Origin of the sequence: Rhizobium sp. CBN3 (assembly GCF_030518245.1) — a bacterium.
Classification (GTDB): Bacteria; Pseudomonadota; Alphaproteobacteria; order Rhizobiales; family Rhizobiaceae; genus Rhizobium; species Rhizobium aethiopicum_A.
Map to the genome: position 1 here is coordinate 54,924 of NZ_JAULSE010000010.1, position 54,883 is coordinate 109,806.

At 60.6% G+C, this 54,883-nt stretch carries 59 protein-coding genes and 1 pseudogene (2 of these 60 only partly in view); 12 read left to right on the plus strand and 48 right to left on the minus strand.

Annotated features, from left to right (window positions below):
• The 4 genes in view from QWJ46_RS16460 to yajC are tightly spaced (at most 45 nt apart) and all read right to left on the minus strand, a layout consistent with a single transcriptional unit that may run on beyond the window.
• Positions 1-795, minus strand: partial view of a phytoene/squalene synthase family protein gene (locus QWJ46_RS16460; protein WP_302752145.1) — the 5' portion only. Its footprint begins 63 nt before the window's first position; only the first 795 of its 858 coding nucleotides appear in the window; it begins with the start codon at positions 793-795; the stop codon falls past the left edge of the window.
• A gap of 2 nt (positions 796-797) precedes the next feature.
• Positions 798-1,184, minus strand: coding sequence for an Mth938-like domain-containing protein (locus tag QWJ46_RS16465; protein ID WP_184452546.1), 387 nt, complete (start codon positions 1,182-1,184; stop codon positions 798-800).
• Positions 1,185-1,188: 4 nt separating this feature from the next.
• The gene (secDF, locus tag QWJ46_RS16470; protein WP_302752146.1) at positions 1,189-3,729 is read right to left on the minus strand and encodes a protein translocase subunit SecDF; all 2,541 of its coding nucleotides are present in this window, start codon (positions 3,727-3,729) and stop codon (positions 1,189-1,191) included.
• Positions 3,730-3,774: 45 nt separating this feature from the next.
• Positions 3,775-4,122, minus strand: a complete 348-nt coding sequence (gene yajC, locus QWJ46_RS16475) for a preprotein translocase subunit YajC (RefSeq protein WP_064696006.1) — start codon at positions 4,120-4,122, stop codon at positions 3,775-3,777.
• 205 nt (positions 4,123-4,327) lie between these two features.
• Between yajC and QWJ46_RS16480 the strand changes: the two genes are divergently transcribed.
• Positions 4,328-5,200: an ATP-binding protein gene (locus QWJ46_RS16480; RefSeq protein ID WP_184452550.1), complete on the plus strand. Its 873-nt coding sequence runs from the start codon at positions 4,328-4,330 to the stop codon at positions 5,198-5,200.
• A gap of 94 nt (positions 5,201-5,294) precedes the next feature.
• On the opposite strand, the gene QWJ46_RS16485 is transcribed toward QWJ46_RS16480, so the two are convergent.
• The 13 genes from QWJ46_RS16485 to QWJ46_RS16545 form a co-directional block, all read right to left on the minus strand.
• Positions 5,295-6,875, minus strand: a complete 1,581-nt coding sequence (locus tag QWJ46_RS16485) for a peptidoglycan DD-metalloendopeptidase family protein (protein ID WP_302752147.1) — start codon at positions 6,873-6,875, stop codon at positions 5,295-5,297.
• Between the two features lie 183 nt (positions 6,876-7,058).
• Positions 7,059-7,712, minus strand: coding sequence for a protein-L-isoaspartate(D-aspartate) O-methyltransferase (locus QWJ46_RS16490; RefSeq protein WP_302752148.1), 654 nt, complete (start codon positions 7,710-7,712; stop codon positions 7,059-7,061).
• Positions 7,709-8,482 (minus strand): 5'/3'-nucleotidase SurE, encoded by a 774-nt coding sequence (gene surE / locus QWJ46_RS16495; RefSeq protein ID WP_302752149.1) that lies wholly within the window; start codon positions 8,480-8,482, stop codon positions 7,709-7,711. The genes QWJ46_RS16490 and surE overlap by 4 nt, the downstream gene beginning before the upstream one ends.
• Before the next feature lie 4 nt (positions 8,483-8,486).
• Positions 8,487-9,770 (minus strand): serine--tRNA ligase, encoded by a 1,284-nt coding sequence (gene serS / locus QWJ46_RS16500; protein WP_184452559.1) that lies wholly within the window; start codon positions 9,768-9,770, stop codon positions 8,487-8,489.
• A 96-nt stretch (positions 9,771-9,866) separates the two neighbouring features.
• A complete protein-coding gene (tatC, locus tag QWJ46_RS16505) occupies positions 9,867-10,694 on the minus strand; it encodes a twin-arginine translocase subunit TatC (RefSeq protein WP_064802115.1) in 828 nt (275 codons plus the stop codon).
• Entirely contained in the window at positions 10,691-11,305 is a 615-nt protein-coding gene (gene tatB, locus QWJ46_RS16510) for a Sec-independent protein translocase protein TatB (protein ID WP_184452561.1), read from the minus strand. The genes tatC and tatB overlap by 4 nt, the downstream gene beginning before the upstream one ends.
• 51 nt (positions 11,306-11,356) lie before the next feature.
• Complete coding sequence (locus QWJ46_RS16515) at positions 11,357-11,548, minus strand: twin-arginine translocase TatA/TatE family subunit (protein WP_011425113.1); 192 nt, start codon at positions 11,546-11,548, stop codon at positions 11,357-11,359.
• A 182-nt stretch (positions 11,549-11,730) separates the two neighbouring features.
• A complete protein-coding gene (scpB, locus tag QWJ46_RS16520) occupies positions 11,731-12,435 on the minus strand; it encodes an SMC-Scp complex subunit ScpB (RefSeq protein ID WP_302752150.1) in 705 nt (234 codons plus the stop codon).
• Positions 12,432-13,289, minus strand: coding sequence for a ScpA family protein (locus QWJ46_RS16525; protein WP_302752151.1), 858 nt, complete (start codon positions 13,287-13,289; stop codon positions 12,432-12,434). The genes scpB and QWJ46_RS16525 overlap by 4 nt, the downstream gene beginning before the upstream one ends.
• Positions 13,290-13,307: 18 nt before the next feature.
• A complete protein-coding gene (nagZ, locus tag QWJ46_RS16530; RefSeq protein WP_302752152.1) occupies positions 13,308-14,321 on the minus strand; it encodes a beta-N-acetylhexosaminidase in 1,014 nt (337 codons plus the stop codon).
• 110 nt (positions 14,322-14,431) lie between these two features.
• Positions 14,432-17,617 carry an SPOR domain-containing protein gene (locus tag QWJ46_RS16535; protein ID WP_302752153.1) on the minus strand — a complete coding sequence of 1,062 codons (3,186 nt, stop codon included), beginning with the start codon at positions 17,615-17,617 and terminating at the stop codon, positions 14,432-14,434.
• 61 nt (positions 17,618-17,678) lie between these two features.
• Positions 17,679-19,436, minus strand: a complete 1,758-nt coding sequence (argS, locus tag QWJ46_RS16540; protein ID WP_302752154.1) for an arginine--tRNA ligase — start codon at positions 19,434-19,436, stop codon at positions 17,679-17,681.
• 63 nt (positions 19,437-19,499) lie between these two features.
• On the minus strand, positions 19,500-20,717 hold the full coding sequence (locus tag QWJ46_RS16545; protein WP_302752155.1) for a deoxyguanosinetriphosphate triphosphohydrolase: 1,218 nt from the start codon (positions 20,715-20,717) through the stop codon (positions 19,500-19,502).
• 221 nt (positions 20,718-20,938) lie between these two features.
• Here QWJ46_RS16545 and erpA point away from each other — a divergent pair, with 221 nt between their 5' ends.
• Together erpA and xth are read left to right on the plus strand one after the other, a co-directional pair.
• The gene (gene erpA, locus QWJ46_RS16550; RefSeq protein WP_064709130.1) at positions 20,939-21,271 is read left to right on the plus strand and encodes an iron-sulfur cluster insertion protein ErpA; all 333 of its coding nucleotides are present in this window, start codon (positions 20,939-20,941) and stop codon (positions 21,269-21,271) included.
• A gap of 227 nt (positions 21,272-21,498) precedes the next feature.
• A complete protein-coding gene (gene xth, locus QWJ46_RS16555; RefSeq protein WP_302752156.1) occupies positions 21,499-22,290 on the plus strand; it encodes an exodeoxyribonuclease III in 792 nt (263 codons plus the stop codon).
• An 84-nt stretch (positions 22,291-22,374) separates the two neighbouring features.
• On the opposite strand, the gene exoR is transcribed toward xth, so the two are convergent.
• The 6 genes from exoR to QWJ46_RS16585 form a co-directional block, all read right to left on the minus strand.
• On the minus strand, positions 22,375-23,169 hold the full coding sequence (gene exoR / locus QWJ46_RS16560; protein WP_184452575.1) for an exopolysaccharide production regulator ExoR: 795 nt from the start codon (positions 23,167-23,169) through the stop codon (positions 22,375-22,377).
• Between the two features lie 19 nt (positions 23,170-23,188).
• Entirely contained in the window at positions 23,189-23,794 is a 606-nt protein-coding gene (locus QWJ46_RS16565) for a hypothetical protein (protein WP_302752157.1), read from the minus strand.
• An 89-nt stretch (positions 23,795-23,883) separates the two neighbouring features.
• Positions 23,884-25,131 (minus strand): OmpP1/FadL family transporter, encoded by a 1,248-nt coding sequence (locus QWJ46_RS16570; RefSeq protein ID WP_184452578.1) that lies wholly within the window; start codon positions 25,129-25,131, stop codon positions 23,884-23,886.
• 397 nt (positions 25,132-25,528) lie between these two features.
• Entirely contained in the window at positions 25,529-28,372 is a 2,844-nt protein-coding gene (locus QWJ46_RS16575) for a valine--tRNA ligase (protein WP_302752158.1), read from the minus strand.
• Positions 28,373-28,488: 116 nt separating this feature from the next.
• The gene (locus QWJ46_RS16580) at positions 28,489-29,358 is read right to left on the minus strand and encodes a PopZ family protein (protein ID WP_302752159.1); all 870 of its coding nucleotides are present in this window, start codon (positions 29,356-29,358) and stop codon (positions 28,489-28,491) included.
• Between the two features lie 264 nt (positions 29,359-29,622).
• Positions 29,623-30,288, minus strand: a complete 666-nt coding sequence (locus QWJ46_RS16585; RefSeq protein WP_302752160.1) for a protein-L-isoaspartate O-methyltransferase — start codon at positions 30,286-30,288, stop codon at positions 29,623-29,625.
• 553 nt (positions 30,289-30,841) lie between these two features.
• Here QWJ46_RS16585 and QWJ46_RS16590 point away from each other — a divergent pair.
• The 4 genes from QWJ46_RS16590 to QWJ46_RS16605 all read left to right on the plus strand — a co-directional run bounded on the left by QWJ46_RS16590 (position 30,842) and on the right by QWJ46_RS16605 (position 32,751).
• Complete coding sequence (locus QWJ46_RS16590) at positions 30,842-31,096, plus strand: hypothetical protein (RefSeq protein ID WP_302752161.1); 255 nt, start codon at positions 30,842-30,844, stop codon at positions 31,094-31,096.
• A gap of 60 nt (positions 31,097-31,156) precedes the next feature.
• Positions 31,157-31,408, plus strand: coding sequence for a hypothetical protein (locus QWJ46_RS16595; protein WP_302752162.1), 252 nt, complete (start codon positions 31,157-31,159; stop codon positions 31,406-31,408).
• A 329-nt stretch (positions 31,409-31,737) separates the two neighbouring features.
• Positions 31,738-32,157, plus strand: a complete 420-nt coding sequence (locus QWJ46_RS16600; RefSeq protein ID WP_302752163.1) for a hypothetical protein — start codon at positions 31,738-31,740, stop codon at positions 32,155-32,157.
• A 333-nt stretch (positions 32,158-32,490) separates the two neighbouring features.
• Positions 32,491-32,751, plus strand: coding sequence for a hypothetical protein (locus QWJ46_RS16605; RefSeq protein ID WP_302752164.1), 261 nt, complete (start codon positions 32,491-32,493; stop codon positions 32,749-32,751).
• Positions 32,752-32,939: 188 nt separating this feature from the next.
• Here QWJ46_RS16605 and QWJ46_RS16610 read toward each other — a convergent pair whose 3' ends face one another.
• From QWJ46_RS16610 to ligD, 3 genes and pseudogenes are all read right to left on the minus strand, one after another.
• The gene (locus QWJ46_RS16610; protein WP_184452590.1) at positions 32,940-33,902 is read right to left on the minus strand and encodes a sterol desaturase family protein; all 963 of its coding nucleotides are present in this window, start codon (positions 33,900-33,902) and stop codon (positions 32,940-32,942) included.
• A 636-nt stretch (positions 33,903-34,538) separates the two neighbouring features.
• Positions 34,539-34,861 (minus strand): annotated as a pseudogene (locus QWJ46_RS16615) (hypothetical protein); the annotation flags it as partial.
• 350 nt (positions 34,862-35,211) lie between these two features.
• Entirely contained in the window at positions 35,212-36,261 is a 1,050-nt protein-coding gene (ligD, locus tag QWJ46_RS16620) for a non-homologous end-joining DNA ligase (RefSeq protein ID WP_302752165.1), read from the minus strand.
• Between the two features lie 147 nt (positions 36,262-36,408).
• Here ligD and QWJ46_RS16625 point away from each other — a divergent pair, with 147 nt between their 5' ends.
• On the plus strand, positions 36,409-36,687 hold the full coding sequence (locus QWJ46_RS16625) for a hypothetical protein (RefSeq protein ID WP_302752166.1): 279 nt from the start codon (positions 36,409-36,411) through the stop codon (positions 36,685-36,687).
• A gap of 252 nt (positions 36,688-36,939) precedes the next feature.
• A complete protein-coding gene (locus QWJ46_RS16630; RefSeq protein ID WP_302752167.1) occupies positions 36,940-37,128 on the plus strand; it encodes a hypothetical protein in 189 nt (62 codons plus the stop codon).
• Here QWJ46_RS16630 and QWJ46_RS16635 read toward each other — a convergent pair.
• Both QWJ46_RS16635 and QWJ46_RS16640 read right to left on the minus strand, forming a co-directional pair.
• The gene (locus QWJ46_RS16635) at positions 37,125-37,520 is read right to left on the minus strand and encodes a hypothetical protein (RefSeq protein WP_302752168.1); all 396 of its coding nucleotides are present in this window, start codon (positions 37,518-37,520) and stop codon (positions 37,125-37,127) included. The genes QWJ46_RS16630 and QWJ46_RS16635 overlap by 4 nt on opposite strands.
• Before the next feature lie 50 nt (positions 37,521-37,570).
• Positions 37,571-37,738 (minus strand): Arc family DNA-binding protein, encoded by a 168-nt coding sequence (locus QWJ46_RS16640; protein WP_302752169.1) that lies wholly within the window; start codon positions 37,736-37,738, stop codon positions 37,571-37,573.
• A gap of 56 nt (positions 37,739-37,794) precedes the next feature.
• Here QWJ46_RS16640 and QWJ46_RS16645 point away from each other — a divergent pair, with 56 nt between their 5' ends.
• The gene (locus QWJ46_RS16645; RefSeq protein ID WP_302752170.1) at positions 37,795-38,100 is read left to right on the plus strand and encodes an Arc family DNA-binding protein; all 306 of its coding nucleotides are present in this window, start codon (positions 37,795-37,797) and stop codon (positions 38,098-38,100) included.
• A 224-nt stretch (positions 38,101-38,324) separates the two neighbouring features.
• Here the strand turns inward: QWJ46_RS16645 and QWJ46_RS16650 are convergent, their stop codons facing one another.
• The 6 genes from QWJ46_RS16650 to QWJ46_RS16675 form a co-directional block, all read right to left on the minus strand.
• Complete coding sequence (locus tag QWJ46_RS16650; protein WP_302752171.1) at positions 38,325-38,648, minus strand: DUF1515 family protein; 324 nt, start codon at positions 38,646-38,648, stop codon at positions 38,325-38,327.
• A 64-nt stretch (positions 38,649-38,712) separates the two neighbouring features.
• The gene (locus QWJ46_RS16655; RefSeq protein ID WP_302752172.1) at positions 38,713-38,979 is read right to left on the minus strand and encodes a hypothetical protein; all 267 of its coding nucleotides are present in this window, start codon (positions 38,977-38,979) and stop codon (positions 38,713-38,715) included.
• A gap of 128 nt (positions 38,980-39,107) precedes the next feature.
• The gene (locus QWJ46_RS16660) at positions 39,108-40,076 is read right to left on the minus strand and encodes a peptidoglycan-binding protein (protein ID WP_302752173.1); all 969 of its coding nucleotides are present in this window, start codon (positions 40,074-40,076) and stop codon (positions 39,108-39,110) included.
• A 69-nt stretch (positions 40,077-40,145) separates the two neighbouring features.
• Entirely contained in the window at positions 40,146-41,501 is a 1,356-nt protein-coding gene (locus QWJ46_RS16665; protein WP_302752174.1) for an SGNH/GDSL hydrolase family protein, read from the minus strand.
• Between the two features lie 5 nt (positions 41,502-41,506).
• Entirely contained in the window at positions 41,507-42,292 is a 786-nt protein-coding gene (locus QWJ46_RS16670) for a hypothetical protein (protein WP_302752175.1), read from the minus strand.
• Position 42,293: 1 nt separating this feature from the next.
• A complete protein-coding gene (locus QWJ46_RS16675) occupies positions 42,294-42,689 on the minus strand; it encodes a hypothetical protein (protein WP_302752176.1) in 396 nt (131 codons plus the stop codon).
• 122 nt (positions 42,690-42,811) lie between these two features.
• Between QWJ46_RS16675 and QWJ46_RS16680 the strand changes: the two genes are divergently transcribed.
• Positions 42,812-44,725, plus strand: coding sequence for an acyltransferase family protein (locus QWJ46_RS16680; protein WP_302752177.1), 1,914 nt, complete (start codon positions 42,812-42,814; stop codon positions 44,723-44,725).
• Here the strand turns inward: QWJ46_RS16680 and QWJ46_RS16685 are convergent.
• The 10 genes from QWJ46_RS16685 to QWJ46_RS16730 are packed head-to-tail and all read right to left on the minus strand — an operon-like array spanning position 44,722 to position 51,436.
• Positions 44,722-45,258 (minus strand): hypothetical protein, encoded by a 537-nt coding sequence (locus QWJ46_RS16685; protein WP_302752178.1) that lies wholly within the window; start codon positions 45,256-45,258, stop codon positions 44,722-44,724. The genes QWJ46_RS16680 and QWJ46_RS16685 overlap by 4 nt on opposite strands.
• A gap of 12 nt (positions 45,259-45,270) precedes the next feature.
• Entirely contained in the window at positions 45,271-46,230 is a 960-nt protein-coding gene (locus QWJ46_RS16690; protein WP_302752179.1) for a hypothetical protein, read from the minus strand.
• Between the two features lie 15 nt (positions 46,231-46,245).
• Entirely contained in the window at positions 46,246-46,950 is a 705-nt protein-coding gene (locus QWJ46_RS16695; protein ID WP_302752180.1) for a putative phage tail protein, read from the minus strand.
• Positions 46,943-48,022 (minus strand): baseplate J/gp47 family protein, encoded by a 1,080-nt coding sequence (locus QWJ46_RS16700; protein WP_302752181.1) that lies wholly within the window; start codon positions 48,020-48,022, stop codon positions 46,943-46,945. The genes QWJ46_RS16695 and QWJ46_RS16700 overlap by 8 nt, the downstream gene beginning before the upstream one ends.
• A complete protein-coding gene (locus QWJ46_RS16705) occupies positions 47,994-48,530 on the minus strand; it encodes a phage GP46 family protein (protein ID WP_302752182.1) in 537 nt (178 codons plus the stop codon). Before QWJ46_RS16705 ends, QWJ46_RS16700 begins: the two co-directional genes overlap by 29 nt.
• A gap of 3 nt (positions 48,531-48,533) precedes the next feature.
• Positions 48,534-48,785, minus strand: a complete 252-nt coding sequence (locus QWJ46_RS16710) for a hypothetical protein (protein WP_302752183.1) — start codon at positions 48,783-48,785, stop codon at positions 48,534-48,536.
• Between the two features lie 46 nt (positions 48,786-48,831).
• Positions 48,832-49,287 (minus strand): phage baseplate assembly protein, encoded by a 456-nt coding sequence (locus QWJ46_RS16715; protein ID WP_302752184.1) that lies wholly within the window; start codon positions 49,285-49,287, stop codon positions 48,832-48,834.
• Positions 49,284-50,336 (minus strand): phage baseplate assembly protein, encoded by a 1,053-nt coding sequence (locus QWJ46_RS16720; protein ID WP_302752185.1) that lies wholly within the window; start codon positions 50,334-50,336, stop codon positions 49,284-49,286. The genes QWJ46_RS16715 and QWJ46_RS16720 overlap by 4 nt, the downstream gene beginning before the upstream one ends.
• Positions 50,337-50,345: 9 nt before the next feature.
• Positions 50,346-50,969 carry a hypothetical protein gene (locus QWJ46_RS16725; protein WP_302752186.1) on the minus strand — a complete coding sequence of 208 codons (624 nt, stop codon included), beginning with the start codon at positions 50,967-50,969 and terminating at the stop codon, positions 50,346-50,348.
• A gap of 8 nt (positions 50,970-50,977) precedes the next feature.
• On the minus strand, positions 50,978-51,436 hold the full coding sequence (locus QWJ46_RS16730; protein ID WP_302752187.1) for a DNA circularization N-terminal domain-containing protein: 459 nt from the start codon (positions 51,434-51,436) through the stop codon (positions 50,978-50,980).
• 48 nt (positions 51,437-51,484) lie between these two features.
• Between QWJ46_RS16730 and QWJ46_RS16735 the strand changes: the two genes are divergently transcribed.
• The gene (locus QWJ46_RS16735) at positions 51,485-51,802 is read left to right on the plus strand and encodes a hypothetical protein (RefSeq protein ID WP_302752188.1); all 318 of its coding nucleotides are present in this window, start codon (positions 51,485-51,487) and stop codon (positions 51,800-51,802) included.
• On the opposite strand, the gene QWJ46_RS16740 is transcribed toward QWJ46_RS16735, so the two are convergent.
• The 4 genes from QWJ46_RS16740 to QWJ46_RS16755 all read right to left on the minus strand — a co-directional run.
• A complete protein-coding gene (locus QWJ46_RS16740; protein ID WP_302752189.1) occupies positions 51,803-53,653 on the minus strand; it encodes a phage tail tape measure protein in 1,851 nt (616 codons plus the stop codon).
• Between the two features lie 106 nt (positions 53,654-53,759).
• Positions 53,760-54,074 carry a phage tail assembly protein gene (locus QWJ46_RS16745; protein WP_302752190.1) on the minus strand — a complete coding sequence of 105 codons (315 nt, stop codon included), beginning with the start codon at positions 54,072-54,074 and terminating at the stop codon, positions 53,760-53,762.
• A complete protein-coding gene (locus QWJ46_RS16750; protein ID WP_085858491.1) occupies positions 54,074-54,445 on the minus strand; it encodes a phage tail tube protein in 372 nt (123 codons plus the stop codon). Before QWJ46_RS16750 ends, QWJ46_RS16745 begins: the two co-directional genes overlap by 1 nt.
• Before the next feature lie 27 nt (positions 54,446-54,472).
• Positions 54,473-54,883, minus strand: partial view of a phage tail sheath subtilisin-like domain-containing protein gene (locus tag QWJ46_RS16755; protein ID WP_302752191.1) — the end only. The gene runs 1,080 nt beyond the window's last position; only the last 411 of its 1,491 coding nucleotides appear in the window; the start codon falls outside the window, past its right edge; it ends in the stop codon at positions 54,473-54,475.

Here is a 54,883-nt window from a genome sequence, read left to right on the forward strand (position 1 = left end):
CAGCGGCCGGTCGAACAGGAGAGCGCCCCGCCTCTGCGCCTTCAGCAGCGCCGGTTCGGCCAAGGTTGCGGGCAGGAAGGCAGGGAACACGGCTGGCGCAATCGACCCTGCCGCTCTCGCCTTTGCCAGATGCTCAAGGCCGAGGCCGGCGAAGGCCTCAATGGCGGCGGAGACGCGCGGCCGGTCTTCGCCGGCGAGGAAGGCGTCGCGATCGAGGCCGGTGGCGGAAAGGATCTGCAGTGGAATATAGAGCTGGCCGCGGCGGCGATGCAGCGGCATCAGCAGCAACAGCCCGGCAATCGCCTGTGCGACGCCGGCATAGCCGGCGGCATTCGCCGATCGCGGGGCCTCCTCCGGCGAAAGCACGAGGCTTGCGAGCTGGATCAGCGCGGAGGCCGTTTCGCCGGCATAACCTTCGAGCGAGACCCGCGTCTCCATCGGATCGTCATAGAGGTCGAAAGTGCGGGCATCGATCATGTCGACCAGCGTCTTGCGCGGCAAGCGATGGGTTTCGATCGCGGTCAGAAGTGCGGCGGCGACGGGATTGGCCGCCGTCGAGCCATGCGCGCTGCCTTGCAGCAGGTCGCGCCAGTATTGCATGCGCACTTCGCCCGGCAGCGGCTCGTGCACCAGATCGCGGATGCGGGCAAGCTCCGCATTGAACGCGTAAAGGGCCGCTAGCGCGCCGCGCTTCTCCTGCGGTGACAGGAGACAGGCGAGATAACGGTCGCGATCATTGTCGCGCAGCATCGCCAGGCAGATGTCCTGGTTCGTCGCTATTTTCGTATCAGCCATCGTCAGACCGCAATCAATGCCGCCGCGACGGCGCGCTGCTCCGACAGCATGATGTTGAAGGTGCGCACCGCCGCACCCGTGCTCATCGGATCGGAAGAAATGCCGCGCGCCTTCAGCGCCTGTTTCAATTCGTCGGGCAGACGGCGAAGCTCGGTTCCGGTCCCGACGAGCAGAACCTCGATATCATCAGCCTCATCAAGCACACGGCGGAAGTTTTCCGGCGACAGCGGCTTCGACATGTCCATGTCCCAGCCGTAAATGCCGGAGGGCAGGCAAAGGATCGAGCCGCGATGCGACATGTCGGCAAAACGGAAACCGCCATTGCCGTAAGTGTCGATCGGGGCCCGGCCGGGAAAATGCGCCGCGCGGATTTCTATGCCTTTTGCCATGTTTTCAAACCACCGTGCCGGATTTCACACCAGCATCCGTCTTGTTGCTCTCTTCTCCATCGGGAGCCTCCGGCCGCAGCCGGAAGACGATCAACACGGGAGCAGCGATATAGATCGAAGAGAAAGTGCCGAGAGCGACTCCGAAGAGCATCGTAAAGGAGAAGGAGCGGATGACGTCACCGCCGAACAGATAGAGCGCCAGCAAGGCGAGCAACGTCGTCGCCGCCGTCAGGACAGTGCGCGACAATGTCTGGTTGATCGAGGCATCGATCAGGATCGGCAACGGCATCTTCCTGTATCGTTCAAGATTCTCGCGCATCCTGTCATAGACGACGACCGTGTCGTTCAGGGAGTAACCGACGATGGTCAGCACGGCGGCGATGCTCGTCAGGTTGAACTCGATGCCGGTCAGCACGAAGAGACCGAGCATGATGATGACGTCGTGCAGCGTGGCAATGATGGCGCCGACGGCGAACTGCCATTCGAAGCGGAACCAGATGTAGATCAGGATCGCCGCGAGTGCGGCTGCGACACCGAGCGTCGCCATCATCGTCAATTCGCCCGAGATGGCAGGGCCGACGACCTCGACGCGGCGGAAATCGTAATCGGCCTCGAGTTCGCCGCGCACCAGCGTCGCCGCCGATTGCTCGGCATTCTCGCCGCCGCCCTGGGACGCGATGCGGATTCGTGCATTCGACGGCCCGCCCGTACGCTCGACGCTCACCTCGCCAAGATTGAGATCGTCGAGGCGCGATTTGAGGTCAGCGATGTCGGCATTGCCCTGTTTCGCCGTCACCTCGATGAGCGAGCCGCCGGTGAAATCGATGCCGAGCTGCAGGCCAACGGTAGCAAAGGCTGCCATGGCGGCCAGCGAGATCACTGCCGACGCCGTGAAGACATAACGGCGGATCCCCATGAAACGCACATTGGCGTGCTCGAAAAGATGCGCGAGAACGCTCTTCGGCAGATGCCTGGGATGGCGCGCTTTCAGCCAGGCGGCGACGATCGAGCGCGTCAGCGTGAAAGCCGTGATGACGGTCGTCAGAATGCCGAACGCCAGCGTCACCGCGAAACCGCGAATGGACTCGCTGCCGAGAAACAGGAGAATGATGGCGGCAATGAAGATCGTGACATTCGCGTCGACGATCGTTGCGAAGGCGCGCGAGAAGCCGCGGCCGACGGCCTGCTCAAAGGAGGAACTGGCTCTTTCCTCTTCGCGGATACGCTCATAGATCAGCACGTTGGAATCGACCGCCATGCCGACGATAAGCACGATGCCGGCAATGCCGGGCAAAGTCAGCGTGGCGCCGGCGAGGCTAAGAGCGGCGACGATGAAGATCAGGTTGAAGAAGAGCGAGACGACCGCGATGGCGCCGAGAATACGGTAGAGCGCGATCATCAGCGCTGCGACCAGCACGACGGCGACGAGACCGGCAATCAGGCCGGAGAAAATGGAGCCGGCGCCGAAGCTCGGGCTGACACTGCGCTCCTCGACGCTCGTCAGCGTCGCCGGCAGAGCGCCGGCGCGCAGCATCACCGCAAGGTCGCGAACGCCGTCCTCGGAGAAATTCGCCGAAATCCGGCCCTCGCCGCCGGTGATCGCCGCATCGATGACCGGTGCAGACATCACCTGATCATCAAAGACGATGGCAAGGTGCTTGCCGATATTTTGCGCTGTCGCCTGCGCCAGCCGCTGCGTGCCCTCCGCATCGAGGCGATAGTCAATCGAGGTATCCTGCGTCTGCGGATCGACGACAGGCTCGATATCGACCATGTTGCTGCCGGTGACGAATTCCGTGCGGTCGACGAGATAAGGAACAGGCGGATCGTCGAGCGAATAGAGCACCTGCGAACTGGCCGGCCAGCGGCCGTTCAGCGCCTCCTGCCCCGACATGCTTTCGTCGAGCAGATGAAAGGAAAGCTTTGCCGGCTGGTTCAGAATATTCTTCAGCCGCTCCGCGTCGACGGATCCCAGCACCTGCACGACGACCCGGTCTTCGCCATCGGGGCGAACCTGAAAGTCTTTATAACCGAAACCGGCGATGCGGCGGCCAACGATATCGAGCGACCGGTTGCGGGCCGAGGCAACGTCGGCGGTGATGCCGGGATCGGATATCTGCAGCGAGAGCTGCCCTTCCTCGCCCTGCCGCAGCGCTAGGCCAGGGCCTGAATGTTCGTTCCCGGTCGTCAGAGGCTTCAGGAGATCGACCGCCTTTTTCGCCTCATCCGGATCGGTAATCCGGACAGCGACAGTCTGGCCGTTGCCGGTCAGCCCGGTATAGCGGATGCCGGCACCTCGCAGCGCCTTGCGCACATTCGCGACCGTCTCTTCCAAGCGGTCTTTGACGATATCGGAACGCTCGACCTTAAGAACGATATGCGAACCGCCCTGCAGGTCGAGACCGAGTGTCACGCGGCCGTTTTGCCACCATCCCGGCAGAGAAGAGCGCTGCGCCTCGCTCAGGAGATTGGGCGCAGCAACGACGACGGCCGCAAATGCAACCAGCCAGATCAGAAGTGTTTTCAAGCGGGAAAAATGCAACATTCTCTCGACGATCTTCCGATCCGGCGGTTCCGCCGTTATCGCTTGTTACGCCGCGTCGGCCTTGACAGGCTCACCCTTCACGCGAACGTCCGAAATGCCGCTGCGGACGATGCGCACGCGAACACCTTCGGCAATCTCGACTTCGACTTCCTTATCGTCGACCACCTTCGTCACCTTGCCGACAAGACCGCCGCCGGTCACGATCTGGTCGCCACGGCGGATCGCCTTGAGGGTTTCCTCACGTTTCTTGGCCTGCGCGCGCTGCGGCCGGATCAGCAGGAAATACCAGACGACCATCAGCGGCACGAACAGGATGATCATTTCGAAACCGGAACCGCCGAATCCTGTTGCGGTATCGGTCGCAGTCTGGGCGAATGCCGGGGTGATGAACATGCTAAACTCCTCAGGCTTCTATGGCGGAACTCCGCCTGCTTTTCAGGTTGCCGGACTATAGTTGCCGCTTGGATGAATGCAACAGAAACAGCCGGGAACAGTACCGATTCCGCTGCCTCATAACCTTTCCGTCGGCAAAACGCCATGGTAGGCGGCATCGAAAGATCAAAGCGGCTTGCCGCAGCGAGAAATCAGGAGGCCCACGATGACCGAGGAAATCAACACCGCCCTGCTTGCCGAACTGAAAAGGCTCGCTGATGCCGTGCAGCGGCTGGCCGGGCCGGCACCTGCCGTCAACGATTGGAATGCGGCCGACTGTTTCGTCTGGGCACCGTTGCGTCAGTATCTGCAGCCGGTGAAGAAGCCGAACCGGGTGGCGCTGAAGCTCATCCGCGGCGTCGACCACGTGCGCGATATCCTGCATGAGAATACGGTGCGGTTCGCCGAGGGTTATGCCGCCAATAACGTGCTCCTTTGGGGCGCGCGCGGCATGGGCAAATCCTCGTTGGTCAAGGCCGTGCATGAGGATGTCAGGCGCGAAAGCGGCGTCGCGCTGAAGCTGGTCGAAGTGCATCGCGAGGATATTGCCAGCCTGCCCACCCTGCTCGACCTCCTGAAAGACACGCCGTACCGTGTGATCGTCTTCTGCGACGATCTCTCCTTCGATCACGACGACACCGCCTACAAGTCGCTGAAGGCGGCACTCGATGGCGGCGTCGAAGGGCGGCCCGACAATGTGCTCTTCTACGCCACGTCAAATCGGCGCCACCTCCTGCCGCGCCACATGATGGAAAACGAGCAGTCGACGGCGATCAATCCATCGGAAGCCGTCGAGGAAAAGGTTTCGCTATCTGACCGCTTCGGTCTTTGGCTCGGCTTTCATAAATGCAGCCAGGAAGACTATCTCGGCATGATCGACGGCTATGCCGATCACTTCAAGCTCGGCCTCGACCGCGACAAGATGCATGCCGAGGCGCTGGAATGGGCAACGACACGCGGCGCGCGCTCCGGCCGCGTCGCCTGGCAATATATCCAGGATCTGGCCGGACGCATGCGCGTTCATATCGACCGGGCGTAGGCGCCTTCCGTCAATCCGTTTCATTGCGACCAGGTCTAAAAATGACAAAAGCCCGGCTGGTGGCCGGGCTTTTGCGCTCCCTGGTACGCTATACCTATTCCAGGAAAGTCATCGGGTTGACCGGCGATGCGTCCTTGCGGACCTCGAAATGGACCTGCGGCTGCTTGACATCGCCGCTCATGCCGGAGACGGCGACGGTCTGACCGCGCTGGATCTTCTGACCGCGGGTGACGCTCAGCGTGTCGGCGTTGCCATAGACGGTGACGGTGCCGTCGTCGTGACGGACGAGAACCGTGTTGCCGAGCTCCTTCAGGCCGTTGCCGGCATAAATGACGACGCCGTTTTCCGCGGCCTTGATCGGCGTACCCTGCGGCACCGAAATGTCGATGCCGTCATTGCGGTTGCCGTTGACGTTGGCGCCATAGGCGGCAATCACCTGGCCGCGGACCGGCCAGCGATATTTGCCGATGCCGGTCGATTCCGGCGCGTCGGAGCTGACGTCGGATTTCTTCTCGACATCGTCAACGGTCTGACTGGCGACCGGCGCCTTGTAGGGCTGAACGGACGCGGTCTGCTGGGCGGGCGCCGGATCAGCCGGCTTCGACTCGACCTTCTCAGCCGGGATCGAGGCGGTCTTGACAGTGTCGGCACCGCCGTTCGGCAGCTTCAGGGCTTGTCCCACACGCAGCGAATTCGCCGAAAGGTTGTTGGCGGCCTTGAGATCGTCGATGTTGGTGCCGGTCGCCTTTGCGATCTTCGCCAGCGAATCTCCTTGCTTGACGACATAGCTGCCGGCCGGCGTCTTCGGGTCTTTGCCGGCGCCAACCGGAACCTTGCCGGTGGGATCGGCGCTCGCCACGGTCTTGTCCCGCGCGGAATTGGCGCCGGGGACGACAGCAACCTTCTGTTCCGGCGCCTTGGCCGGGTCCGGCATATTGCCGGGCCTGGAAAGATCGGCCGCCTGCGAAGCCGCCTTGGCCGCATTTCCGCCATTGAACGTCGGGATCAGGATTGCCTGGCCGGGCTTGGCGGCCGAGGCCATCGTCAGATTGTTGACGCGCAGGATTTCCTTTTCCGGAACGCCAAAGCGCCGGGATAAGGTCGCAATGCTCTCACCCGGACGCAGCGTGACGGAAGGCGCGTTGGTCGCGGACCAGCCGGAAACCTTCGGCGTCGTGCCCGTCGTCAGAGAATCGGGCGTCGGCTTCGGGACGGCCGGCGCTACGAGCCGCTGCTTTTCAGGCTGCGCCGAAGCCGGGAAGGGCTGGGCAAGCGCGACTTCCCTTTCCCGCTGCCGGGACGGCGCAGCAGCCGTCGGAGCAGCAAGCTCGGAACGCTGTATCGAGACGGGTGAGGAAGCGATGCGTGCACTCGACGTGCGCACCGGTTCGTAACTCTGGCGCGCCGGATAAGGCTGATTGAGCGTATTGCCGCCACCGTAACCCGACTGACTGGCGACGGCGGAACCGCCGAGATCGGCGCGCGGCACCGGATCACCCTGCTGACCGCCGCGCGGAATGGAACTGGTGGTGATCTGATCCTGCCCTGAGGAGGAAAACAAGCCGCCGAACCGTGTCACATCGGAACTGCAGCCCGTTGCGGTACTCGCCAGCAGGCCCACAACCAGGAGATTACCGGCCGACTTACCGAACTTCGGCGAAAGACTGAAACGCATTGACTCGACCCACTGAGAACGCAACCATTTGTGAGTCTATTAAAACGCGTTAGTATTACCACGTGGTTAAAAGGCTGGAATCAGTGCGATATTTTTGAGAAGTTGATAACCATAGCTTACGGGTGAAAAATCGCAGTGTCTGGAAGGTGATGCCGAAAAGTGCGCGGGCTTCGGACGCCGTCTCTACAGCAGTGATGCAAGACGCGGAACGATCGGCAGATAAGGGGCCTCGAACAGTTCCTCGCGTTCGAAACGGCTGCCGGTTTTCGTCAGCCGCACCATGCGACACTCATTCTCGGAAATCATCAGCGGCGCAATCATCGAACCGCCGGAAACGAGCTGGTCGGTATAAAAGCGCGGCATGGCATTGAATGCGGCGGTGACCAGAATACGGTCGAACGTGCCCTCTCCCTGCATGCCGGCGCTGCCGTCGGCGTGGCGGATGACGACGTTGCGCAAACCGAGCGATTCCATGCGCCGCTGTGCAGCCGCCGTCAGCGTCTTGTAGCGGTCGATCGACAGAACACGCTCGGCCAGACGGCCCATGACAGCGGCGGTGAAGCCGCTGCCGGTGCCGACTTCCAGGACGCGCTGCCCCGGTTTGAGCTTCAGGTGATGCAGAACGCGGACGACAAAATCGATGCCTTCTAGGAAGGCGCCGCATTCGATCGGTATCGTCCGGCTCGAATAGGCGTTGTCGGAAAATTGCGGCGGCACGAACAGCGAGCGCTGCGTCTGCTCGACCGCCGTCAGCAGATCGAGATCCGAGATACCTTCGGCGCGCAGTCTGAGGACAAGCGCCGCGAAGCCCTCCTTCTCCGCCAGTCTTGCCGTCAAACTTGTGCTCCGTATCCCAGGGCCCGCGCCACGCGGTCCGTCACGGAATAATCGGTCAGATCCAGTTTCAAAGGCGTTACCGAAATCTTGTTATGCTTCAGGGCGTGAATATCGGTGCCTTCGATGAAGGCACCGGCACGTTCGCCGAACATCAGCCAGTAATAGGGAAATCCCCGACCGTCGGAGCGGGCGTCGACCTGCAGGTTGAAGGCAAGCTTGCCCTGCATGGTGACCTCTGCGCCATCGACCTCGTCGGGGCGGCAGTTCGGGAAGTTGAGATTGAGGAACGTACCGTCCGGCAGGTCCAGCACCATCAGTTTTTCCAGAAGAGCCGGCGCATGCGCTTCGCAGACCTCCCAGGGCACGATGCGCGCGCCGTTCTCGTAAAGATAAGCTTGGCTCAGCGCAAAGGAGCGGACGCCCTGCATCGTGCCTTCGATGGCGCCGGCGATCGTGCCGGAATAGGTCACGTCGTCTGCGACGTTCGAACCCGAATTGACGCCGGAGAGAACGAGATCAGGCTTGATGTCCATCACCTGCCGGATGCCCATGATGACGCAATCCGTCGGCGTGCCGCGCAAGGCGAAATGCTTGTCGGAAATCTTGCGCAGCCGCAACGGCTCTGACAGGCTCAGCGAATGGGCCAGACCGCTCTGGTCGGTCTCGGGCGCCACGATCCAGACGTCGTCGGATAGTGTGCGGGCGATCCGCTCCAGCGCGGCAAGGCCTTCGGCATGGATGCCATCGTCATTCGTGAGCAGGATGCGCATCGCCTCAGGCCGCCCGTTCGATCTTGGTCATTCCGCCCATATAGGGCAGCAAAACGTCCGGAATCGTGACGGAGCCGTCTTCATTCAGATAATTTTCAAGGACGGCGATCAGGCAGCGGCCGACGGCGGTACCGGAGCCGTTCAGCGTGTGCACGAACTTGTTGCTCTTGTCGTCCTTGCCGCGGTAGCGCGAGTTCATACGCCGGGCCTGGAAATCGCCGCAGACCGAGCAGGAAGAGATCTCGCGGAAGGCATTCTGCCCCGGCAGCCAGACTTCGAGATCGTAGGTCTTGCGCGAGCCGAAGCCCATATCACCGGTGCAAAGGGTCATCGTGCGGAAATGCAGGCCAAGGCGCTTCAGCACTTCCTCGGCGCAGGCGGTCATCCGCTCGTGCTCGGCGATCGAACTTTCGGCATCGGTGATCGAGACGAGTTCGCATTTCCAGAACTGGTGCTGGCGCAGCATGCCGCGTGTGTCGCGCCCGGCCGAGCCCGCTTCGGAGCGGAAGGACGGCGTCAACGCGGTGAAGCGGAGCGGCAGCTTTTCCTGGTCGAGGATCTCCTCGCGCACCAGATTGGTCAGCGTCACCTCCGCCGTCGGGATGAGATAGCGGCTGTCGGTCGTCTTGAAGAGATCCTCTTCGAACTTCGGCAGATTGCCGGTACCGAACAGCGCTTCGGCGCGGACCATCAGCGGCGAGCTGACTTCGGTATAGCCGTGCTCGCTGGTGTGAAGGTCGATCATGAACTGGCCGAGCGCCCTTTCGAGCCTGGCGAGCGGCCCGGTCAGAACCGTGAAGCGCGAACCGGAGAGCTTGGCGGCACGCTCGAAATCCATGTAGCCGAGCGCCTCGCCGATTTCGAAATGCTCCTTCGGCGTGTGGTTCCAGCGCGGCTTTTCGCCGACCATGCGGGTTACGACATTGTCATGCTCGTCCTTACCGACCGGCACGTCATCGAAGGGGATGTTTGGTATACGCGAAAGCGCGTCGTTGAGTTCTGCCGTCAGTTGCCGTTCTTCTTCCTCGATCGCAGGCAGCAGGGTCTTGAGTTCGGCGACCTCGGCCTTCAGCTTCTCGGCGAGCTCGCCGTTCTTCTGGGCCATCGCCGCGCCGATTTCCTTGGAGGCAAGGTTGCGGCGAGACAACATATCCTGCGCCTTCTGCACGGCCGAGCGGCGCTTTTCATCGAGGGCGACGAGACTTTGGGCCAGAGGCTCCGCGCCGCGCTTGGCAAGGGCGGCATCGAGCGCTTCGGGATTCTCACGGATCCATTTGATATCGAGCATCGTCGTTCCAGGTCGTTGCAACAGAAATGACCCGGCCAAAGCCTGACCGGGCCTCGACCGGATGAGACGGCGTCGTAAAAGGGCTTCCGGATCGCCTCAGACGCTGTCGGTCTTGGCAACGTCCGCGGATCCGGTTTCCTTTTCGAGCGCCTGCCGGGCACGCTGGCGCTCCACGAGTCGCGCCGCATAGATGGAAATCTCGTAGAGAAGGATCGTTGGTAGCGCAAGACCGATCTGGGACATCGGATCCGGCGGCGTCAGCACGGCGGCGACGACGAAGGCGAGCACGATGGCGAACTTGCGCTTCTCGGCGAGCCATTGCGACGTCAGCAGACCGACGCGGGCAAGCAGGGTCGTAATGACGGGCAGCTGGAAGACGAGGCCGAAGGAGAAGACCAGCGTCATGATGAGGCTCAGATATTCCGAGACCTTCGGCATCAGCGAGATCGCCACCTCGTCATGTCCCGGCGCCTGCTGCATCGACAGGAAGAACCACATGACCATCGGCGTGAAGAAGAAATAGACGAGCGCTGCCCCCATCAGGAACAGGACCGGCGACGCGATCAGGAACGGCAGGAAGGCCTGGCGCTCGTTCTTGTAGAGGCCGGGCGCCACGAACTTATAGACCTGGGCGGCAATGATCGGGAAAGCGACCACCAGGCCGCCGAACATCGCCACCTTGACCTGGGTAAAGAAGAACTCCTGGGGCGCGGTATAAATCAGCTGGGCCTTCTCGACGTCGAGATGCGCCCATTCCACGGCCGTCTTGTAGGGAATGACCAGATAGTTGAAGAGATGCTTGGCAAAAAAGAAGCATACAATGAAGGCGATGAAGAACGCCCCGATCGACCAGATCAGCCGCGTGCGCAGCTCCATCAGGTGCTCGATCAGTGGCTGCGGCTTGTCTTCGATGTCACCGCTCATGCCTCGTCCTTCTTCTTCGTCTGCGTCGGTTTCTTCGCCGTTGCAGGCCTCCTGACGGCCGCGGCCCGCTTCGGCTTTTCCACCGGTACGGCAACGGCTGCGGCAGCATCGACCTTGTCAGCAGCCTTGACGCGTGGCTTGCGCACGGCCTTGGGCTTGTCGGCGACCGTACCGGTCTCGGCAATCGCTGCTGCGACGGGCTCAGGCTGCGCCGGCGCCGGCACCGGGGGCGGCATTTCCGGGAGGCTCATCGACGGCGTCGGGGCCGAGACGGCAGTCGGCGGCACTTCGGTCTTATTTTCCGGAGCCGAAGTCGTCTTCTGCAAGTCGGCCTTGATCTCGTTGCCCATCTGGCGAAGCGGGTTCATCGCTTCACGCAGGCTGTTGACCGGGTTGAGCTTCTGGGCGTCGCTGATCGTCTGGCGCACATCGTCAAGCTCGGCTTCGCGCAACGCTTCGTCGAACTGCGCCCGAAACTCACCCGCGACCTTGCGGGCGCGCTGCGTCATCTTGCCGAAAGCACGCAGCATCGGCGGCAAATCCTTCGGACCGACAACGACGATCAGCACGACCGCGATGACCAAAAGCTCGGTCCAGCCAATATCGAACATGCAAGGCTCCTGGACGGGAAGCGCGGGGGCTGCGCTTTTTCCCGGACTTGATTACTTCGTTTCGTCGGCCTTGTGATCGACGGTCTTTGCCGTTTCCGGCGCGTCTTCGTCCGTCATGCCCTTCTTGAAGCTCTTGATGCCTTTGGCGACATCGCCCATCAGTTCCGGAATCTTGCCGCGACCGAACAACAACAGCACGATGACCAGAACGATCAGCCAGTGCCACATGCTAAGAGAACCCATCACTCTAACTCCCTGTTTCGATGTTCCCACGATGTAAGGATTTCCAACACCGTTTCCAACATCAAGCCCTTTGAACTGCGCTTAATGTCACGGTATCGCCCTTTATGACAAGCCACTGACCCGTCGAAAAATCGTGAGCACTATTGTTTTCGTCATGCGTTGCAAAAGCAAGAGGAAGTCCTTCAATCTTCGGAGGTAGAACGTGGGGCAAGCAACCCCAGTTCTTCGAGATCCATCTGAGTGATCGGATCTTCGTCCTCGGTCAATTCGTCGTTCATCGACGGCGAGGGAATATTGAAGTTCGCCGGGATACGGCCAGACAGCAGGCCCGCCCCCTTCAATTCTTCGAGACCAGGCAGATCGCGCAACTCCTCCAGGCCGAAATGGTCGAGAAAATCGCGCGTCGTGCCCAATGTCACCGGCCGGCCGGGTGTGCGCCGGCGGCCGCGAAACCGCACCCAGCCGGCTTCCATCAGCACGTCGAGCGTGCCGCGTGAGGTCTGAACGCCGCGAATATCCTCGATCTCGGCGCGCGTCACCGGCTGGTGATAGGCGATGATCGCCAGCACTTCCAGGGCGGCGCGCGAAAGCTTCTTCACCTCGTTGTCGTCACGGCGGATGACAAAGGAAAGATCGGCGGCGGTGCGGAAGGCCCAGGCACCTTCGACCTGGACCAGATTGACGCCCCGTGGCGCATATTGCTCCTTCAGGCGCAGCATGATCGCATGCACATTGAAGTTCCCCGGCAGCCGCTCAGAAATGAAGCCCTCGGAGACCGGCTGCGAGGACGCAAAGACCAGCGCCTCGGCGATGCGTTCGGCCTCGATCTCGGCCTGCAGGTCGCCGCCCTCCTCCTCGAAATCCTCGCCGTCCTTCAGATCGATCAAGCCGGCCGCTCCTGTTCCACCACCTGCAGCGTCGCATGTTTCGGACCGCGACGCATATAGATCGGCTGAAAGGCGCCGTCCTGACGGATCTCAAGCTTGCCCTCGCGCACCAGCTCCAGCGAAGCGGCAAAGGCGCTGGCAATCGCCGTGACGCGTTCCTCGGGCGCTGCGAGATAGCGCAGCAGATAATGCTCCATCGCCGTCCAGTCACCGACCTCGCCGATCATCTGGGTCAGCAGCTCACGGGCATCGGTCAGCGACCAGACATTACGCCTCTCGATCGTCACCTGGGTTATGGCATGGCGCTGGCGCAGCGCCGCATAGGCGGTCAGGAGATCATAGAGACTTGCCGCATAAGCGGATTGCTGCCGGTCGGGAATATGCTCCGGCGCACCGCGGGCGAAGATATCGCGGCCGAGACGGTTGCGGTTGACGAGGCCCTCCGCCGCCTGGCGCATGGCTTCGAGACGCTTCAGGCGGAAGGCGAGCGTTGCCGCCATCTCCTCGCCGGAAGGGCCGTCATCCTTGACCTGCTGGGGAATGAGCAGGCGCGACTTGAGATAGGCAAGCCAGGCCGCCATGACGAGATAATCGGCGGCAAGCTCGATGCGGATGCGCCGGGCGCTTTCGACGAACTGCAGATATTGTTCGGCGAGCGCCAATACGGAAATGCGCGACAGGTCGACCTTCTGGTTGCGGGCGAGATAGAGCAGCAGGTCGAGCGGGCCTTCGAATCCGGCGACGTCGATCACCAGCGCCGGCTCGTGGGTGGCACGCTCGGCGCCGTTCTCCTGCCACAGCTTGTCCATCGGCGTTGCCGCCTGCGGACGTTCCGTGCCTTTGACCGTGCTCACCACCCTGCTCTCCTACGATCACACCGACACGAACATCGCCTCGAATTCCGCCCTCAACTCCGCCTCGTCGGCACTATCCGGAGCGGTAAAACCTGCTTCTACCGCTTTTGCGCGGGCAAGCGAAAGACCGGCCAGCGGCGGAACATTTGCCACGACATCTAGCATCTCGTCCATCTTGCCATTGCAATGCAGCACGATATCGCATCCCCCTGCAATGATATTCGCCGCCCGTTCACCGATCGTGCCGGAAAGAGCATTCATCGAACTGTCGTCGGAAAGCAGCAGACCGCCAAAACCGATGTGCTCGCGGATAACGCCGTCGATCACCTTGCGCGAGGTCGTCGCCGGATTGTCAGGATCGATTGATGTGAAGACGAGATGGCAGGTCATTGCCATCAACTCGTCCTTCATCGCGATAAAGGGCGGGAAATCATGGGCCTCCAGCTCATCGCGCGAGACGGTGACGACAGGCAGTTCCAGATGTGAATCGGCAAAGCCGCGACCATGGCCGGGCATATGCTTCATCACGGGCAGCAGGCCGCCGGCCTTCAGCCCCTCGCCGGCCGCCCGTCCCATTGCGATGACCGTCTTTGGATCGCCACCGTAGGCGCGGTCGCCGATGACATTGCTGCTGCCTTCGACCGGCACGTCGAGAACCGGGAGGCAATCGACATTGATGCCAAGGTTCGAAAGGTCGAAGGCATGCAGGCGCGACATCACCCAGGCGGCGCGCAGCCCGAGCGCCGGGTTTCGGCGATAGAGATCGCCCAGCGCCTGGCCTGAGGGATAACGCGGCAGGATCGGCGGGCGGATGCGCTGGACGCGACCACCCTCCTGATCGATCAGCACCGGCGCATGCCAGCCGACGCTGTCGCGCACTTCGGCGACGAGATCGGTGATCTGCGCTGCTTCGGAGATATTGCGCCCGAAGAGGATGAAGCCCCAGGGCCGTTCGCCCCGGTAAAAGGCCTTTTCTTCAGATGTGAGGGCAAGGCCGCTGCAGCCAAGGATCATCGCTTTTGATTCGGTCATGGAAGAATCATAAACAGCGGCTGGCCAAATGCGAGCAAGCGCGGACGCGATGCACAAAAAAGAGCGGCGGGCCGATCCGGCTCGCCGCTCTCATAATTCAATGGCCGATGTTATTTGGAGATCAGGCAGCTTCCGCCCGCTGCGCGATACTGTTCGCAGAGCGCTGCGGCCTCATCCTTGGAGCCGACCGGGATGCGGACACGGTAGAAAGTGCCCTTGCCGGCGATATCGGCCCTGCGGATCTCATGGGCGCGGCCAGCAAGCACGCCGGCGAATTTTTTCGACAGGTTTGCATAAGATTTATTCGCCTCGTCCTCCGACGGCAGCGAAGCGATCTGGAGGCCGTAGCCACCCGCTGATGCGGCTTGCTGCGGCTGGGCGGCGGCCGGCGTTGCCGAGGCGACCTGCGTCGGCTTCGGCTGCTGCGCGGGCGTGCGCACATTGCCCTTATCGGTAACAGTGCTAACGACGTTGACAGGCTGATCGGCCGGACGGGCGATCGGAACCGGGGCCGTATCGGCGATCGTTGCCGTCTTGACCGGCCGTACCGGCGCATCGACCGGCGTGGGATTTGCCGCCTGCCCATCGGCACTTGCGGCAGGCGACGGCTGTGCCGGCGCGGTTTGAACTGGTGCTGCAGAACGCGCATCGGCGGAAGCAATCTCGGCGCTTGCCGGGAAGCTCGCAGCCGATCCGGCAGCCGGCGGCGCGATCGGGGCCGATGGCGTAGACGGGGCCGACTGCGCCGTCACTGGCGGCTGGTCAGACGGCATAGGCTGAGCAGACGGCGCCGGCTGGTCGGCCGGCGCGGACTCCTCGCGGGCGACCAGCGTGCCGTCAGGCTTGACGATCATCGTGCGGACCTTGCGCGGCGAGACGGACGGCGTCTTGTCGGCGTCGGTTGCAGAAGCGTCGTCGGCGTTGGCGTGGTTCGGCAACAGACGCGGATCCTCCGTCTCGCCAACCGCCGTCGGCGTGACCCGATCGTCAGCGCCGGCGTTCTCGTCATCTTCCGGCAATGCCTCCGGCGTCAAGGTGCGCTGGACAACATCGACCGGCGCCTCGTCGGAAGAGACGAGCGCCTTCTGCTTCGGCTCCTCGGCGGAACCCGCAACGCGGTCGTAGACGGCCTTATCCTGGTTCGGCACCGTCTTACCGCCGGGATTTTCCGGAACGACCTTGACCGGCTCCTTGTCGGCCGTGATCACACGGGGTTCGCCGGACGAGACAATGCCGAGCCCTTCGCCGTTCCAGACGGAGGAATAGACCCCATAACCGACGCCGGCGAAGACCACCAGCACGACCGCCCCGGCCAGCAGCCGGCGCATCGACCGGGCGCGGCTAAAATCAGCGGCCTGGCTTGCCGACTCGATGTGGACCTCGGAGGTCTCCCGGCGTTCGACCGGCTCGCGCACGCTGCGGCGGAAATCCTCCTCCAGCGCCCGTTCGAAATCATCGAGACCGTCGGCAATGGTCGGCTTGACCGGCGTTGCCGCAGCGGCAGCCATATTACGGGCGGACGCCGCCGTTTCGCGCGGCTTGGCCGGTTCGAAAAAGCTCGCGATCTCCGCATCGAGATCGAAATCGAAATCCGCGGTTTTTGCAACCGGAGCGGGCTGCTCGACCGGCGGCAGCGCCGGCACATGCATGTCGTCCACCGTCTCGGGACGATCCTCCGGATCGGAGATCATCGCCGGATCGAAGGGCAGATCTTCGGTCGATTCAGCGGCGGACGCCTCTGCGGCAGGTGCCCAGTTGAAAGCCGGAGCCGGAGCCGGCTGCTCGGAAACCAGGACCGGCACGGGCTGCGCCGGGACAGCGGCCTGCGGGTGCTCAGGCGTTGCCTGCTGGGGCGCAGCGGACGCCGGCTGTGCCTTTGGCTGCGGCGCCGGCTCTGCTGCTTCGGAAAAATCGAGATCGGCAAGTTCCAGCTCGATACCGGCGAGGTCCAGTTCGAAATCGTGGCCCGCGAAGGGATCATCGGCTTCCGGCGCGGGCTGCGGCGCCCGTGAATAGGCCGTCACGTCAGGCTGGGACTGCGTGATCGCGGCAGGCTGCGGCGCGATCGGCCTTGCGGCTTCGGCAGCATAGGCAGGCGCTATTTCGATCGGAGCGGACAGGATCGGCGCGGGCGCGATCGCCTCCGGCTGAACCGGTGCGGCAGCAACCGGGGCGACTTCGACGGGAGCGGGCTCCGGCGAAACCGGCGCCAGATTGGCACGCTGCAATACCGGGCGGGGCACGGGATAGCGCGAGACGTCGGCCAGCAGGTCGTCGACATCGAAGGTGCCGGCGATATGCGGAACTTCAGGTCCGACCTCGGTCAGCGCGGCATCGGCCTGGATTTCGCCGTCGACGGCGGCCGCGAGATCGAAACCGGCGTCGGAACCGAACTCTTCCAGATCGTCCTCGACTTCAACGAATTCCTCGGCTTCAGCAGTTTCTTGCGGCGCAATTGCTTCATCGTGGCGATCGAGCTCGGCCGGGAAGCCGAACGACGGCGCCGCGGATTCGAACTCCTCGGGAAGTTCGACAGCGGCGACGGGCGCCGGCCGCTCGACCACGGGCTCCGGCTCCGCCGAGGCAAGATCGGCAACCGCTGCTTCAGCCATCGGTTCAGCGACGGCTTCAGCCGCAGGCGCAGCGACTGCTTCGGCGGCCGGCTCGACCACTGCCACCGGCTCCTCACGTTTCGGGGCGTGGAAATTGGCGAGCGGCAGCCTGATGCTGGCGGCCGACCATTGCGGGGCTTTGGCGGACTGCGCCAGCGAAGAGACCGGCGCTGCACCGATCGACAGTTCGAGTTCCTCGATCAGGTCGCGGGCGCCGCCGAAAGCGGTTTGAGCCGGCACCTCGGAAACAGGATCGACGGACAGCTGCTGCGGACCGGACGCCCCGTCGGCAGCGACTACGTCCCAGTTCCTTGCCGGAGGTTGGGCAGCTTCTTCTGCGGCGACGGGACCAACGGAGACGGGCTCCGGAACATCCACGCTTACGGCAGCGGGAGAAGCATCGAGAATGGGCTCGACATAGTCTTCGGAAGCGATGCCGTCGGAGATCGGCTCGGCCGGCCGATCGAGTTCGGCCAGCGGACGCGGTGAATCGTAGCGATCGAATTCTCGCCCGAGCTCATCCTCCAGATCGAAGGCAGGTTCGCGCCGGGCGGCGTCGCTTACGGTATTCGCTGCAACACGCGGCTCGAAACCGACGATCCGGGCAAGTTCGGCCAACGGATCGTCGTCGGCAAACAGATCGTCTTTTCCGCGCGCATCATACGCAAATTGTTTCTCAGCCATGCCTATCCCACTCGCAAACGCCAACGCTCAAATGCCAGCGCATTGTGGGTAAATGGTGACGTTATCGCATTTCGTCAGGTGCGGCAGTGCCTGTAATGGCAAGTCCCGACTTCAAAACCGACGCGACGGCGTACACCAGCCCAAGTCTGGCAATACTTGATTCTCGGTTTTTATCATTAACAAATCGTAATTCCGGCTGATCTTTACCTTTGTTCCAGTGCGCGTGGAACGCACTGGCGAGGTCATAGAGGTAAAAAGCGATGCGATGCGGCTCCTGCGACTGGGCGGCCGCCTCGACAATACGCGGGAATTCGGCAAGCTTGGCGACGAGCTGCAATTCGGCCGGATCGCCAATGCCAGCAACGGCTTTCGCAAGATCCTCGGGCGAAAGATCGAGGCCGGGAAAAGCCTCTCTTGCCTGCCTGAAGACCGACATGCAGCGGGCATGCGCATACTGCACGTAAAAAACAGGATTATCCTTCGACTGCTCCGTCACCTTGGCGAAATCGAAGTCGAGCGGTTCGGAATTCTTGCGATAAAGCATCATGAAGCGGACCGAATCACGGCCGACTTCCTCGACGACGTCCCGAAGCGTGACGAAATCGCCCGAACGTTTCGACATCTTCACCGGTTCGCCATTGCGATAGAGCTTGACGAGCTGGCAGAGCAGCACCGTCAGCTTCGCCTTACCCTCCGAAACGGCGCGTGCAACCGCTTCCAGGCGCTTGACGTAGCCGCCATGGTCGGCGCCAAGCACATAGATCATCTCGTCGAAACCACGATCGAACTTGTTCTTGAAGTAGGCGACGTCGGCGGCGAAATAGGTATAGGAGCCGTCCGACTTGATCAGCGGCCGGTCCATGTCGTCGCCAACCTCGGTCGAGCGGAACAGTGTCTGCTCGCGATCTTCCCAGTCTTCAGGAAGCTGGCCCTTCGGCGGCGGCAGCGTGCCCTTGTAGACGTAACCCTTGAAGGTCAGGTCGTTGATCGCGGTGCGGATGGCTGCCGCGCCGTTGGCGTGCAAGGTGCGCTCGGAGAAGAAGATGTCGTGATGGACGTTCAGCGCCGCCAGATCTTCGCGGATCATGACCATCATCGCGTCGATGGTGCGATCCTTGACGATCGGCATCCACTGCTCTTCCGGCATGTTGTGCAGCCGGACGCCGTAATCGGCGGCAAGCGACTGTCCGACGGGCACGAGATAGTCGCCCGGATAGAGACCCGACGGGATTTCGCCGATCCGTTCACCCAGCGCTTCGCGATAACGCAGGAAGACCGACCGGGCGAGCACGTCGATCTGCGAGCCGGCATCGTTGATGTAATATTCCTTCTCGACGCCGTAACCGGCAAAGGCGAGCAGGTTGGCGAGCGCATCGCCGACGACGGCGCCGCGGCAATGACCGACATGCATCGGGCCGGTCGGATTGGCCGAGACATATTCGACGTTGACCTTGCGGGCTTCACCGAGGGTCGAGCGGCCATAGTCGGTGCCGGCGCCGATGACGGAAGCCAGCAGCCGCTGCCAATAGCCGACGGCGAGACGGATGTTGATGAAACCGGGACCTGCCACCGAAACATCGGCGACGTCGGCATCCTCCTTGAGCTTGGCGATGATGACGTCTGCAAGGGCGCGAGGATTGGTGCCGAGCGGCTTTGCCAGCACCATCGCGGCGTTGGTCGCAACGTCGCCGTGACTCGCATCGCGCGGCGGTTCGACTGCGATGCGGCCGAAATCGAGCTCAGATCGCTTTTCCCTGACCAGATCGATCTGTTCAAGGGCGGTTTTGATCCTGGCTTCGAAGTCGGTAAAAAGGTTCATCGCACTCTTCCATGCATAGGCTGTGCCAAAGGCGCAAATCGGCCTTCGGCGGGCGACCGCTGCCTATCGCAAATCCGGAGTGTGGTCAAACAATCGCCTGTGGGCACTGATCGCGTAGGTGTCGGTCATGCCGGCAAGATAGTCGCCGACATGACGAGCCTTCGGCGCATCGGCGAGCCCCGCGATATGATCGACCCAGTAATGGCTCTGCATCTCCTTGGGACTGGCCATGTAAGCGGCAAAGAGGTCCGTGACGATCTGGGCAGCACCGGCGCGGATGCGCATGATATCGGGATTGCGATAGATGCGCTTGAAGAGCATCGCCTTGATCTGCCTGTCGGTTTCGGCCATCTCTTCGGAAAAGGTGGCGATAACCCGGTCGGCGCCGCGGATCTCGGCTGCACTCTCGGGACGAAGGAGTGATAGGCGCTCCTGCGCGACGCCGATGACGTCCTCGACCATGCGGGTGATCTGGCGGCGCATGATCTCGTGGGTGAATCGGCTCGGTTCCAGATGCGGATAGCGCCCCCTCACCTCCGCCATCAATCCGGCAAGAAAGGGAATTTCCTCCAGCATCTCGAAACTCAGATAGCCGGAGCGCAGGCCGTCGTCGATATCGTGGGTGTTATAGGCGATGTCGTCGGCGATCGCCGCGACCTGGGCTTCCAGGCTGGCATAAGTCGCGAGCTCGAGATCGTGCAATTCGCAATAATCGAGGATCGGCTGCGGAACCGGGCCGCGCGTGCCGGCCCCTTCCGGCGTCAGCAGGGGACCATTGTGTTTGACGAGCCCTTCGAGGCTTTCCCATGTCAGATTGATGCCATCGAATTCGGCATATCGCCGCTCGAGCTTGGTCACGATGCGCAGCGATTGGGCATTGTGGTCGAAGCCACCATAAGGCAGCAGCACCTCGTGCAGCGCGTCCTCGCCGGTATGGCCGAACGGCGTGTGGCCGAAATCGTGCACCAGCGCCACGCCCTCGGCCAGGTCCTCGTCGAGTTTCAGGGCGCGGGCAAGCGCACGGGCAATCTGCGCCACCTCGATCGTATGCGTCAGCCGGGTGCGATAGTGATCGCCGTCCTGGGCGATGAAGACCTGGGTCTTGTGCTTCAGCCGGCGGAAGGCGGTGGTATGGACAATGCGATCGCGGTCGCGTTGGAAATCGGAGCGAGTCGGACTGCTGTCTTCCGGATAGAGACGCCCACGCGTCGTCCACGGGTCGGCCGCATAGACCGCCCTCTCGCTGCCGCCGAAACCTAGAGCTCGCCTGTCAATCGTCATTCTTCACCGTCATTCTGCCTGTAGCCGCATCTGCCCATTGACGCCGCTTTGCCCTCTTCATACCTATAGCCCGACGAAACGGCAAAGCGGCGTTCGCCGACCGCTTCGGCGCATCATGGCCTTTTCGCGAAGATCATGGTAAGTTCCTTTGATATCAGGCATTTGAACATTCGAGTGCCAAAACCCATTCTCTCCGGATCTTGACCCCGGCAGGAGGAAATATGACGGATACGAGTGTAACTCTTTCGGATGCCGCGGCAAAGCGTATCGCCGCCATCATCAGTGCGGAGGCCGGCAAGAGCGCGCTGCGCGTTTCCGTCGAAGGCGGCGGCTGTTCGGGCTTTTCCTACAAGTTTGACCTTGCCGACAGCGCTGGGGATGACGACATCGTCGTCGAAAAGAACGACGCGAAGGTGCTGATCGACAGCCTGTCGCTCGTCTATATGGCAGGGTCGGAGATCGACTTCGTCGACAATCTGCTTGGCCAATCCTTTCAGATCAAGAACCCGAATGCGGTGGCAAGCTGCGGCTGCGGCACCAGCTTCTCGATCTGAATATCCGAACACACAGCGTTGTCCCCAACGACCGGCGGAAGAATTGCTTCCAGCCGGTTTATCGGCTTGTCCAGCGGCGAAAGACCGCGATAAAAGGAGCGCACTGAAGCGCGTCGCGATCTTTCAGATTCGCTTGCCACGCTTTAGCTCTTGATTTTCCGCGTGTCGTAAATCGCAAAAACAGCCGCATAGTTTTGCGCGACATGCCCTAGCGAACGGAACAGAGCATGAAGATCGCGACCTGGAACATCAACGGCGTCAAGGCGCGCATCGACAATCTCACACAATGGCTCAAGGATTCCGATCCCGATATCGTCTGCCTGCAGGAGATCAAGACGATCGACGAAGGCTTTCCCCGGCTGGAGATCGAAGCGCTCGGCTATCATGTCGAGACGCACGGCCAGAAGGGATTCAACGGCGTCGCGATCCTCTCCAAGACTTCACCTTTTGAAGTCAATCGCGGCCTGCCCGGCGACCCGCTGGACGAACAGGCGCGTTTCCTGGAAGCGGTGTTCACCCTGCCCGACACGCGCATCCTGCGCGTCTGCTGCATCTATCTCCCGAACGGCAATCCCGCCGACACCGAGAAATACCCCTATAAGCTCGCCTGGATGGAGCGTCTGAGGAGCTTTGCGGCCGAACGGCTGGCCTATGAAGAGATGCTGGTGCTTGCCGGCGATTACAACGTCATTCCTGAACCGCACGACTGTTTCGATCCCAAGGTATGGGAAAGCGATGCGTTGTTCCTGCCGCAGACGCGGCAGGCCTTCCGCAGACTTGAAAATCTCGGCTTGACCGATGCGGTGCGCGCGACGACGGACGCGACGCGTCTCTATTCCTTCTGGGATTATCAGGCAGGTGCATGGCCGAAGAACAACGGCATCCGCATCGACCATCTGCTGCTGTCACCGGAAGCGGCCGACCGGATGACGTCGGCAGCTATCGAAAAACATGTACGGGCGTGGGAAAAGCCGTCCGACCACGTACCGGTGATCGCCTATTTCGATTTCGCAGCCTGACATTCCGAGCCCATGGCAGCGCGTCATTTCAGGGGCGCGCGGAGACGCACGGGTTGAATGCCGCGTGGCGCTGAACGGAAAGCGTCAGTCGGAACCGCTCGCAATGGCGTGCGACAGCGAAACTGCCGTGCGACGGTCGGCCTCATTGGCAACCGAGAAGGCCTGCTCCTGCAGCGCCTCCATCCAGCTGCAATCCTTGGGCTTGCAGCGGTCGAGAGCGGCAGTCATCAGCGCGAGACCGCGAGCGGTCTGGCCTTCGTCGAAAAGAATATTTCCGAAAATCGCCATGGCGCCGGGGTGGCCACTTTTGCGGGCCTGGTTCAACCATTTTTTCGCCTGCTGCGGGCTGGCATTGCCGCCTTCGCCGGCCAGCATCATCTGCGCCAGCTGAAACTGTGCTTCGGGAACGCCAAAGGTGGAGGCAACCTGAAAATAGAGCTGGCGCGCCTGAGTGAGATCGATCTTGACCGGGCTGCCGGCAATTCCATGCTTGTAGTAGTTGGCGAGCGAGAGGAGCGCGTTGACGAAGAAGCCGGTATCTTCCGAGCCGGGTTCGACACCCTGCTGGGCGATCTCACTGTAGATCTTGAAGGCTTCGAAATCGTCCTGGGTGACGCCGTCGCCGTCGGCATACATGTTGGCGAGCGCCCAGCGCGAACCGGTATGGCCCTTTTCGGCGGCGTATTTGTAGGCTTCGACCGCCTCCTCTTTCTGTCCGTTTTTGTAGGCCTTGAAGCCGAACTTGAACAGATCGAAAGGACCGGACTCCTTGCTGACGTCGCTCTTGATGTCGAAAGCCTGAACCGGACCGGACAGCGATATTGCCATCCACATGCTCACCAGCATGAATTTGAACAGTTTGAACTCGGACGTTACCATTTCAACCGATTTCTTTCGTTCATCGCGCGCAGCCGGCGCTGACGCCAGGCATACCGCGGATGTATTCTTTCGAGGCGAGCGATCCCGCGGCGAGCTCCATGGCCCCTTTGCCCGCGTCGCATCCAGCCCATAGGCCTTTTCTCAAAGGCCGAATTTTCAGCACATCATTCAGGACCACCCGGCTCCCGGCACGGTCCGCCTGCAACCTTCTCGGCGCTCTTTCGACGGGCGCGCCATCCGCCTTCCCGCCTTTATCGCATTCGTAAATAGTAAATGTGACCAAACCGGTATCGACATCTGCCGTTAAGCTCGGCTGCCTGTTCGAACGGGCAGAGAACGACAGCAATGGATGGATAGATGGCATGATAGTGAGGTCGAATTTCTGGTCGCAATAGCCTTGTCCGGAAAGAAAAACGGCCGCAATCACGCGGCTGTCGCCACTTGCGCCGTACGATTTGCTGTTACCGGAAAAAAATCGATTCATGCTACTGATTACACGCACCGTAAGTCTGCCATCACCTCGCCCGCAAATACCGCTGCGCTCTCTTTGTGGCGGGAAATGGACAAATTCACCCCATCGCCACCATACGCCATTCATCGTAAAAAACTGTTGCTGAATCGTCACAAAACGAGACCAGAAAATAATATGATTAATGGGCGCACATAAAGAAGAGCCCGGCAGTGCCGGGCTCCTCTATTCTTCAAAACGTGGAATTAAAACTTGATCTTTATGCTTGTCGACAGTGCAGCGACCAGATCATCGTCAAAGGAATAGGAGACATCATCTCCGTATGTGACGCCATTCCGGGTCACAGCACCAGACGAACCGCTCGTCAACACGCCCACGGCACCTGCAAAGCGCCATTCGATATGTTCTGTCGGCGTATAGGCCGCACCGAGACCGAGCGTCCAGCTGTCTGTCTGCGCGCCATAGCCCTGGCTGGTGCCGCGATCCCATGTCAGGCTGACTGCACCGGCCCACTGTTCATTGAACTTATGGCCGACACCGCCGGAGATCGTCCAACCATCACGATAAAGAAGGTCGAGCGAAGTTAGACCACCCGCGGGGCAAGGCAAACCGTTGGTCGGGCAGAATGCTACCGACTGCAGGACGCTCCAATTCGTCCATTTAACCGATCCGAATGCAAGCCAATCCGGAGCGATACCGCTTTGCAGCTTCAACTCCAGCGAATCCGGCGCTTCGGCGGAACCGGAAACAGGTGTGACTAAGCCCCCGTACAACGGCACAACCGGAACCTGACGGAGATCAACGGTCCCTGACAGGTCATCGTACTTGACGCGACTGTTATAGACGAGGCTCGCACGCATCGCATATTCCGGGATCTCGTAAGCGATGCCGGCGCGCCAGCCCCAACCGCTATCGTCGATATCCAGGCGACCGACGCCGGTTCCAGTACCAAGCAGAAGCGGAAGCGTTGAAACCAGACGTTCCTTGAAGCCTTCGACTTCCTGATAAAAAGCGCCGCCAATGAAGCGAAGCTGCCCAGGGCCGACATCAAAACGATAGGAGCAGGTGCCGCCATAGTTGCGGGTTTTGATCTCTGTCTCAATGTTATCGTTGGCGCCTGCCCAGTTCACGCCGGGGTCGGTGTGCGCGCCGAAGGGCTCCGAATAGTCAACGAGGCAGTCGACTGCATCGCCAAAACCAGCCTTAAAACCAATATAGGGGATGGTGTAATTTGAGGTATCGTCAGCCGTGTCTGGACGGCTGTTCAGATTGCCGCCTCCTGTCAGTATCGACGTATTCGTGTCCCGGACATCCTTCAGCTTGCGCTGCGGCGTGACGTAGGTCACGCCCGACTGAAACGAGAAAGGCGACGTATCGAACAGCTGATCGATGTTATAGCCGCCGCGCTCCAGGCCACCGGCAAAGGACGGCGAGGCAAGCCACGAAAGAAGAACGAGCGACGTTACGCTCTTGGAAAACATACGCGATGCCATTGTGTCTCCCCCACTCCAGCAATTGATGTACGCCACTTTAGTAAGCGTCCGCTCGACATGGCAACGCGCCCCACGGCGGCGCTCCCAGGCATTGCAGTGGCTAACTTACGTAAAGAAATTGACGGACACGTCAAAAAATCTGGTTAATAAAATATTATTCTAGAGCTATCGATTTTGAGGTGGGCTTTTGGGTTTTCATTCCAAACATTGCAGAAGCTGTATCAATCCGACAACAGTGACAGTTTTCACCAAAAGGATAGTCGTAAAGCCAAAATCCACAGGCTCAGGGCCTCAAATCAGCCGCGCTCAAGACCGAATCAGGCTTGCCCCAGACGACAAAAGACGCGCCCGAAGCGGGCGCGCCTTTGAAATAACTTACCAAAATCGGCGATGAAATTTATCCGGCTTCGCTGACCCTGGAAAGCGCGGTTTTCAAGCTGGCGATCTGCCCCTTCAACTCATCGAGACGCTCGCGCTCGGCCTCAACCACCTCGGGATTGGCGTTGGCGACGAACTTCTCGTTGGAAAGCTTGCCATTGATGCGGGCGATTTCTCCGTCCATCTTGGCAATCGCCTTTTCCAGGCGGGCCTTTTCGGCAGCAAGGTCGATCAGATTGCCGAGCGGCAGGCAGACGGTGGCTTCGGCGACGACGATCTGGGCCGCGCCCTTCGGCGCATCGTCGGAGAGCAATATCGCTTCCACGCGGGCAAGCCGCTTGATGGCGGCGTCGTGGCGGAACAGCCTTTCGCGCGTGAGATTGTTGGCCTTGACGACGACCAGCGGGGCGGTCGCCGACGGCGGCACGTTCATTTCGGCGCGCACGGAGCGGATGCCGGAGACGAGGTCGATCAGCCAGTTGATCTCGTCGGCGGCTGCGTTGTCGGCATAGGACGGCGCCGGCCATTCGGCATGGCAGACCAGCGTGTCGCGTTCCTTGCCTTCGCCTGCGGTATGCGCCCAAAGCTCTTCGGTCATGAAGGGCATGAAGGGATGCAAGAGCTTGTAGATCTCTTCGAGAATATAGGCGCTGCAGGCCTGGGCTTCGGCCTTGGCGCCCTCGTCCTCGCCGTTGAAGACCGGCTTCAGCAGCTCGAGATACCAGTCGCAGACTTCGTTCCAGATGAAACGGTAGAGCGCGCTGGCGGCATCGTTGAAGCGGAAGGCTTCAAGCGCCTCCGTAACGTCACGTTCCGTACGGGCAAGCTCCGTCAGGATCCAGCGGTTGATGGTGAGTTCGGCAGCCTCCGGCACGAAGTGCGGATCGCTCTTGGCACCGTTCATCTCGGCAAAACGCGTGGCGTTCCAGAGCTTGGTGCCGAAATTGCGGTAGCCGGCGATGCGGGCCGGGTCGAGCTTCACATCGCGGCCCTGTGCGGCCATGATCGCCAGGGTGAAGCGCAGCGCATCGGCGCCGTATTCGTCGATCAGTTCCAGAGGGTCGATGACGTTGCCCTTCGACTTCGACATCTTCTGCCCGTTCTTATCGCGCACCAGTGCGTGGATATAGATCGTATGGAAGGGTTCGACGGGATCGCCATTCTCGTCCTTCATGAAATGCAGGCCCATCTGCATCATGCGAACGACCCAGAAGGGGATGATATCGAAACCGGTGACGAGGACATTCGTCGGGTAGTAACGCGCGAGTTCCGGCGTCTCGTCCGGCCAGCCGAGCGTCGAGAAAGGCCAGAGCGCAGAAGAGAACCAGGTGTCGAGCACGTCCTCGTCCCGCGTCAGGATTTCGCCAGGCTTGAAGTTTTCGAGGAGGTCCTCGACATAGGCCTTCATTGGCCCCTCATGCGAGAGGTAATGCTGGATCGCCGCCTGCAGCGCCTCCTCCTCGGTCTTTTCGACGAAGACCTGACCATCGGGGCCGTACCAAGCGGGAATCTGATGGCCCCACCAGAGCTGGCGGGAGATACACCACGGTTCGATGTTCTCCAGCCAGTTGAAATAGGTGTTTTCCCAATTCCTGGGAATAAATCTGGTTCTTCCCTCGCGAACGGACTCCAGGGCAGGCTGCCCCAATGTCTTGTTGTCGACAAACCATTGTTCCGTCAGCCGCGGCTCGATCGGCACGCCGCCGCGGTCGCCATGCGGGACCATATGCTTGTGCGGTTCGATCTTGTCGACAAGGCCGGCCTCTTCGAAGATCTCGACGATGACCTTGCGCGCATAGAAACGGTCCTGCCCTTCCAGACGGTCCCAGGCGCCATGCAGCGCCGCCGGATTGTCGAGACCTTCAAGGAAGTCTTCATTGTCCTTGATGGCAATGGTGCCATCGACGTTCATGACGTTGATCGCCCGCAGCTTCGCGCGCTTGCCGACTTCAAAGTCGTTGAAATCATGGGCAGGTGTGATCTTCACCGCGCCTGTGCCGGCCGTCGGATCAGCATAGGAATCGGCGACGATCGGTATCCTGCGGCCGACGATCGGCAGGATGACATGCTTGCCGATGATCGGCTTGTAACGCTCGTCTTCGGGGTTCACGGCAACGCCGGTATCGCCGAGCATCGTCTCCGGTCGCGTCGTGGCGACGACGATATAGTCACGCGTCTCGAACTCAGTCGGCTTGCCTTCCTCGTCGAAGGCGATCGGATATTGATAGGTGACACCCGGCTCGAGCGGATAACGCAGATGCCAGAGATGGCCCTTCACCTCGTGTTGTTCGACCTCCATGTCGGAAATCGCCGTCAGAAGTTTTGGGTCCCAATTGACGAGGCGCTTGTCCTTGTAAATCAGGCCTTCCTTATAGAGCGTGACGAAAACCTCGAGAACGGCCTGCGACAGGCCTTCGTCCATGGTGAAGCGCTCACGTGACCAGTCGCAGGAGGCGCCGAGGCGCTTCAGCTGGTTGAAGATCAGGCCGCCCGATTCCGCCTTCCACTCCCAAATCTTGTCGATGAAGGCCTCGCGGCCCATCTCGCGGCGGCCCGGCAGCTGCTGCTCCATCAGCTTGCGCTCGACGACCATCTGGGTGGCGATGCCGGCGTGATCCATGCCCGGCTGCCAGAGCACGTCCTTGCCGCGCATGCGCTCGAAACGCACCATGATGTCCTGCAGCGTATTGTTGAGCGCGTGCCCCATATGGAGCGAACCGGTGACGTTTGGCGGCGGGATCACGATGGTGAAGGTCTCGGCCCCCGGTTTGGCGTTCGCGGCGGCGCGGAAGGCATCCGCCTCATCCCATTTCGCGGCGATTTTGGGTTCGACGGCAGCGGAATCATAGGTCTTGTCGAGCATTTTCTGACCAATTTCGAGGTTCGAGGATGGGGGGTTGTAAATAGGATGGCCACGGCCAAGTCAATAAAAAAGCCGCCCGGAGACCGGAGCGGCTTTTCCAGGAAAAAACAATCCGATCAGCGGCGCGGGCCGCGCGCCACGCGCTCGATTTCCTCGCGCACCAGCCGTTCGACCAGCGTCGGCAGATTATCGTCAAGCCATTCGCGCAGCATCGGGCGCAGCATGTCCTCGGCAATCTCGTCCAGCGACCGACTCTCGGCACCGTCGATCGCCGTGGCAAGCTCCTCGAAGGAGCGGCTGATCTGCAGACCGGCATCTTCCGAAAGCAGCGCCGGCTGGACCTCCTCGACAACGCTCGGCAGGAAACGCTCGGTCGACGAAGGAGCGGGCTCCAAAGCCGGTGGCGCAGTTTCGGCGGCAGCAGCGGCTTGCTCGGCGACGGCGACACGCGGTGTTTCGGCAAGCGTCGGTTCTGCCGGCTGTTGGACGGGAACAGAGGAAACGGGTGCTGCGGCAGCGGCAAAAACGGGCTGTGTCGGCTGCGGCTGTGGACTTGCAGCGCGCGGGGGCTCCGGCATGACGGCCGGCTGCGGCTCCGGCTGGCGGAAGCCGCTCGGAATTTCGCGCAAGGCTTGACCGGCCTGCACGGCGCTGCGCTCGGAGGCGGCGCGCACGCGGGCTGCGACATCGGCAAGCGACAGCGCGCGGGCCGGCGCTTCGGTCTCAGGGGTGCCGGCCGAATTGGCGGCGACGAAACGCGGATCGGAAGAGCGCATGGCCGGTTCGGGAAACTCCACGCCGGCATAGGTGTCATCCACCGTCAGATGGATTTCGGAACCGTTTTCGTCGTCGTCGGCGCCGTAAACCGGCGGCACGGAAGCTGAAATCGCCTTGCCGGCGCCGGGTTCATTGCTTTCGATGATCTGGCGGATGGAGGCCAGAATTTCTTCCATGGACGGTTCACGCGCTACACTTGGCTGAGCCATATCTATCCCCGTTATTCCAACACAACGATCGGACGGTGTGGAGCGTTCATCCGAATCACCACGACCTTAGAATACCCCAGACGCGAAAAAAATCATCGCGAATCAATTGAATGCGGCCATGCACAGTTTTGTTACCCAATGCTTGCCGCCGGCATTCGGAGACGACAGCGTCAGAATAAATGATGTTTGTGAAGGCTTTTCCGCAGCACGGACAAAACGGGCGCCAAAGGCGCCCGTCACTTGAATTGAACAGAGAGAACCGCGTCAGAAAACGAATTCGCGCGCCTTGGCGAAACCCGGCAGCGGCTTGACCGAAGCGTTGAAGAAGACGTTTTCCGAGATGGCGCCGCGCTCGGCGACGAAGACCTTGGCACGAGCGGCATTGCCGTGCCCTTCGACGGTGACCAGACGGCCGCCATCGCGCAACTGCCCGAGAAGAGCGGCCGGAACCTCCTCGACAGCGCCGTTGACGAAGATCAGATCATAGGGGGCGCCGGCGGCGTAGCCCTTTTCGAGGGGGCCGGTCACAACCTCGACCTTGCCGTAGCCGGCAAGCTTTGCCTTCGCTTCGGCAGCCAGCGCCTCGTCGCATTCGAGCGCGATGACCGAGCCGGCGATGATCGACAGCAGCGCCGATGTATATCCCGTGCCGCACCCGACCTCGAGCACAAAATCGTCTTTGCCGATGGCGGCCAGCTGCAGCAGCTTGGCGAGCGGAGAGGCCTCCATCAGGAAGCGGGCCGGCTTGCCCGGTGCGGCGGCCGATATTTCGACGTGGTTGTCGATATAGGCGAGCAGCTTTGACTTCTCCGGCACGAAAGTCTCGCGCGGCACGGTGAGAAAAGCCGTCAGCACGGAATGCGAGGTAACATCCGTGGTGCGGATTTGGGTGTCGACCATCTTTGCGCGCGCTGCTTCGAAATCCATCATGTCCTCTCGCTCTTAAAAAGCGGTTCCTGTCCCTCGTCTCTTAATCTCCGCCACGGATGCTTTCAAGGCTTGGCAGCGGTCGGCGAAAAGAATCCGCCAGGCGGCTCTTTCGCGCCACAGGAGGGCAAGGGCTGCAACGCAAGCGTGGAACGCCCTGCCTCTTCATGTTATGATTTGCAGCGGAGGGAATAGGAGGAGCAGGCCATGTCTGCGATTTTCGAATATTTCACCCTGTTCGATTTCCTTATCGTCGCAGCGCTCGTCGGCATCTTCTGCTGCGGGCTGCTGGACGGGGAAACGATCTGAGGAAATCGAGCGCCGAAGCAACTCCGGCGCGGCTTGCATGGAGCCCGCGACAATCCGCGCGGGCGACGGAGGTCGTGTGCGCTTGCTTGTAAAATAGTGTGCGGCAGCCACCTCGAAAATCAGCGAGATTTCGCAACTCTTTTAGCAGTCATGAGGAGAAATTGGCTGGCTCGCCCGGAATTGGCAAACTGAGTGATTTCAATCAGGTGCGGCGTCCACTGCCATACTTTGTTTGAAATAATTTCCATTGAATTTCATCGGGCGCTGCCACACCCTGCCACACCTTATCGCTCACGATGGAGCATCCCATATCGAAAAGTTGAAAGCTAAGCAGGAGCAGCTTTTCGACGGCGACCCTGACCTGGCGATGCTTCTCGACAATGTGGCTGCCATTCTATCCGAGCACGCGGCCGTGTTGGCTGACAACATCGCGGACATGGAAGATAACGAAGAGCAGTTGGGTTGGGGTCAAGGCAGCAAGCCTCAATCGGGTGGTGGGTAGCGAGAAACTGCCGTAGCAGTCAGCGCGCCGAGTCTTTGCACTGCGAGGAACATAACTTCCATGACATCAGAAGAAAGAACGATTTTGAAGGCTCTGGCTCATATGTGTCTGCAATACATGGACGAAGGCCCGAAAGGGCTAGTTCACAAGTCAATGAGCGCCGGCGAAAAGGCCGTCGAAGTGTTGGCATCATACGGCTTGGTCAAGCCGGAGCTAGGAGGCGGGTTCTGGACCGATGAAGGTTTGCGTCTTCTTGACGACGAATGGGCAGCGGATCGTGCGAGTTTCCTGCAGCGCATGTCAAAATCCTGAAAACCGGATGCTCAAGCATTTGATGATAGGGTGGCTGGCGCGATATCGAGAGCCGCTATTCAAACACGTTTTCAGAAGCGGGCTGTCTTTCGATGCCGGCGGCGGCCACTAGCCAGAACAGTCCACCGGCGGCAATGCCGAATACAGCTATTTTTGCCAGGAGGCGTGTGACAATGTCCGGCTCCCACCTCTTCCTCGGATTAATGACATGTACGCTTTTGACGACGGGGCAGTAAGTCAGCATCTTCTGTAGGGTCTTCGCCACTCTGATATGCTAATCGGCTCAGATGGACCCCGCTAACGCGTTACAGAGAGGATGTTACTCAATCGTGCGCAAGATATTGTTCGCGGCATCAGCCTTCATCATCTTCTTCCCTGTACTGCTTTTTGTCGCATTTCCGATCGAGTATCTCCGAGAGTTCGGAAAATACGAGCAATCTCAATTTCTTAATCGGATAGCTATCCCCATCGCCAAATTCTATGTTCAGAATGACATAAGATATGCTTGCGGCAACGAGACGTACTTCAGAAACTACAACGCTATGAACTTCTTCGATGATCTGCCGCTTTCGCACGAAGAGGACCTCATGCTTCAGTCACAAGACAAGATTGCGCGCCTGTTTTTAAGTGACGCGGTTTACGACGAGAACGAGTACCTCGACTCGCTTCGCACCGTGACGGCTTATAATGTGGTCGTGGCCTCCAAATGCTTGCGGACGCGGCATTCCGAGCCGCTGGCATCCCCATGAGGTACCGCGGGCGGGACACCAATGAGCTCCCGTTCTCGGCGGCCGCCTCTCCCGCCCCCCCCCGATAAAATATGCGCACTTAGAATATCCTTCAGACTGCCGGTACTGCGAGGAAGGACCACAGCGGCTGAGACACCATGCCCGACATGCCCACCTCCTCGAAGAACGGTCGATCTGATGGTAGAGGACGGTTTCCCCCCCCGTCCGCGGAAGTGGCATAGCCGGTGTGGCTTGTCGCCGAGATCGCCGCCGCCGCTATGTCGGAATGGCCAGAGGACGTCATTCCGAACCAGAGGGCTGACGCCAACGACAGCGACGAGTGGCGGCGTCTGCATGACAGACGTGGCCAACATCGATCTACCGCAGATTGAGAAGAACAAAAGCCGACACGGCACGATGGGCTTCTACCTGCGCATTGGCGGGAAGCACGACGGCCTACTGGAAGGCAAGGAAAGCCGCAGAGCGGGCCATAGAGCGCGCTGGAGAGGCGAAGGCCCTGTCGGCGGCGTGAAGTCCAACACCTTCCGTTGGCTCTGCATGGAGTACATGCGCTCTGACGCAGTCGCCGACGAGGCCGAGGCTGCAGAAGGGTGAATGGGGAACAGACTGCCACACCTGCCTTCTGGTGTGGCGGAACTGTTCAAGTCCAAATTGCCACACCTGAAAGTTTCTACAGAAAAATTAGACGCTTATCGCGGGGTGAAAAGTTGATTGGAGGCCTAGCTAGTTCGTGGATTCCAGAAAGCTGCCGCTTATCACAACAGAGCGATACCAGCTTCGCGCTACCGGCGCTGTTCCGGGCCCGACAGCCCCTGCGGCGAGGCAGGTTTTCCGCTTATGGGGCTTATGCCGCACTTGGCCTTGGCAGCTTGCCCCGCGCGTTGGAAGAAACGGATTTCTGTGGCGATGCTTTCGCGGAACGGATCGGTTTGGTTGAAGTAGTCGCGGTCCAGACCGAGCTTTGCACCGTCTGCATCGCCCTCGTAATAGGTGCCGAACAAATGATCCCAGATCGGGAAATAATTGGCGAAATTCTTGTCGTGATGTTCCCGCACTCGGGAGTGATGGATGAAGTGGTCGCGTGGTGACTGGATCACGTATTTGCCAAACCAGCCATGCCAGGGAATGGCGCTGTGCTTGACCAGACCAATGGCGCCAAAGGTGATGGTCACGATGGCGAATTCGGCCGTTGGCAGGCCGATAAGCAGCGCCGGAACGACCATAATGGCCATGTTTATGGCCTTCTCCAGCGGATGCTCCCGCGACGAAGTCAGCGCGTTGAACTCTTCGGCTGCGTGGTGAAATTCGTGCAGCCGCCATAGTACGGGCAGCCGGTGCATCAACCGATGCTGCCAGTAGCTCAAGAAGTCTGACAGCACTAGGAACAAGAGAACATGTGCCCAGCCTGGCAGCCTCCGGGCAAGGTCCAGGTGGGGGGCATCCTGAGCCGCGCGGGTGATGGCATAGGACAGACCAAATGATGCGAGCGCCGCAAACAGCGTAATCATTCCCGTCGCCTGAAGGACGAAATAGACGATGTCGGTGATTGTGGATTTGCTGCGTTCGAAGAAAACCCGACGGAACCCGGAATTGCCGAACCCCACATAGGTGAGTTCCACCGCGAAAACCGTCAGAACCAGGCCAATGGAAATGGCGAAACTGAGCACCATTGCCCGACCATTCAGATAGTAAGTGCCATAAAAAAAGCTTCCAAGCTTGTGCAGGCAGTATTCGACCAGCACCATGGCACTTCTCCAAACACGAACCCGTACAGCTTAATCCTGACGTTGCGCTTATTGCCAGATTGCTCAAAGGACGATTGGGGCGTCCTTTGGATGTATTACCGGCGGTGGAAGTGCAGTCCCGGGAGGCATGCAGGGGATCGAGGAGCACTACTAAAAGCTGCTGGAATTACATGGCCGGACGAAAGGCTCATAAAAAGAACTATCGTAGCGGGAACAATAGGCACCGCTGTGAACATCTATCGTATGAATGGTAAGGAAATAGGAAAAAAGCTGCTTACCGAAGGATTCGCTCCTGGCTGAAGCCGGAACAGCGCAATGACTGGTGCGAGTAGATCCCCAGTACGAGACCGTACGTGGAACCTTACCAATCTCATCTCGTTGTAGCATCAGGAAAGCACGGGTGTTTCTCCTATGCGATCCAGTGTTGTCAACTGCCCCGCTTCGGCGGGGCTTTTTTGGCATCGTACCGGAACCACATCTGGACAATGAGGTTAACTCACCGGATCGCGGGAGAAAGCCAGTTAGTTCCAGTTCGCATAATGCCTTCCTCTTAGCGATCCACCCATCCTGGAGTTGGGTCGTGCGGAGGCAATTTTCCGGTCAGCTCCCAAGCGACGCTCTGCACGGCCCGACACCAAGCTCCTCGGCCGCATGCATCTGCCGGTGGGTGATCGGGTCCGAACGACCGCCGCCATCCACCGGCTCACGACCGTAGGCGTGCTCCGGCACATCGCTTCCCACAAGGCGCGGAATCTCGTTGCAGCGGTAAGCTGAGCGGCGTCGATCCGACCGCGTGAGGCCAACATCGTGATGGCGCTTTTCTTGGTTGACGATCGCTGGAACGGTTCGCGGGTTGCTCGCCTCACCGTAATACGCCGGAGTGTAGTACGATTCGCGACCGTCACCGCCCGCAAGGAGCGATGCGGATCGGTGGACGCCGTTTCGAGGACACCGGGCATGGAGGAAGAATGACAGAACATCAAGGGCAGGAAAAGAGAGGCGCCGCCGGGGTTTAGGCCGGCATCGCATGTGCCATTCTATGTGCCGTGGAGCTGCCGGTAGCCAAAAGAGACTCGCGGAAATTGGTTGTAATTGCTGGGAAAATTTTGTGACACATGAATGGCCCCGGACTTCCGGAAGCCTTTTACTAAGCCGCTGCTTCTCTTGGAGAATTTGTTGGAGGCCTCGCCCGGAATTGGCAAAACGAGCGATTTCAATCCGATGCGGCGTCCACTGCCACACTTTGGTTGAAATAATTTCCGTTGAATTTCAACAGGCGCTGCCACACCCTGCCACACCTTAACGCCTACTAGATCTCGCAAATACCAGCATTCTCCGCCGGATCACGGAGGCCTTTATAGGCTGGGTGCCGCAGCTTCCCATCGTGCGTCCAGGCTCGATATTCGATCTCGGCGACGAGCTTCGGTTTGATCCAGATCAGGTTCTTGCGCTGCCCGGTGTACTTCACCGCAGGCGCCGACACCTTAAGCTTGTCCATCGCCGCGCGAAGCTCCAATGCCTGGCTTGCCTTAAAGCCAGTCCCGACGGATCCGACGTAGACCAGCTGACCGCCTTTGCGTGCAGCCAGGAGCAGCGCGCGGATATTCCCGAACGCCGAGCTGGACCTCTGATAGCCGACGATCGCGAAGCCGTCGCTATGGGTGCATTTGATCTTCTGCCATTCGCCGCCTCGCCCGCCGTGATACGTGCTGTTGCGGTCTTTGGCGATGATGCCCTCAAGCCCATGCTCGCAGGCGATACGGAAGAGCGTGTCGCCATCCGCCTCGATCTCCTCGGACAACCGAATGGCCTCCTCCCCGCCGGCTGGTACTATCCCCTCGAGGAGATGGCGCCGCGCGGTGAACTCGGTTTCTGTGAGGTCGTGGCCGTCGAGATAGAGGACATCGAAGACCATCGAGACCGATTCCCACGATGCCCGCTTTCCGCCGCGGCCGCCGAGCGACTTCTGAAGCTTGCCGAAATCCGACCGGCCCAGCTCGTCAAACACGACGGCTTCGCCGTCCAGTATCGCCGTCGAAACAGGAAGGCGCTTTGCCTGGGCGGCGATGGCAGGAAAACGGTCCGTCCAGTCATGGCCGCCGCGCGTCAGAATGCGGACGCCGCCAGGTTCAATGTGGATAGCCAAGCGGTAGCCGTCCCATTTTACTTCATACGCCCATTGCGGACCTTTCGGCGGCCGAGGCTTGAGGAGCGCGAGGCAGGGGTCGATGCGCGCCGGCATCGGGTCGAGAAGCAATTGAGATTGGGCGGGATCGCGCCGCCGGCGCGGCCGGCTGCGGAGTGGTGCATCCGCGTCACCCAGCAAGGGCTGGGAAGGCTTGCGAGGCGGCTTTGTCATGCCGCCATGACATCAGCAACACCTTAAAAAGCAATTGACCAAGATTGATTATTGACTCGGCCACCAGCGAGAACATATTAGGAACATCGCTCGGGCGGAGCTTCTCAAAAATGCGGCAGAAAGGCCCTGAAAAGGGAAGGATGACGCATGGCCGAAACGATCGGCGAGGCAATGGATGCAGGATGGGATGTCAGCGCCAGGTGCGCTTGGGGAAAGCGTGAGGGGCTGAAAAGCGTGCGCGAATGCCGGTGGAAGCACAAGCTGGATCTGGTCACCCTGGTGGCCACGCGGGGACGCGATTTTCCTCTTGCTATGCTCTCGCAGCGCATGCGCTGTCCGGTCTGCGGCAGCCGCCGCGTGGCTATTGCCTATCTGCCGAAGAGTGCGCCGCGGGGCATGACGATGGAAAGAGGGCCGAAATGGTAGGCGCTCGACGGTTTCAGGAGATCAGGGACTGGTCGCCCGGATACATCAACGTTTGCCCGCAGCATGTGGAGATCATGGCCGAATGCACTGCCTGCCACGAGATACGAGAGTTGTCGCGGGACAAATTGCCCGAGACCTTGAAGTACGCAGTCATTGAGGAGATCGAAGGACGCCTTAAATGCGCGTCCTGTGGAGCCAAGGCGGGGAAACTGAGATTCGGCCACTATCTCAATAGTGAATAGGAAATAGGTAATGAGTGACACTGATAAGACGGCACTGACAACGGCGCCGGAAATGTACGTGCATTTTTGCGAGCGGGATGGCTGCGATGAGTGGGGCGGCTTCGGTCGCAGCGCCACAAAGGGAGAGCCGCCTCACTGGTGGTGCTGGGAGCATTTTCCCGAGGAGTTTAAACCCCGCCGGCCGGACAAGGTATCCTAACCGGCCGCAACTCTCTTCTCATCACGGCTGACCGAGGCGGCCAGCTCAAACTTCGTCATAACATTGTAGGAGACACGCTCTCCGCCGATCTCGCCTTCCCAGACCGCAACGCCACGCTTGGCGTCGATTGCACGATCGCTGCCGGCCGGCAGCTCCGCCATGACGTGCGCGATTCTCCCCATCCGCTCGGCCGAGATATTGCTCGCGCCATTCGCTGAGACGAAACGCTGCGCCTCCTGCATGAAGCGCTCACGAAGCCAGAGTATCGTTTGGTCGACAAAGCCGCCCGATTGCGGAACGGCCGGAACGGCCGCGGCCACCGCAACCATGCCCGAAAGAGACAGAAACCGCCGCCTGTTTCCGTCCGGCACAGCCTCGCGTATTTTTTGCATGCCATATTTCCTTGCTGTTTTATGTTCACAGGCAGGGGAAGCCGGTTTTACTAGACCGATACTTCGCCTTTTTCCTGTTCCTGCCGTTGCATTTTCTCTTTAAGCGCCATCACGATTTCGGCGTTCTTCGATCTCAAATTTCGCGCGGCCTCTTCCTCCACCCATTTGTTGATGTCGCTTGGCATTCTCAGCCCAAATGGCGTTATCTTGCTGTTCATGGGACACCCCTAAATTAGCAACACAGTGTCGCTATAGCAACATCTTGAAGCGATTGATGTCAACTGCACTTTCGCTACAAAGTGATGCTATGAGTTCCAAAAAGCCGCCAGCCGAAAAAATCGGTAACATCACCCCTTTTGGCCTGCGATTGCTGCCGGAACTAAGGGCTCGCGTGGAAGAAGCTGCCCGCAAATCGAAGCGATCTTTGAACGCGGAGATTGTCGCTCGTCTGGAGGCGTCGTTTTCTGACATATTATCCAGCGACGATGATTTTGTTGACGTGATTACCGAAATCGAAAAGCTGAAATCTCGCCTGATCCAAAAGCGGACAGAAGCAGAGAACGCGCGCCGGAAGGGATAATAATGATGCGGTGGCAGCCGCCGGCGATCGAGGACACCACGCCGCGCCTGCGCCGCTGCAGCTGCGGCGGAATCGCGAAAGTTATCCGCGAACCCGCCACAGCGATCTCTTGCCCGAAATGCGGGGAGATACTCACGGTCGACACACCGCCATTTTTCCGCGACCCCGCCAGGCAACGCGAACACGAGACCTGGCGGGCGGTGATCGCATGGAACAATATCGAGCTATCGGCTGGTCGCCCATGACAGAAGTGGGGCTCCGAACTTCGTAAGAAGAAAGGTCAGGGCCGACGCTCCTATGCCGACGATCGCCAGGGCGCCAATGCCACGCTGTCTCCACATCTTCACGTCATCGACGGTCGGCTTTATCTCATCGATATCTTCCTTGACGGTTGCCGTCGCGGTTTCGACCTTGCTCACGCGGTCAACGATCTCGTCCATGCGTCGATGCATCGACGCCCTGCTGACGTCCGCCTTCTCTTCAGATCGCCGGACCCCCTCGAGGATCATGTCGACCTTCGCCGTCAACATACCTATTTCACGATGCATGGTTCCGTCTTCCGCTGGTGCCAACTTCCCCGCCCCTCGAATGCGCATTTCGGATTTAAGTTTTTCAGTGAATGTCGTCGTAATTGGCCAGCTTTTCGCCGTGCAGGCTGCATTCCTTGCGCGACCAGACGCCGCCTGCGCAAAGCCGCACCACGGTTCTGTCGATCTTGCGCTGTTCGGCATCAGTGGCGCCGCGCGCGCCGATCAGATCAGTTCCGACGACCCGGCGCAGGCCCGACACATCTGCCGGCCCCGAAGTCCCACACCCTGCCAGCATCGCGGCAGGCATCATAATCAAGCACGCTTTCATCAGCAGCTTTGCCCGCTTCATTGTTCTGCCTTTCGATGGCGGCCCGCACACTGTCGGCGCCGCTCTCACGGATCTTGTGGACGAGGAACAGGACAGCGCCGAGCGCGACGGCGCCGGCGATGATCTTGAGCGCGAGGCCGGAAAACATCTCAGCTCTCCACCGCCGAACGGATGTCCTTGATCGCCGCGATGATGTAATGGCGCAGCACCAGGCCGCCGATCGCCACCGCGAGCGCCGCCACGATGATCACCAGCAGCGCCCGCCAGTCGAAGCCGGTCAGCGCTGCAAGGCCGAGGCCGCCACCGCCGCCGAAGGCGCTACCAACCCAGCCGAGCAGGCTGAACTTCTTCTTCACCTCGCCCTCGACGGCATGTGGCACCACGACCTTCTCCTCGACGACCGGCGCCGCCATGATGCCGGCCGCCGCCATCGGCACGCCGTCAGCCGCCAGCAGCGCCTTGTGCAAGGCCGCGCGCGTCTTCGGCCCAATATCGCCGTCGGCGCTCAGGCCGCTTGCCGACTGGAACTGCCTGATCGCATCGGGCGCATAGCCGAGCACAACGAGGGAGAGCCGGGCCAGATGGCCGACGCGATCGGCAAAGCCGTTCATGCCACCGTTGATCTTCTTGGTGATCGTCTCGATGTCGCCCTGGTCGGCCCAGCGGTTCAGATTGTGGGTGTTCCAATAGTAAAGAGCCGACAGCCCTTCCCAGGGATCGGTGTTGATCAGATCGGGATTGGCGACGAAGTCGGGCGGGTTCAACCCGCTATCATCGCACCAGTCGTGAAACGCCTTGACGTTGGCTGCACCAGTGAGCTGGATCGGCCCGCGGCCGGCATACTTCTTGCCGTCGCCATCGAGGGCTGGCGTGTTGCCGAGATCCGCGCGGCTATCATACCGCTTCTGCGCCGGCGTCGGCCCCCAGATCTCCCGATCGTAGCGAAAGTCGCCGCTCTCGTGCATCAGTTGCGCCAGATACTGCACCAGGCGATGCAGCCGGTTCATCCCGAAATCCTCGCCGTAGCGATCGAGGGAGACGAGGACGGATTTCATGTTGCTCTCGTTCACAGGGCCTTTCGCGGCCGCGCGAATCTGCTGAGCGGTGATACGGCTCATGGTGGTCTCCGGATAAAAGGGGAAATTGCCGACTCGCGGCGGCGGATTGCGTGATGATGGGAATTAGGCTCAGGCGTAAGCCAGGCGTGGATTCTCCACGAAGAAATACCCCAGACGCTTGACCTTTGCACGCATCGTTGCATTTCCGCTTGCGATGGCACGATCGGCATTCGGATAGAGACGGATCGACAGGTTGGCGGTGTCGGACCCGACCTGGACGGCGTCCGTGACCAGCCAATATGTCTGCTGCTGCGCATCGCCGATGAGGCCGCTCCAGCCGTTGTCGTAGAGCGCGCGACGGCCGTTTGCCCAAAGCTGAGGGACCAGAAGCGCATCGTTGCCCATGACCTCGATTTCGGCCATAGACCGTACCCATTGGCCGGTTTGGCCCGTGACGGTAAAATCGCCCGTCGTCCCAATGCCGAGCTGATAATAAGCCGTTGCCCCGGTACCGACGCCAGTGATGTCGAAGATACGAGTTTTGCCACCCGTCTCCAAATTATCTTCGGAGGAGAGGGCAAGCGTAGAGCTGCCGGTCCCGCCACGCTGAGTCCGCATCCCGGTCGGTGTGGAGCCGGTTCCGTTGGCAGTGACGCCGCCGTTGCCTTCAAGCTTAGCGTAGGGATACTTGTTCAGGCCGGTGTTCCAGAGCTCGAGCGCGTAGTTTCTCGGCGGGATGATGAGATCCAGCGCCTGATTAATGAGGCGAGCGCATTTAAGCGCGCCCTGCGTCCCAAGGTGGATATAGTCCGACATGTTTGCACGATCGGTCCAACCCGTCCGGAGCGGATCAAGGGCGTCATCATAGTCGATAAACAGGCCCTTGGATTTCGGCAGTGTCGCCGCATAGGCTTTGATGGCCGCATTGATCACGGCTCGGTTGGCGAGATTGTCGGCTCCATTGAACGCATTTGCTGCGTCATTGACCCACGGCGGCAAGGTACCGAGGGCAACGTAGGAGCCACTGGCAATGATCATCTCAAACGTGGCGATGACATATGCCGCCGTTGCCGCGCCGGTTCCGCTACCGACCGTGCTGTTGATGGTAGGCCGATAGAAGACGATGTGCGGCTTCATCGGTAGCAGGTAGTTCAGGATCATTGTGCGATGGCTGACCACATCGGATCCAGAAATGGCCTGGTTGGCGCCTGTCGTATAGCGATCGTTCGCCGGCGTCATTGTCGTGGTGTCAAACGGCCAGTTGTCGTGACGGAAGCGCTGATGCAGCTGCTGCGCCAGAACGAGCTCGCCGGCGTTCGTCTGGTGGGCATTGAGCGTGCCAGGGGCCGAACCATCGACACCGTGCTGGATCAGACTATCCCCAGCAGTGCCGATAATCGGGTTGTAGAACTGGGGATAGCCACCCAGGCCCCGCCCAGCGGCGTGGGCAAGAATCGCCCGCATTTTTCGATTGGTCAGCGCCATTGCGATCAGACCTCGACGCGATGAAGCGTTATCTTGTAGACGGCCAGAGCTGTCGGCGTGTAGGCCGAAACGGCCTGAAGCACGCCGAAGACATCGGCGCCGGTGACCCTGATCTGCTTGCCGATATTGTTGACCTCGGTCAGCGCGATCGAGCCGATATCGGTAGGCGCCGGAATATCGATAAAGCCGAGATAGGTGTTTCGGTCGCCAGACGGCACATCGAAAGCCGCGGCGTCAGCCGGCGCCGACGGCGGCGTGGCGCTGTAGAGATGCAGGCGGAATGCCGTCGCCGGCGGCGTGGCGACGTCAGCCTCGAGCTGCGCGCTGACCAGCATGATCGACGCCCCGCCGGCCTTGCCGAGGCCTGGGAATTGCAGCGCGGCCGCAGCAGCTCCGACGACGGCGCCGGCAGTATATGCCGTCGTGTTGTTCTGCCGGGTGAAGCTCTGCGAAACATCGGCCGCGGCCGAGACCTGGTTGACCGCCAGCGTTGAGGCGAGCGCCGTGGCGATCGACTTGAGGCGATCGAGCAGCGTATTCGCCGTCGGATTGGCCTGGACCTCGCCAATGAGCGCCGCAAGCGTCTTGAGCCGATCCTGCAGCGTATTGGCTGTCGGCGATGCCTGCACCTCGCCAAGGATACTGGCGAGCGTCTTCAGCCGATCCTGAACGGTATTGGCAGTCGGCGATGCCAAGACTTCGCCGATAATTGCGATCAGCGCGGTGATCGTCGCCACCTCGCGGTCCGTGTTGCTGGCATCCTTGACGACAATAGAGGGTACTTCGGCCATGTCAGATCACCTGTCCAATATATTGGGAGTTGCGGGAAATGCTGAAATCGAGGGCGGGGACGATCGGCGGCAGCACCGTCAACGTGAAGGACGTGCGCCGTGGGCTGTTGGCCGCCTCGGGCAAGGTTTCGATGATGGTGACCGAGATCCCACCCTCTTCCGAAGGCTCGTCGCCGACCAGAAGATTGCCGTCCTCGTCGAGCGCGAAGCTGCCGTTATCCTGCCAGATCGACAGCGTCGAGCGCGGTTGCCGGTTGCCGATCGCGCCGATCAGCGTGCCAGGCCCATCGCCGGCATAGAAGCTGTCCGCATCGAGCGTCAGCGTCTTGAGCATGGTGATGAGCCCGGGCACGCCGTTGGCGCTCGCTCCAGAGGAGACGCTAAATCCGATTTCCATGGATGATCCTATGAAGAAAGCGCTGCGTTGCTAAAAGCTATTGAAGGCAGCGCTTTGGTTGCATATGAAAATGCGGCACGATGTGAAGGGACGGAAGGCGAGATGCCGAGGATAAAAGACCTTTGAAGTACCGGTCGGACATTGATGGCCTGCGCGCGGTTGCGGTGACAGCTGTCATCATTTTTCATTTCAACCCAAATTGGATGCCGGGCGGTTTTGTCGGCGTCGACATTTTCTTTGTGATAAGCGGCTTCCTTATTTCGGGCATGATTGCCGCAGACCTCGAAACGGGCGCATTCACGTTCTCAAATTTCTACTGGCGTAGAGCAAAACGGTTGTTGCCCGCCTTGCTCGCTACGCTCCTTGGAACTTTCGTATGGTCGACCATCACAATGTCGCCAGCAAGTCTCGCGTCTGCGGGGGCATCGACCGTGTTCTCGGTCTTATCAGTGTCGAATATCTATTTTTGGATGCAGACCGGGTACTTTGACGCGGCATCAGTTTCAAAGCCGTTGCTTCACACCTGGTCGCTAGGGGTCGAAGAACAGTTCTATTTGCTTTGGCCTGCCATGTTTTACCTGATCTTTCGAACGACGAAGTGGCGATCTAATCTATTTCTTTTCATCGTGATACTGTCCGTTGCAAGCCTTGCCGCCAGTTACTTGTTCAGCGACAAGGCGGCAAATGCCACGTTTTTCCTTCTTCACTTCCGGGTCTTTGAATTCGGCATTGGCGCAATTGCGTCCCTCGCCACTTCCACAAAAACACTCAGCGCCAGGGTCTCCAATTTGGGAGCGCTGGCGGGAGCCGGCCTTATAGTATTGGCGTTATCGGCCTTTAATGAGCAAACGCCGTTCCCATCCTGGTATGCACTGGCGCCGACGATCGGCACCGCGCTCATCATTTTCTTTGGGCCTGGCACAATCGCAGCATCTGCACTTTCTCAGCGCCCGCTCGTTGAAATCGGCCGCAGAAGTTATTCTCTGTATCTCGTGCATTGGCCGATCATCGTGTTCTTCACGATGGCAAAACATGGCGAGCTGACCGATCTAGACCGATTGTTAGCTGCGGTCGTGATCTTCTTTGCCGCCGCTTCGCTGTATCACTTTGTGGAAGTCAAATTTCGGTACGGACTATCCACAGAGCAGAAGACAAGGCGTCTGGCGATCGGATCTGTTGCCTGTTCCCTAACTCTTGTTGGAATGGCCACCAATGCAAATCTGACCAACGGCTGGCCTTGGCGCCTACCAGAGGAGGTGGCGCGGCAGCTTCAACCGTTCGACACAAAGAAAAACTACCTCCTCAACAACACCGTCGGCCGAGAGCCTTTCTCTCAAGAGCCCGGCATCAAAGTCCTCATCGTGGGGGACTCTCATCAGGCGGACTTCTTCAACGCAGTCTATCTGAACAGGCCTTCTTTTCCTGACCTTGAGTTTAGAAGCATGAGACTTGATGATGCCTGCTTCTTCATGTTCGCACCGACGGTCATGACCGCCCCCCCGATAAGCCATGAGGTCCAAGGTCTTTGTAACGAAGAAGTCCCCGCTTTCAAGGAATCAGCCCGAAGCCGCGGTGCCGATTACATCCTGATATCAACCAGATGGGATGATATTGGAATAGAAAACCTTCACTATTTTACTTCATGGGTTCGGTCGCAAAGCAGCTTCGGCAAAGTCATTGTGCTGGGTAACACCGTAGAATTTCGACCTGTTCCGGATCTGATACACGAATACGGTCGCGTCGACGATCCGGTTGGATTGTCCAAGTATGCGGCCAAAAACCGCAATCATCGCACCGATATCACGAATGCAAAGCTCGCGGCTATCACCACCCAGATAGCCGTCCCGTTTTTCAGCAAGGATGGATGGATTTGTGAGGATGGCAGCACTTGCGATATCGTCGACGCTAATGGGAATTTGAACATCTTTGACTACGGTCACTGGACGCTAGCCGGCGCCAAGTTCTACGGGCACAGAATTGCGTCGAGCAACCTTGCTGCAATGATGGAGCAACGGCAGTACGTGCTTGCCCGCTAGGGCCACACCACTGCCGCCGCCGCGGCCCTTGCGGCCTCTTCTGTACTAGCCTCTTCGATGGAGGCTTTAGCTCTGAGGCGGCTCGCCTCTATGTGGGCGCCAATGACCTGCCATTGCGCAAACGCCGCCTTGACAACAGCAGCTACCCCGCTGATGTCGGACGCAGTGATACCGACCTCGGCGGAAAGCAAAGGATAATCTGCTGCGACCGGCGACGTCGCCGCCAGATACCGGTTTGCCTCGTCTGATTTTTGGCTGTAGGTCAGCGCCTGTCCCGAGCCGGGCGTGATGTATTTGAGGCGTTGCGCTTCTGCAGAAGCATCAATTTCAACCTTGAGCATGGTCTTCAATCTTGCCAATTGTGCAGGAGCCTGCCTATCGCGCCAGTCATCGTTGGCAAGCATCGTCTCGACGGCAGCGGCTGTATGGCCGTCTGCCACCAGGAAGCCATCCTCATAAAAGGCCCCTGAAAGATCAACAGTGGAAGAGATCAGCGTCACGTCATCTGGCGTAAGTTCGAATTTCTGACTCATGTAAGTCTTCCTTTAAGAGGCGCCAATACGGGCGGCGGAAAGGTTGTAGCTGTTGAAGGTGACATTGCCGCCCGTGGTCTGAGAGACCTGGAAGGCTACGACGTCTCCGACATTGAGGACCACCGCCACGCCGGGTGAAGAGTGGCCGACAGCACCGCTGCCAGAAGTTTGTGCGCCATCGCTGGCGACCGCCACACCATTGACAGTTATCTGCGTTGCCTGTCCCGCGGTGCCCAGTCCACTTTGCCGGGCAGAAAAACCGAGATACCAGACGCCTTCATCGCCCGACGCGATCGTCAGCAGGCCGGATGCGAAGGTGCTCGCACCCTGAAAGTGCGTGGCAACGGCGCCGAAACTGGTGAAGGTGGTGAACACGCCGCTCGGAATAGACTGGCTGCCAGAGACAGCCGACATGTAGGAAGCTTTCTTCTTCGCCGATATCAACGGAGTGATGTATCCGGCGTCACTCACGCCAGCATCAGCTTCCGCTTGCGTCGCCGGGCGCGCCGCCGACATAACCAAAAACTTGGTTCCGTCGTATTCCAGGTCAACAAGACCTGGCGTCAAGTGGTTCGCCATCAGCGCGCTGCCGTCGATCTTGGTGACAGCCTTCGCCCCGAGGCCGTTCAAGTTCAGCGTAACTGCGCCGGTATTAGCCGCTGCGATCAGCAAAACCACGCGCAACCCGACTGTATAGGCGGTCGGGGCCAGCGTGAGTGCCGCACTCAGCGCGTTTGCAGTGCCGCCTGCCGCCGCATAATTGATCTTGCCGCTCTGGACCGCTTTTGCGGCCTGCGCGAGATCAGTATTTGACGGCACTATGCCAGCCGCACCGATTAGAGCGACCAACTCGCGCTGCGTAGTTTCGAGCGCCGCCGCCGGAACCTTTGACCCTGTGACGGCCGCCGGCGTGTCGCGATCGACGTACGGGGCGTTGGGATCAACAGAACCGTAAGGTGCATTATACTTCATGATGTCCTCTTGTGATCAGTCGTCCACCAGGACGGGGGTTGTCCACGCCGGCGCCAGCCGCCGCAAGATGCAGATCAGCCGTTCGGCATCACCGAAATCGAACAGCGGATCGAAGCCGCATTCGGAAAGGCCGCAGGTGAAATAGTCGACCGCGATCCCGGTAACGCGAACGATCCAGTAGGTTTCCTGCCTCATGTCGCCGACCGTGTGATCGCCGCCACATTCGGAAAAACCGCATTCGAAAATCGCCGGCTCCTCGATCGTGATTTCGAAACCGTACGAGGCTGCCACCCGGATGAAATCGCCGGGCGTGATCGCCGCATGACTGTTGACCTTGGCTTCCAGCGCCCGCAGCCGCTCGGCAATACCGGTCTCACCGGTCACGCAATTGTCGGGCAGCCCATATTCTGCTTCCCAGTCGGCCAGCAGCTCGTCGACGCCGCGCACGGTGGCGTTACGGGCCAGCGCCCAGGCACGGGCATAAAGCCAGACGAAGCCGTCGATCAGCACCCGCATGAAGCGGGCGAGATTGGAAGTGAGCGGAACCGCCTCTCCATCAGGCGAGCACCAGGCCGAACCTTGCGGCAGCATCGCCAATCCAGCCGAAATCAGATCATCATTCCCCGGCGCGGCGAGCGCATCATATGGTGCCGGAACCGGCACCAGGTCGGCGAGCTCAGATGCCGCAGTGGTGACGGAGTTGAGCGCTGGATCACGCATAGGTCACAACCCCGAGCGTCGGAAACTCCCCGCCCGATAGCACGATGTCGGCGGCCGGCGCGACCAGGACGTGGCGGTCTTCGCCCGACACCGTCGAGATCGCTTCCGAAATCCAGGATCGCGACAAAGTAAAGGTGTTGCCTGGTATGCCCGGTCGGCAGCGCGCGAGAAACATGGCGGAAATCGCCGCCTCGATCGCCGCGCGAATTTCGGGCGTGTCGGCCGAGAGGCCGGAGATGGTAACATCGACTGGATGCGCGATCGGTGCCACCGCCACACTGTCATCCACACGGATCAGCCGTTGCGCATCGATCGCCGCCTGCACCGCCGCCACGTCGCCGGCCTCGGGAATGAAGTCATCCCTCCCGGCAAACAGAAAATAGACGAAAATCGAACCGATACTGTTAGACCCGCGAAAAGCCCACGCCGCCAGAACGCCCGGCACGGCGAGCGCAATGCGCTCATAATCCGTCAGCGTGCCGCCGCCAGGCGGGTTGCGCTTGCGCTGCAGGCCTCGTGCCCGCAGGCTGTCGTCGCTCTCGACGTCAGCGCCACCGCCCAAACCAGCGTCGCCGACTTCCCATTCATCGGAGAGATCAGGGTAAAGCACAGGGTCGGCAAGGCCGAGCAGGCCGCCGGCGTCGCGATTGCTTGCAGCACCGCGGATCTCCGAGGTGACGGACATGGTCAAGGCGCCAGCACCATCTGCCGTCGCCGGCGCGGTCGAAAGATAGGTGATGCTACCCGAAACAAAGCGAACGCCGGCGGGATACGTGGCAAGCGGTGCGCCGGTACCCGCTATGAAGCCGGAGGCCGCCGAAGCCTGCTTGCGGAAGATGCCGATATCGGCGCAGTGCTGCACCAGCCATTGCCCGGTTGCCGTCGAGATGAACAGCTGCTTGACCAGGTAGGCCATTCGAAGTTCGAATTCGTGCGCAAGCCCGGCCAGCACCTTGACGCAGATCGTCACGAAATTATTGGCAAGCGCCGTGTCGGTGCCCGGCAGATACTGCCGGAAGGCACCGCGCACTCGCGCGGATGCCTCAGTAAGCGAGCGGATCTGCCACGCCATCGATCTGTCTCCAGAGGAGTTCGAATTTGTTGTCGTAAAGCTTGGTGCCGTCGCGGCCGTAGAGCGAGACGGTGAGATCAAGTCGCTTGAGCGGCCGGTCTGCCGTCGCCGTCACATCGATGCGGGCAACAACGCCTTGGCTGAGCAACGGCTGCAGCGCCTCGCGGGCATAATCCTGAGCCTTGACTTCGATGCCCTCGTAAAGCGCCGAGCGGCGCAGCAGCCAGAGTTTCGAGCCGAGCGGCGTCTCGCCCTCGGCCGTGTCGAAGCTGTCTCCGATCCACCCCCGGTTTTCCACACCGGACGGCAGCTCGCTCGCCTCGACACGCCGGTCGGTCATTAGGGAGATCAGCACCTGCGTCGCCAGCCCCTGCTCAGCGCGGAAATCGCCAGGCGCAGCGGGATGCGTCAGCGGGTTAAGGATCAGATCGCCAGAGAGGCCATCCCAGCCGAGATCCGGCGAGCGGTACGGCTCTTCAGCATCATCGGCTGGAATGATCTTGAGCATGGCTTATTCGGCCGGAGTGAAGTCGAGGTAGTAGGATTTGCCGAGTTCGAACGCTTCGATCGCACTCGGGTTGGTCACCATCATCTTCAGTTCACCAGACGGGGTCCACTTCGACCACGATTTGTTTTCCTCGCCAGTCCCGTAGACGGCGTTGAAACGGATTTCCGCCTGCGGATCCGGGCCATTGTCGGCAAAATGGGTGACCGACAGGCAACGAAACTTTGCCCTGACGACGGTCGCCTTCTGTTCGCTCATGCGACTTCTCCTTTGGTTTTGCCCGGAGCCGCCGGGCGCGGATTTCTCAAACCGGAACGCTGGTGATATCGCCGCCGGTAATGACGCCGCCGTGGCGATGCGTGTCGCCGATGTCTTTTCCGTTGTGGGTGACCGTGCCCCCGGTGATCGCCACACCTGCCGGCGAGATCACCATCAGCACGCCGCCGGATTTCACGCGGATGCCCGTACCGACAAGGCTGATGATGTTGCCGCTCGAGTCGTAGATCGCCGTGCCGCCGCCAGGAAGATCGTTCGGCCGGTGGTCGGGATGCTCGCCGCCGAAGACGTAGGCCTGATCTGCATCGCCATTCGGCTGCAGCAGAAAGGCTTTCGCTCCCTTGATCGGCATCGAGGCGAAGCCGTGCGGCTCGATCCGGTGGATCTTGGTGTAACCGTCATTGAACAGGCCGCGCCCGGAAACGAACTGCTGCCCACCCTTCTCGACATTCTCGCCGTCGAGTTCTATCCGCCGCCCGCTCATTGATCCTCATACTCCGGGGTGATTGCTCCAGGCGCCCCATAGGCGTCCGCCGTCTTGCCGCGCGGGTTCTCGCCGCCGAGCGCCCGCGGATCGGCCAGAGAAAGCATCGCCACCGTTCCCTGTCCGCCGTCGGAACTGTCCTGTGTGAGCGTCACGCTCTTGATCACCATCATTCCCTCGATGCCGATCCATGGATCCTCGACATAGACAAGCCAGTTGCGCTGCCAGATCACCCCACCGCCATCGCGCCAGCCAGTCGTCGTGATCGAGGCCGTCGCGGCATAGCCGGCGCCGCGTTTGACCTGCCAGTCGGCGCGCTTCTTGATCCGGTCGATCGTGGTCTCGCCTTCATGGGCGATGATCAGCGGCCGCTTGCGCGAAACGCCGGCATCACGAGCCACCGCCTCGGGCCGCAGCTGCTGCTTGTCCGTGCCGTCGGTGGATTGGCCGCGCACGCGGACTTCGCTGTGACGCCCGTACTCGGTGATCGACGACGAGGCCTGCTCGATGTTCTTGCCCCAGATCAGCCCGCCGGAATGGGTCCCCTCTGGCTTCGTGGCAAGTTTCAGTTTTCCCTTCGGCGTGTCGTAGATTAGGATGCCGCGGCCGCGCGCGCGCCGCTCGATCGTCTCAAACAGCGTCTCGCCCGTCCGGAGCTTATGCCGCGGCTCGACAGGCAGGCTGCCATCGCTCTCGACGCCGACGCCGAGCGTATCGAAGGTTTTGGCAATGCCGGCGAGATCCTGCTTTAGGACTTCGCCTGTCGGGTGATCGACGGAACACTCGGTCGCGTCGACCGTCCGCGAGACCAAAGTCACTGACAGCTTCCGGTCGACTGCATCGTGGCTCGGCTGCACGTCTCTGACGTAGCCGGTCAGGAGCAGGTCGCCGCCCGCCTTGATCGTCACAGCCTGCCCCGGCCGAACCGGAACGCCGCTCCCAGCCGGCACCAGGTCGATCGTGGCATTGCGCACCGCTTCCTCGGCCGAGGATGTGATCGAGATGGATTTATACGGCGGCAAGCCCGTAATCGTCAGTTCTTCCAGCATCTGCTAGGCCTACGAAGCAAGCGCATCGAATAGCGTCGGCATCACCATCGGCGTCGCCGAGCCTGCCAGATCGACAAGCGCACCGGCGCGAGCCGCATCGCCGTAGAGCTGATATGCCAGCACGGTCGACGGCAGGGAAATGCCGGTATCGATCCTGATGACCGGCGCCGCGTCGGCGGCGATTTCCGAGACCAGGCGGCAGGAAATGGCGGTGACGGCGGTCAGCCACGCGTACAGATCGGCGCCGTCCCCGCCGAGAGTACTGGCGGCCGCAGCTCCTGCATCGCCGGCGGATGAAACCTGCGATCGCGCCCGCCGCGCTGTCGGCCGCGACGGCCATTCCGCCCTACAACCGGCGATCGCCGAACCCATCGCAACCAAAACCGCGAAGGCCTGCGCGGTCTCGCCCGTGGCCGTCCCCGGTACCGAAAACCGGTCGAAATCGGCCGGCGCTGTCACGCTCTCGGCGATGACCCGCGTCAGCCCCAGCGATTCGGTTGCAAAAGCCGCCGCATCGAGACTAGGCGCAGCGGCGATCCGCGCGGTGACGTCGGCGAGATCGTCGACATCGCTGACAATGGTCGCCGCCAGATCCGCCAGCCATGCCAGCACCGTCTGCCTGTCCGCTGCCATGAAACCTCTCAGAAAAAACGTGCAAACTGGCTGGCCGCAGCAGCAATGCCGGCCGCAACGGTCGCGGTGACATCGCCGAGCGAGAGCACGGCGCCGCCGTCATTGACGGCCGGAATGAATGTCGCGTCGAAAGCGACATAGCCGAACCGATCCTTGGCGCGCGTGCGCCGGAAGCCCTGCGCCGTCGCCATCATCGCGCCGTCCATCGGCAACATCAGGAAGCCGGGACCGGGTGCCAGCATCACCGCCTGCAAAGCCAACGCCTGCGCATCGGACGCATCGCCAAGCAGGTAGAGCGTGACGTCGTAGACCGACGTCGAAAGCCCCAGCTCCTCGACGACAGTCTGCCGCCCGCCGGCTACTTCGTGGAACGCCAGGCGTTTGCCCGCCGTCAGCTCGTCATAGTCGACGAAGAAAGAAACGCCGCTGAAGCTGGCGGGGCGCAGCGTTTTTTGCCAGTTGCGCATCAGTTAAACCACTATATAGTTTCAATCATCGGTAGATCGGAGCCAGACATGCGCCTCGCAATTCTCTTTCTTCTTCTTTTCACCAGCGTTGCCGAGGCCAGACAGGTTAGTCTAGGCCGCTCAGGCTCAAGCAACGTATTCATCTGGCGAGATAATGATGCCTTCAGCGAAGCGGTTAATCTTATCAGCTCCGGCGTGATGAAGACCAATCCACAACTTATCATTCGCTTGATGAGTTGTATGGTGGATGCGGGGACGAACGCGGTAGTCACGGATGGCGGCTTCTTCTCATCGACTGTTCTCATTACGAGCGGATCGAACGCCGGCTGTAGGGGCATGGTGCCGAACGAAGACATTCGAAACTAGTCAGAACCCTCCGCCGCCGCCGCTTGGCGCGTTCGGAGGCGCCGGCGCCATGCTGCGGCCGGTATTGGCGTTGACCGCAGCGGCGGTCGACGACCGCACGAGCGACACACCCTTCGACAAGGCGCCAGCCAGGGCCTGCGCCGCCGCCTCGAGCTTGGCCGCAGCCGTCGAGATCGAAGATCCCGCGTCGGTTCCTGCCGATCTTATCTTGTCGGCCGAGCCGGTAATCGCATCCGCCCCCTCTTTGCCGCCGTCCGCAACCGACTTGGCGGCGGTTTCCAGCCTCCGCTCCATCGGACCGAGAACATCGGTTCCGATTTGCGAGGTGAACGACTCGGCGATCTGCCGACCGCGGCCATATTCCCGATACTGCCTCTGCATGTCGGCGATCGGCGAAACGCCGGCCGGGCGCGCCATCGGAACGGGCGCATCGGCCCCGGGCATGTTCTTCGGCCCGAAGTTCCTCCCGCCACCCGGAAACTCCGGCGTGACAACAGGCGCGCTTTGCCGGCCCGTCGAAGGCCGAACCGCGCCGCGCAGATACTTGTTCTGCCGATAGGTTTTCAGCCATTCCTCATTGCGATACCCGCCCTCATAGGCGAGATCGTCGGCCTCGGAATCTGTGGTGAACCCCAGATTTCGGCGCAGCCAGGAATAGCCGCGCTTCTTCGCGCCTTCCTGTTTGGCATTGTCGTAGTCCAGCCCGCGGGAAATGCTCTGCATGACGGTCGAAGCCGCCGGCGCAACCGTCTCACCAAACGAAAGCTTAAGCTTCTCCCAATCGCTCGAAAGCTGGTCGATCTTCGACTGCGTTCCCTCGAGCACGCGATCGACGTCGCGGAAGACTGTCCCGTCGACCTTCGAACTGTTCACCGCGTCGATGAACTTCTTATAGCTGTCGGCGCTGGTCATCAGCGACTGCATGCCGAGGCGGAATTCCTGGTCGGTAAACAGCAGCGGCAGCTTGCTGAGATCGCCCTTCACCGCCTCCTTCGATAGACGCACGAAAGCCGAAACTGCGTCCTCGCCGTTCTTCTTGGCAGCCTCCATCTGCTTGCGCAGATCTATGCCGAAATCGGAAAACTTTTTCGCCGTATCCGACGAATACATCTTGCCAAAGATGTTCTGCGCCTGGGTGGCAGCCGCTCCTGCCGAGCCGGTGTCCTCACGTAGCGTCTGCAACAGTGCGATCAACTGCTTAAGGCCATCCTGACCGCTATAGCCGAGAGAAGAGAAGGAATTGGCGAGCTCGGGAATGAAGGCCGCCATGTCCTTCAATTCGAACTGGCCCGCCTTACCGCCGGCGACCATGACGTCGAAGGCACGCTGCATGTCGCTCGCCTGAATTTTCAGCGCCGAAGAGGCTTTGATCGCCGTGTTGGCGATATCTTCCGTCGCCGCGCCCGAGGCCTGCGCCGTTGCAAGCACCGAAGGCAGAAAGGCCATCGCCTCCTGCAGGCTGAGGCCGGAGGAAACCAGCGTATCGAGCGCACTGATACCGTCGTCGAGAGGGATGGCGAATTGCTTCGTCACCTGCTGCAGGTTCTGGAAGGCAGCCTTCGTCTGCTCGGCGCTGGCATCCGCAGTGATGCCGATCCGCTCCATCTGGCGCTCGACGGCAGCGAAATCGATAACAGCCGCGCGGGCGCCCGCTGCAAGAGCGACGCCGGCGACTGCGCCTATACGGCCGACGGCCGCCATGCGCTCCTGCGTGCGCGCCAGCGCCGCCTGGTTCTTGTTGAACTCGCCCGCCCGCCGGTTCACCTGGTCCATCTTGCCGGCGACCGACTTGAAGACCTGCCCGGTGCGGTCGACGGCCGAGATCTTCAGCCTTGCTTCGACTTCGCGCATCAGCCCTTACGTCTTTCCTTGAATTTCAGAAAGCGATCGCCCCAGTAGAAGATGTCGGACGGCGTCATGGCTTCGACCCGTTCGACCGTCCATCCCAAGGCGAAAATCAATCCGTCTGCGATGTCTTCGGCGACGGCAATTCCCGAAAAAAACCGACCACCGCCTCTTCCAGTTTGAGGGAGTCGACGGCATTGAGGCATCCGATATGCTCATAGCCGGGATTGACGCAGATGCGTTCCAGATAGGCATCCACCACTTCGGGATATCTGACCAACATCGGCCCATGCTGCGTCGGCTGCCAGTCGTTCGGCCGGCCGAGACCGGATCGGAAGATTTCCTTATAGGTCGGCTCCCGGAGTTCGACGCTGTCGAAGGTGATGCCGTTCTCGGTATAGCTCTTCGAAAGCTTGACGGGCTCCATCAGCCGGTGCTCCGGTTATACTGCTCGGAATTGACCGTCAGGTTGGTCAGCTCGCCGTTCAGACGATTGGACTCCGGATCGCCGGTGAAAAACGCATTGGTGAAATAATGCGTGACCCCGGAGAACTCCTCGAAGATCGTCACGTTCAGCCGCGGTGCCCGCATCAGCGCGCCGAGATCTGCATTGTCGTCGCGGAAGGTGGCCGAGGCGCGATAGGGCATCGGCGTGCCGATGCGATCGCTGCTGCCGTCCTGGTTGGTGACCGCCTCATTCGACTGGCCGGCCGTATTGACGCTGAACGTGCCGCGCATCGACATGACAGTACCGTCAGAGAGGCGCACCAGCATGCGCCCGCCGAAATCCTTGCCCATATGATTGATCCTTCAGCTTGAGAGGGTTTAGGCCGCGTCGCGGAACTGGCTGTAGACGACCGCGAGACCGGCGAGGATGTCGAGCGGATTGACGACATCGAGCGGCAGCCGCATGTTGACGCGGTTCGGATTGTCGGTGTCCCGCTCTACCACCATGCTCAGCAGCGCCTCCTCGGAATTCTCCAGAACGCCCGCCATCTCGCGATAGGTGTGGAACAGCGTCGCCTTGATATCCTTCACCGTGGTGAGCGCGTCGAGGTTCTGCGGATTGCTGTCGGCGATCGCCTTGTTGGAATGCTCGTAGGCGAGAGCGGCGCGGAATTTCTTCAGCGCATAGGTCAGCTGATAGACCGTCTGGATATCCCGGAATGTCGTATCCGGCGCGCCGTTCGTCGTCTGCTGCTGGGTGATGATCTTGTCGATCGTCACCTGGCCGCT

What these genes read in the sequence shown, in the direction of transcription:
- QWJ46_RS16465 (WP_184452546.1), bottom strand. Translation starts at nt 1,184, where the DNA reads ATGGCAAAAGGCATAGAAATCCGCGCGGCGCATTTTCCCGGCCGGGCC.
- secDF (WP_302752146.1), bottom strand. Translation starts at nt 3,729, where the DNA reads ATGTTGCATTTTTCCCGCTTGAAAACACTTCTGATCTGGCTGGTTGCA.
- yajC (WP_064696006.1), bottom strand. Translation starts at nt 4,122, where the DNA reads ATGTTCATCACCCCGGCATTCGCCCAGACTGCGACCGATACCGCAACA.
- QWJ46_RS16480 (WP_184452550.1), top strand. Translation starts at nt 4,328, where the DNA reads ATGACCGAGGAAATCAACACCGCCCTGCTTGCCGAACTGAAAAGGCTC.
- QWJ46_RS16485 (WP_302752147.1), bottom strand. Translation starts at nt 6,875, where the DNA reads ATGCGTTTCAGTCTTTCGCCGAAGTTCGGTAAGTCGGCCGGTAATCTC.
- surE (WP_302752149.1), bottom strand. Translation starts at nt 8,482, where the DNA reads ATGCGCATCCTGCTCACGAATGACGATGGCATCCATGCCGAAGGCCTT.
- serS (WP_184452559.1), bottom strand. Translation starts at nt 9,770, where the DNA reads ATGCTCGATATCAAATGGATCCGTGAGAATCCCGAAGCGCTCGATGCC.
- tatC (WP_064802115.1), bottom strand. Translation starts at nt 10,694, where the DNA reads ATGAGCGGTGACATCGAAGACAAGCCGCAGCCACTGATCGAGCACCTG.
- tatB (WP_184452561.1), bottom strand. Translation starts at nt 11,305, where the DNA reads ATGTTCGATATTGGCTGGACCGAGCTTTTGGTCATCGCGGTCGTGCTG.
- QWJ46_RS16515 (WP_011425113.1), bottom strand. Translation starts at nt 11,548, where the DNA reads ATGGGTTCTCTTAGCATGTGGCACTGGCTGATCGTTCTGGTCATCGTG.
- nagZ (WP_302752152.1), bottom strand. Translation starts at nt 14,321, where the DNA reads ATGACCGAATCAAAAGCGATGATCCTTGGCTGCAGCGGCCTTGCCCTC.
- QWJ46_RS16535 (WP_302752153.1), bottom strand. Translation starts at nt 17,617, where the DNA reads ATGGCTGAGAAACAATTTGCGTATGATGCGCGCGGAAAAGACGATCTG.
- argS (WP_302752154.1), bottom strand. Translation starts at nt 19,436, where the DNA reads ATGAACCTTTTTACCGACTTCGAAGCCAGGATCAAAACCGCCCTTGAA.
- QWJ46_RS16545 (WP_302752155.1), bottom strand. Translation starts at nt 20,717, where the DNA reads ATGACGATTGACAGGCGAGCTCTAGGTTTCGGCGGCAGCGAGAGGGCG.
- erpA (WP_064709130.1), top strand. Translation starts at nt 20,939, where the DNA reads ATGACGGATACGAGTGTAACTCTTTCGGATGCCGCGGCAAAGCGTATC.
- xth (WP_302752156.1), top strand. Translation starts at nt 21,499, where the DNA reads ATGAAGATCGCGACCTGGAACATCAACGGCGTCAAGGCGCGCATCGAC.
- exoR (WP_184452575.1), bottom strand. Translation starts at nt 23,169, where the DNA reads ATGGTAACGTCCGAGTTCAAACTGTTCAAATTCATGCTGGTGAGCATG.
- QWJ46_RS16570 (WP_184452578.1), bottom strand. Translation starts at nt 25,131, where the DNA reads ATGGCATCGCGTATGTTTTCCAAGAGCGTAACGTCGCTCGTTCTTCTT.
- QWJ46_RS16575 (WP_302752158.1), bottom strand. Translation starts at nt 28,372, where the DNA reads ATGCTCGACAAGACCTATGATTCCGCTGCCGTCGAACCCAAAATCGCC.
- QWJ46_RS16580 (WP_302752159.1), bottom strand. Translation starts at nt 29,358, where the DNA reads ATGGCTCAGCCAAGTGTAGCGCGTGAACCGTCCATGGAAGAAATTCTG.
- QWJ46_RS16585 (WP_302752160.1), bottom strand. Translation starts at nt 30,288, where the DNA reads ATGATGGATTTCGAAGCAGCGCGCGCAAAGATGGTCGACACCCAAATC.
- QWJ46_RS16595 (WP_302752162.1), top strand. Translation starts at nt 31,157, where the DNA reads ATGACATCAGAAGAAAGAACGATTTTGAAGGCTCTGGCTCATATGTGT.
- QWJ46_RS16605 (WP_302752164.1), top strand. Translation starts at nt 32,491, where the DNA reads ATGACAGACGTGGCCAACATCGATCTACCGCAGATTGAGAAGAACAAA.
- QWJ46_RS16610 (WP_184452590.1), bottom strand. Translation starts at nt 33,902, where the DNA reads ATGGTGCTGGTCGAATACTGCCTGCACAAGCTTGGAAGCTTTTTTTAT.
- ligD (WP_302752165.1), bottom strand. Translation starts at nt 36,261, where the DNA reads ATGACAAAGCCGCCTCGCAAGCCTTCCCAGCCCTTGCTGGGTGACGCG.
- QWJ46_RS16625 (WP_302752166.1), top strand. Translation starts at nt 36,409, where the DNA reads ATGGCCGAAACGATCGGCGAGGCAATGGATGCAGGATGGGATGTCAGC.
- QWJ46_RS16630 (WP_302752167.1), top strand. Translation starts at nt 36,940, where the DNA reads ATGAGTGACACTGATAAGACGGCACTGACAACGGCGCCGGAAATGTAC.
- QWJ46_RS16635 (WP_302752168.1), bottom strand. Translation starts at nt 37,520, where the DNA reads ATGCAAAAAATACGCGAGGCTGTGCCGGACGGAAACAGGCGGCGGTTT.
- QWJ46_RS16640 (WP_302752169.1), bottom strand. Translation starts at nt 37,738, where the DNA reads ATGAACAGCAAGATAACGCCATTTGGGCTGAGAATGCCAAGCGACATC.
- QWJ46_RS16645 (WP_302752170.1), top strand. Translation starts at nt 37,795, where the DNA reads ATGTCAACTGCACTTTCGCTACAAAGTGATGCTATGAGTTCCAAAAAG.
- QWJ46_RS16650 (WP_302752171.1), bottom strand. Translation starts at nt 38,648, where the DNA reads ATGCATCGTGAAATAGGTATGTTGACGGCGAAGGTCGACATGATCCTC.
- QWJ46_RS16655 (WP_302752172.1), bottom strand. Translation starts at nt 38,979, where the DNA reads ATGAAGCGGGCAAAGCTGCTGATGAAAGCGTGCTTGATTATGATGCCT.
- QWJ46_RS16660 (WP_302752173.1), bottom strand. Translation starts at nt 40,076, where the DNA reads ATGAGCCGTATCACCGCTCAGCAGATTCGCGCGGCCGCGAAAGGCCCT.
- QWJ46_RS16665 (WP_302752174.1), bottom strand. Translation starts at nt 41,501, where the DNA reads ATGGCGCTGACCAATCGAAAAATGCGGGCGATTCTTGCCCACGCCGCT.
- QWJ46_RS16670 (WP_302752175.1), bottom strand. Translation starts at nt 42,292, where the DNA reads ATGGCCGAAGTACCCTCTATTGTCGTCAAGGATGCCAGCAACACGGAC.
- QWJ46_RS16675 (WP_302752176.1), bottom strand. Translation starts at nt 42,689, where the DNA reads ATGGAAATCGGATTTAGCGTCTCCTCTGGAGCGAGCGCCAACGGCGTG.
- QWJ46_RS16685 (WP_302752178.1), bottom strand. Translation starts at nt 45,258, where the DNA reads ATGAGTCAGAAATTCGAACTTACGCCAGATGACGTGACGCTGATCTCT.
- QWJ46_RS16690 (WP_302752179.1), bottom strand. Translation starts at nt 46,230, where the DNA reads ATGAAGTATAATGCACCTTACGGTTCTGTTGATCCCAACGCCCCGTAC.
- QWJ46_RS16695 (WP_302752180.1), bottom strand. Translation starts at nt 46,950, where the DNA reads ATGCGTGATCCAGCGCTCAACTCCGTCACCACTGCGGCATCTGAGCTC.
- QWJ46_RS16700 (WP_302752181.1), bottom strand. Translation starts at nt 48,022, where the DNA reads ATGGCGTGGCAGATCCGCTCGCTTACTGAGGCATCCGCGCGAGTGCGC.
- QWJ46_RS16705 (WP_302752182.1), bottom strand. Translation starts at nt 48,530, where the DNA reads ATGCTCAAGATCATTCCAGCCGATGATGCTGAAGAGCCGTACCGCTCG.
- QWJ46_RS16710 (WP_302752183.1), bottom strand. Translation starts at nt 48,785, where the DNA reads ATGAGCGAACAGAAGGCGACCGTCGTCAGGGCAAAGTTTCGTTGCCTG.
- QWJ46_RS16715 (WP_302752184.1), bottom strand. Translation starts at nt 49,287, where the DNA reads ATGAGCGGGCGGCGGATAGAACTCGACGGCGAGAATGTCGAGAAGGGT.
- QWJ46_RS16720 (WP_302752185.1), bottom strand. Translation starts at nt 50,336, where the DNA reads ATGCTGGAAGAACTGACGATTACGGGCTTGCCGCCGTATAAATCCATC.
- QWJ46_RS16725 (WP_302752186.1), bottom strand. Translation starts at nt 50,969, where the DNA reads ATGGCAGCGGACAGGCAGACGGTGCTGGCATGGCTGGCGGATCTGGCG.
- QWJ46_RS16730 (WP_302752187.1), bottom strand. Translation starts at nt 51,436, where the DNA reads ATGCGCAACTGGCAAAAAACGCTGCGCCCCGCCAGCTTCAGCGGCGTT.
- QWJ46_RS16735 (WP_302752188.1), top strand. Translation starts at nt 51,485, where the DNA reads ATGCGCCTCGCAATTCTCTTTCTTCTTCTTTTCACCAGCGTTGCCGAG.
- QWJ46_RS16740 (WP_302752189.1), bottom strand. Translation starts at nt 53,653, where the DNA reads ATGCGCGAAGTCGAAGCAAGGCTGAAGATCTCGGCCGTCGACCGCACC.
- QWJ46_RS16745 (WP_302752190.1), bottom strand. Translation starts at nt 54,074, where the DNA reads ATGGAGCCCGTCAAGCTTTCGAAGAGCTATACCGAGAACGGCATCACC.
- QWJ46_RS16750 (WP_085858491.1), bottom strand. Translation starts at nt 54,445, where the DNA reads ATGGGCAAGGATTTCGGCGGGCGCATGCTGGTGCGCCTCTCTGACGGT.